At 57.5% G+C, this 57,394-nt stretch carries 52 protein-coding genes and 1 other RNA gene; 26 read left to right on the top strand and 27 right to left on the bottom strand.

Going from position 1 to position 57,394, the window contains the following annotated elements; translation table 11 throughout:
* Positions 1–6: 6 nt before the first annotated feature.
* The gene (locus H6G62_RS06580) at positions 7–870 is read right to left on the bottom strand and encodes a hypothetical protein (RefSeq protein WP_190493318.1); all 864 of its coding nucleotides are present in this window, start codon (positions 868–870) and stop codon (positions 7–9) included.
* A 271-nt stretch (positions 871–1,141) separates the two neighbouring features.
* Here H6G62_RS06580 and H6G62_RS06575 point away from each other — a divergent pair, with 271 nt between their 5' ends.
* The 4 genes from H6G62_RS06575 to H6G62_RS06560 all read left to right on the top strand — a co-directional run bounded on the left by H6G62_RS06575 (position 1,142) and on the right by H6G62_RS06560 (position 7,647).
* A complete protein-coding gene (locus tag H6G62_RS06575) occupies positions 1,142–2,908 on the top strand; it encodes a metallophosphoesterase (protein WP_347239300.1) in 1,767 nt (588 codons plus the stop codon).
* A gap of 169 nt (positions 2,909–3,077) precedes the next feature.
* Positions 3,078–4,595 (top strand): glucosylglycerol-phosphate synthase, encoded by a 1,518-nt coding sequence (ggpS, locus tag H6G62_RS06570; protein WP_190493316.1) that lies wholly within the window; start codon positions 3,078–3,080, stop codon positions 4,593–4,595.
* A 220-nt stretch (positions 4,596–4,815) separates the two neighbouring features.
* Positions 4,816–6,486, top strand: coding sequence for a glycerol-3-phosphate dehydrogenase/oxidase (locus tag H6G62_RS06565; RefSeq protein ID WP_190493315.1), 1,671 nt, complete (start codon positions 4,816–4,818; stop codon positions 6,484–6,486).
* 156 nt (positions 6,487–6,642) lie between these two features.
* Positions 6,643–7,647, top strand: a complete 1,005-nt coding sequence (locus H6G62_RS06560) for an NAD(P)H-dependent glycerol-3-phosphate dehydrogenase (protein WP_190493314.1) — start codon at positions 6,643–6,645, stop codon at positions 7,645–7,647.
* A 15-nt stretch (positions 7,648–7,662) separates the two neighbouring features.
* On the opposite strand, the gene H6G62_RS06555 is transcribed toward H6G62_RS06560, so the two are convergent.
* From H6G62_RS06555 to murC, 9 genes are all read right to left on the bottom strand, one after another.
* Positions 7,663–8,175 carry a hypothetical protein gene (locus tag H6G62_RS06555; RefSeq protein WP_190493313.1) on the bottom strand — a complete coding sequence of 171 codons (513 nt, stop codon included), beginning with the start codon at positions 8,173–8,175 and terminating at the stop codon, positions 7,663–7,665.
* A gap of 70 nt (positions 8,176–8,245) precedes the next feature.
* Complete coding sequence (locus H6G62_RS06550; protein WP_190493312.1) at positions 8,246–8,617, bottom strand: hypothetical protein; 372 nt, start codon at positions 8,615–8,617, stop codon at positions 8,246–8,248.
* 150 nt (positions 8,618–8,767) lie between these two features.
* Positions 8,768–8,864, bottom strand: an RNA gene (gene ffs / locus H6G62_RS06545) — signal recognition particle sRNA small type.
* A 29-nt stretch (positions 8,865–8,893) separates the two neighbouring features.
* Positions 8,894–10,819, bottom strand: a complete 1,926-nt coding sequence (mnmG, locus tag H6G62_RS06540) for a tRNA uridine-5-carboxymethylaminomethyl(34) synthesis enzyme MnmG (protein ID WP_190493311.1) — start codon at positions 10,817–10,819, stop codon at positions 8,894–8,896.
* 147 nt (positions 10,820–10,966) lie between these two features.
* Complete coding sequence (locus H6G62_RS06535) at positions 10,967–11,494, bottom strand: hypothetical protein (RefSeq protein WP_190493310.1); 528 nt, start codon at positions 11,492–11,494, stop codon at positions 10,967–10,969.
* 306 nt (positions 11,495–11,800) lie between these two features.
* Entirely contained in the window at positions 11,801–12,616 is an 816-nt protein-coding gene (locus H6G62_RS06530) for a YwqG family protein (RefSeq protein ID WP_190493309.1), read from the bottom strand.
* Positions 12,617–12,741: 125 nt separating this feature from the next.
* Complete coding sequence (menB, locus tag H6G62_RS06525; protein WP_190493337.1) at positions 12,742–13,575, bottom strand: 1,4-dihydroxy-2-naphthoyl-CoA synthase; 834 nt, start codon at positions 13,573–13,575, stop codon at positions 12,742–12,744.
* A gap of 91 nt (positions 13,576–13,666) precedes the next feature.
* Positions 13,667–14,632 (bottom strand): UDP-N-acetylmuramate dehydrogenase, encoded by a 966-nt coding sequence (gene murB, locus H6G62_RS06520; RefSeq protein ID WP_190493308.1) that lies wholly within the window; start codon positions 14,630–14,632, stop codon positions 13,667–13,669.
* Positions 14,633–14,699: 67 nt separating this feature from the next.
* Complete coding sequence (gene murC, locus H6G62_RS06515; protein ID WP_190493307.1) at positions 14,700–16,190, bottom strand: UDP-N-acetylmuramate--L-alanine ligase; 1,491 nt, start codon at positions 16,188–16,190, stop codon at positions 14,700–14,702.
* 645 nt (positions 16,191–16,835) lie between these two features.
* Here murC and H6G62_RS06510 point away from each other — a divergent pair.
* On the top strand, positions 16,836–17,849 hold the full coding sequence (locus H6G62_RS06510) for a type I glyceraldehyde-3-phosphate dehydrogenase (protein WP_190493306.1): 1,014 nt from the start codon (positions 16,836–16,838) through the stop codon (positions 17,847–17,849).
* 126 nt (positions 17,850–17,975) lie between these two features.
* Here the strand turns inward: H6G62_RS06510 and H6G62_RS28265 are convergent, their stop codons facing one another.
* Positions 17,976–18,110, bottom strand: a complete 135-nt coding sequence (locus H6G62_RS28265) for a hypothetical protein (protein WP_277883004.1) — start codon at positions 18,108–18,110, stop codon at positions 17,976–17,978.
* Positions 18,111–18,170: 60 nt separating this feature from the next.
* Here H6G62_RS28265 and H6G62_RS06505 point away from each other — a divergent pair, with 60 nt between their 5' ends.
* Positions 18,171–19,619: an amidohydrolase gene (locus tag H6G62_RS06505; RefSeq protein ID WP_190493305.1), complete on the top strand. Its 1,449-nt coding sequence runs from the start codon at positions 18,171–18,173 to the stop codon at positions 19,617–19,619.
* 21 nt (positions 19,620–19,640) lie between these two features.
* On the opposite strand, the gene H6G62_RS06500 is transcribed toward H6G62_RS06505, so the two are convergent.
* Both H6G62_RS06500 and H6G62_RS06495 read right to left on the bottom strand, forming a co-directional pair.
* Positions 19,641–21,839 (bottom strand): transglycosylase SLT domain-containing protein, encoded by a 2,199-nt coding sequence (locus H6G62_RS06500; RefSeq protein WP_190493304.1) that lies wholly within the window; start codon positions 21,837–21,839, stop codon positions 19,641–19,643.
* Between the two features lie 100 nt (positions 21,840–21,939).
* A complete protein-coding gene (locus H6G62_RS06495; protein ID WP_190493303.1) occupies positions 21,940–22,581 on the bottom strand; it encodes a MotA/TolQ/ExbB proton channel family protein in 642 nt (213 codons plus the stop codon).
* Between the two features lie 165 nt (positions 22,582–22,746).
* On the opposite strand from H6G62_RS06495, the gene H6G62_RS06490 reads away from it, so the two are divergent.
* The 6 genes from H6G62_RS06490 (at position 22,747) to H6G62_RS06465 (ending at position 28,199) form a co-directional block, all read left to right on the top strand.
* The gene (locus tag H6G62_RS06490) at positions 22,747–23,730 is read left to right on the top strand and encodes a glutathione S-transferase C-terminal domain-containing protein (RefSeq protein ID WP_190493302.1); all 984 of its coding nucleotides are present in this window, start codon (positions 22,747–22,749) and stop codon (positions 23,728–23,730) included.
* 142 nt (positions 23,731–23,872) lie between these two features.
* Entirely contained in the window at positions 23,873–24,592 is a 720-nt protein-coding gene (locus H6G62_RS06485; protein WP_190493301.1) for a phosphoribosyltransferase family protein, read from the top strand.
* A gap of 550 nt (positions 24,593–25,142) precedes the next feature.
* Complete coding sequence (locus tag H6G62_RS06480) at positions 25,143–25,424, top strand: monovalent cation/H(+) antiporter subunit G (protein ID WP_190493300.1); 282 nt, start codon at positions 25,143–25,145, stop codon at positions 25,422–25,424.
* On the top strand, positions 25,414–26,034 hold the full coding sequence (locus tag H6G62_RS06475) for a DUF4040 domain-containing protein (RefSeq protein ID WP_190493299.1): 621 nt from the start codon (positions 25,414–25,416) through the stop codon (positions 26,032–26,034). Before H6G62_RS06480 ends, H6G62_RS06475 begins: the two co-directional genes overlap by 11 nt.
* 13 nt (positions 26,035–26,047) lie before the next feature.
* On the top strand, positions 26,048–26,713 hold the full coding sequence (locus tag H6G62_RS06470) for a Na(+)/H(+) antiporter subunit B (protein WP_190493298.1): 666 nt from the start codon (positions 26,048–26,050) through the stop codon (positions 26,711–26,713).
* Between the two features lie 199 nt (positions 26,714–26,912).
* Positions 26,913–28,199 carry a SpoIID/LytB domain-containing protein gene (locus H6G62_RS06465; RefSeq protein ID WP_199324789.1) on the top strand — a complete coding sequence of 429 codons (1,287 nt, stop codon included), beginning with the start codon at positions 26,913–26,915 and terminating at the stop codon, positions 28,197–28,199.
* Between the two features lie 85 nt (positions 28,200–28,284).
* On the opposite strand, the gene H6G62_RS06460 is transcribed toward H6G62_RS06465, so the two are convergent.
* From H6G62_RS06460 to H6G62_RS28540, 4 genes are all read right to left on the bottom strand, one after another.
* Positions 28,285–28,716, bottom strand: coding sequence for a pentapeptide repeat-containing protein (locus tag H6G62_RS06460; protein WP_190493297.1), 432 nt, complete (start codon positions 28,714–28,716; stop codon positions 28,285–28,287).
* Between the two features lie 417 nt (positions 28,717–29,133).
* Complete coding sequence (locus tag H6G62_RS06455; RefSeq protein WP_190493296.1) at positions 29,134–29,469, bottom strand: hypothetical protein; 336 nt, start codon at positions 29,467–29,469, stop codon at positions 29,134–29,136.
* A 164-nt stretch (positions 29,470–29,633) separates the two neighbouring features.
* Positions 29,634–30,419, bottom strand: coding sequence for an RDD family protein (locus tag H6G62_RS06450; RefSeq protein ID WP_190493295.1), 786 nt, complete (start codon positions 30,417–30,419; stop codon positions 29,634–29,636).
* A gap of 15 nt (positions 30,420–30,434) precedes the next feature.
* Entirely contained in the window at positions 30,435–31,667 is a 1,233-nt protein-coding gene (locus tag H6G62_RS28540; protein WP_190493294.1) for a D-Ala-D-Ala carboxypeptidase family metallohydrolase, read from the bottom strand.
* Between the two features lie 322 nt (positions 31,668–31,989).
* On the opposite strand from H6G62_RS28540, the gene H6G62_RS06440 reads away from it, so the two are divergent.
* The gene (locus H6G62_RS06440) at positions 31,990–33,045 is read left to right on the top strand and encodes a Gfo/Idh/MocA family oxidoreductase (RefSeq protein ID WP_190493293.1); all 1,056 of its coding nucleotides are present in this window, start codon (positions 31,990–31,992) and stop codon (positions 33,043–33,045) included.
* Here H6G62_RS06440 and H6G62_RS06435 read toward each other — a convergent pair whose 3' ends face one another.
* The 5 genes from H6G62_RS06435 to H6G62_RS06415 form a co-directional block, all read right to left on the bottom strand.
* Positions 33,046–33,606 carry a plasmid pRiA4b ORF-3 family protein gene (locus H6G62_RS06435; RefSeq protein WP_190493292.1) on the bottom strand — a complete coding sequence of 187 codons (561 nt, stop codon included), beginning with the start codon at positions 33,604–33,606 and terminating at the stop codon, positions 33,046–33,048.
* Positions 33,607–33,616: 10 nt separating this feature from the next.
* Positions 33,617–34,669: a two-component regulator propeller domain-containing protein gene (locus tag H6G62_RS06430; RefSeq protein ID WP_347239299.1), complete on the bottom strand. Its 1,053-nt coding sequence runs from the start codon at positions 34,667–34,669 to the stop codon at positions 33,617–33,619.
* Positions 34,670–35,287: 618 nt separating this feature from the next.
* Complete coding sequence (locus H6G62_RS06425) at positions 35,288–35,890, bottom strand: Maf family protein (protein ID WP_190493334.1); 603 nt, start codon at positions 35,888–35,890, stop codon at positions 35,288–35,290.
* A gap of 468 nt (positions 35,891–36,358) precedes the next feature.
* Positions 36,359–36,901 carry a photosystem II reaction center PsbP gene (gene psbP / locus H6G62_RS06420; RefSeq protein WP_190493291.1) on the bottom strand — a complete coding sequence of 181 codons (543 nt, stop codon included), beginning with the start codon at positions 36,899–36,901 and terminating at the stop codon, positions 36,359–36,361.
* Between the two features lie 99 nt (positions 36,902–37,000).
* Positions 37,001–37,783, bottom strand: coding sequence for a class I SAM-dependent methyltransferase (locus H6G62_RS06415; RefSeq protein ID WP_190493290.1), 783 nt, complete (start codon positions 37,781–37,783; stop codon positions 37,001–37,003).
* 168 nt (positions 37,784–37,951) lie between these two features.
* On the opposite strand from H6G62_RS06415, the gene H6G62_RS06410 reads away from it, so the two are divergent.
* Positions 37,952–39,055, top strand: coding sequence for a FecR domain-containing protein (locus H6G62_RS06410; protein ID WP_190493289.1), 1,104 nt, complete (start codon positions 37,952–37,954; stop codon positions 39,053–39,055).
* A gap of 146 nt (positions 39,056–39,201) precedes the next feature.
* The gene (locus H6G62_RS06405) at positions 39,202–39,930 is read left to right on the top strand and encodes a response regulator transcription factor (protein ID WP_242051854.1); all 729 of its coding nucleotides are present in this window, start codon (positions 39,202–39,204) and stop codon (positions 39,928–39,930) included.
* Between the two features lie 107 nt (positions 39,931–40,037).
* Here H6G62_RS06405 and H6G62_RS06400 read toward each other — a convergent pair whose 3' ends face one another.
* Together H6G62_RS06400 and H6G62_RS06395 are read right to left on the bottom strand one after the other, a co-directional pair.
* Positions 40,038–41,567: a UDP-N-acetylmuramoyl-L-alanyl-D-glutamate--2,6-diaminopimelate ligase gene (locus H6G62_RS06400; protein WP_190493287.1), complete on the bottom strand. Its 1,530-nt coding sequence runs from the start codon at positions 41,565–41,567 to the stop codon at positions 40,038–40,040.
* A 31-nt stretch (positions 41,568–41,598) separates the two neighbouring features.
* The gene (locus H6G62_RS06395) at positions 41,599–41,883 is read right to left on the bottom strand and encodes a glutaredoxin family protein (protein WP_190493286.1); all 285 of its coding nucleotides are present in this window, start codon (positions 41,881–41,883) and stop codon (positions 41,599–41,601) included.
* A 544-nt stretch (positions 41,884–42,427) separates the two neighbouring features.
* Here H6G62_RS06395 and fba point away from each other — a divergent pair.
* The gene (fba, locus tag H6G62_RS06390) at positions 42,428–43,507 is read left to right on the top strand and encodes a class II fructose-bisphosphate aldolase (RefSeq protein ID WP_190493285.1); all 1,080 of its coding nucleotides are present in this window, start codon (positions 42,428–42,430) and stop codon (positions 43,505–43,507) included.
* A gap of 194 nt (positions 43,508–43,701) precedes the next feature.
* Here the strand turns inward: fba and H6G62_RS06385 are convergent, their stop codons facing one another.
* Positions 43,702–44,661: a GDP-mannose 4,6-dehydratase gene (locus H6G62_RS06385; RefSeq protein WP_199324788.1), complete on the bottom strand. Its 960-nt coding sequence runs from the start codon at positions 44,659–44,661 to the stop codon at positions 43,702–43,704.
* A gap of 279 nt (positions 44,662–44,940) precedes the next feature.
* Between H6G62_RS06385 and trmFO the strand changes: the two genes are divergently transcribed.
* From trmFO to H6G62_RS06370, 3 genes are all read left to right on the top strand, one after another.
* Positions 44,941–46,350: an FADH(2)-oxidizing methylenetetrahydrofolate--tRNA-(uracil(54)-C(5))-methyltransferase TrmFO gene (trmFO, locus tag H6G62_RS06380; protein WP_190493284.1), complete on the top strand. Its 1,410-nt coding sequence runs from the start codon at positions 44,941–44,943 to the stop codon at positions 46,348–46,350.
* On the top strand, positions 46,347–46,598 hold the full coding sequence (locus tag H6G62_RS06375) for a hypothetical protein (RefSeq protein ID WP_190493283.1): 252 nt from the start codon (positions 46,347–46,349) through the stop codon (positions 46,596–46,598). Before trmFO ends, H6G62_RS06375 begins: the two co-directional genes overlap by 4 nt.
* Before the next feature lie 135 nt (positions 46,599–46,733).
* Entirely contained in the window at positions 46,734–47,717 is a 984-nt protein-coding gene (locus tag H6G62_RS06370; RefSeq protein ID WP_190493282.1) for a DUF4349 domain-containing protein, read from the top strand.
* A 471-nt stretch (positions 47,718–48,188) separates the two neighbouring features.
* Here H6G62_RS06370 and dnaK read toward each other — a convergent pair whose 3' ends face one another.
* Positions 48,189–50,093, bottom strand: coding sequence for a molecular chaperone DnaK (dnaK, locus tag H6G62_RS06365; protein ID WP_190493281.1), 1,905 nt, complete (start codon positions 50,091–50,093; stop codon positions 48,189–48,191).
* A gap of 378 nt (positions 50,094–50,471) precedes the next feature.
* On the opposite strand from dnaK, the gene H6G62_RS06360 reads away from it, so the two are divergent.
* From H6G62_RS06360 to H6G62_RS06340, 5 genes are all read left to right on the top strand, one after another.
* The gene (locus H6G62_RS06360; RefSeq protein WP_190493280.1) at positions 50,472–51,053 is read left to right on the top strand and encodes a Uma2 family endonuclease; all 582 of its coding nucleotides are present in this window, start codon (positions 50,472–50,474) and stop codon (positions 51,051–51,053) included.
* Positions 51,054–51,166: 113 nt separating this feature from the next.
* Positions 51,167–52,744, top strand: a complete 1,578-nt coding sequence (locus H6G62_RS06355) for a protein kinase (RefSeq protein ID WP_190493279.1) — start codon at positions 51,167–51,169, stop codon at positions 52,742–52,744.
* A 140-nt stretch (positions 52,745–52,884) separates the two neighbouring features.
* Positions 52,885–53,148 (top strand): hypothetical protein, encoded by a 264-nt coding sequence (locus tag H6G62_RS06350; RefSeq protein WP_190493278.1) that lies wholly within the window; start codon positions 52,885–52,887, stop codon positions 53,146–53,148.
* Positions 53,129–53,542 carry a PIN domain-containing protein gene (locus H6G62_RS06345; RefSeq protein ID WP_199324787.1) on the top strand — a complete coding sequence of 138 codons (414 nt, stop codon included), beginning with the start codon at positions 53,129–53,131 and terminating at the stop codon, positions 53,540–53,542. The genes H6G62_RS06350 and H6G62_RS06345 overlap by 20 nt, the downstream gene beginning before the upstream one ends.
* A gap of 87 nt (positions 53,543–53,629) precedes the next feature.
* Positions 53,630–55,207: a serine/threonine-protein kinase gene (locus H6G62_RS06340; RefSeq protein WP_190493277.1), complete on the top strand. Its 1,578-nt coding sequence runs from the start codon at positions 53,630–53,632 to the stop codon at positions 55,205–55,207.
* Positions 55,208–55,421: 214 nt separating this feature from the next.
* On the opposite strand, the gene H6G62_RS28255 is transcribed toward H6G62_RS06340, so the two are convergent.
* On the bottom strand, positions 55,422–55,547 hold the full coding sequence (locus H6G62_RS28255) for a hypothetical protein (protein WP_277883003.1): 126 nt from the start codon (positions 55,545–55,547) through the stop codon (positions 55,422–55,424).
* A gap of 62 nt (positions 55,548–55,609) precedes the next feature.
* Between H6G62_RS28255 and H6G62_RS06335 the strand changes: the two genes are divergently transcribed.
* Positions 55,610–56,536, top strand: coding sequence for a DUF3782 domain-containing protein (locus tag H6G62_RS06335; protein ID WP_190493276.1), 927 nt, complete (start codon positions 55,610–55,612; stop codon positions 56,534–56,536).
* Positions 56,537–57,016: 480 nt separating this feature from the next.
* On the top strand, positions 57,017–57,259 hold the full coding sequence (locus H6G62_RS06330) for a hypothetical protein (RefSeq protein ID WP_190493275.1): 243 nt from the start codon (positions 57,017–57,019) through the stop codon (positions 57,257–57,259).
* Positions 57,260–57,394 lie beyond the last annotated feature (135 nt).

Genomic DNA, 57,394 nt, shown 5'->3' with positions numbered 1-57,394 from the left:
CCGTCCCTAAGGGGGTGGGCAGTTTGGCCCTTGGTATAGCACCTCCATCGGCAACCAGTAAACAGTGGGACTAGACTCATCAGGGTTGGCGGCTTCGCTAAAGTTTTGTTGGGCAGCGAGGGCGAGGGCGGCGGCATCCAAATCATCGTAGCCCGTAGTGGCGAGTAGGCGAGGGGCACGGGAGATCTGACCATCACTGCCCACAATGATCTCCAGACGGCCTGGGGCAGGCGGAATCGGCAGACAGACCGTTCCCTCATAGGGGACTTGTAGCCTAGGGAGTTCCTTGCGGGCGGGCAGGGGCGGGTCTGGATGAAACCCTTCCCAGTTTTGGGCAAGGTACCAGGTCAGAAAGTCGCGGGTATCGGTGACTAACTCGGCGGCTTTGTTGTTATGAACCAGGCCAGGGGGAGTTGGCTCTGGCTCTGAGGGGTCAGGATCTGGTTCTGATGGGTTGGGTTCCGAGGGATAGGGTTCTGCGGGTTCCGGCGCTTCTGAAGATGCGGGTTCTGATGGGTCGGGGGCTAACGCTCCTGACTGCAAGGGTTCGGTTTCAAAGGGTCGTGGATCGGTTAGCGTTGCCGACGGTTCTGAATCGGTAGCGGGCGATCTGGTGCGGGATTCATCAGTTGGCGCGGGTTTGGAGGGTGGGTCAGCAGCGGCAGGCTGGGGCAACCGCACCACATCAATGGTTGCAGTAGGGACTTCTGAACCTGGCGCGTCTAAAGCCAATTTTTCTGTAGTGGGTTCTTCGACCATGGGAATTTGCAGCACCGCCCAGTGCAACCCCAACGAAAAGGCCACACATAAACCGCTCCCCTGCAACCAGGGTGACCATCGCGGTGTTTTCTGTTGCTGGCGAAGTGCCATGGGGTCCACCTCAAGCGATGGAGCTTGAGCCAGTAAACCTCTCTACGCTGCCACACATTTTTGCCTTTGTTAGCCGCAAACAGACAATTTCTTAATTGTCGTAACTTACCATAGGGCTAAGTAAAAAGGCTTATACCAAGGATGGTCAGGGGTAATGCGCAAAGACGATCTGACACTGCTTGTATCGAGCGTTCTTTTGGTTTTAACCGCCGCATTGTTAATTATTTTCGAGCCCCGTGTGTCATTATCTCCGCAAGGGAGGCCGCCTGTTGTGTCTAGCCAACTCTTGACCGATCCGTTTTTGCAGTTTCCTACCGATAATTCGGTGCGGGTGGTTTGGTTTACCGAGTTCCCAGGCCACGAGCATACCGTTCGCTGGGGGCAACCGGGGCAAACGCCAGAAAATGCCACTGGGAATTTGCCCAACCAAGCCGTAGCGGTCACCACCCGCCTAAGCCGCACCCGCGAGGATGAAAAGTCTCACATTGATCACCCCGATTTTCAAGACTTAACGCTCTCGGTGCCTCGCCCCATTTGGCGGCACGAAGCCCTGGTGGGAAACCTTGCCCCTGGACAGCGATTCCCCTATAAAGTTGCCAGCCGGACTGACGATGGCACCCTGATCGAAAGCCGTATTTTCACCCTGGCACCTGCTCCCCAGCCCGGTCAGCCGATGAAGGTTCTGCTCACCTCCGATCATCAGAGTATGCCGATGACGGCAGCCAACCTACAGAAGGTGAAGGAAACCATCGGCCAGGTGGATGCTGTATTTGTGGCGGGGGATCTAGTCAATATTCCAGACCGAGCCTCGGAATGGTTTGACGATAGTCGGGGTTGCGCCTTCTTTTCCTGCCTCCAGGGTTTGGGAGACTTTGCCCTGGAGCGTAACGGCAGAACGGTACGGTACCAGGGAGGGGAACTAATTCAACATGCCCCCCTATTTCCCGCCTTGGGCAACCACGAAGTGATGGGACGCTTTTCCCAAACAGCACCGTTGAACGATCAGTTTAACGACCCCATCCCCAGGGCAGAAGCCATGAAAATGTACAATGCCCAAGCCGAGTTATTTAACCCCAGCGGCGATGATGCGATTCGTCGCCGCTGGGTGATCAACAACTCGTTTAACTCAGACACCTACGAGGAAATCTTTTCCCTGCCCCTGAGCCAGGTCCCCAACCCCAACCGTCCCGAAGAAACCTCTCGCTACTACGCCATTACCCTAGGGGATATTCGTCTAATATCCCTCTATGTCACCCAAATCTGGCGTAGTCCGGGGCTAGGCCCAGAGGTGCGGGGGCGTTTTCGAGAACGAGAAGCCGACCTGAACCTTCCCCAGAACTGGGGCTACGGGCAGCATATTTTTGAGCCCATCGAGCGGGGCAGCCTTCAGTACCAATGGCTGGAGCAAGAATTGGCCAGCGATGCCTTTCGCAACGCCAAGTACAAAGTAGTGATGCTGCACCATCCGCCCCACACCCTGGGGGACAACATTATGCCAGCGTTTACCAACCCCGTTGCCCAGTACGACCGTCGAGCAGACGGTAGCCTTAAAGCGGTGCGCTACGAATATCCTCTGGATGCCGACCACATTGCCCGCGACCTGGTGCCCCTACTAGAACAGGCCGGGGTAGACCTGGTCTTCTACGGTCACTCCCATGTGTGGAATCGTTTCCAGTCCTCCATCGGCACCCATTACCTTGAGACCTCTAATGTGGGCAACTCCTACGGTGCGTTCTGGAAAGAAGACGCTCGCCCCGTGCCCCCCGTCGAGGGCACGGACGAACTGGCAGGCTTTAACCCGGCCTACTATGTGGCCCAGGGAGATCCCAATGGCTTAGAGCCCATAACGCCGACCATTGCTCCCTTAATGGATGACAATGGGCAGCCCCTGCCCTATATCGCCAGTAACGACATTACCGCCTTCAGCATTTTGTTCACAGATACCGGAACCGTCAGCAGCTACTACTTCGATACCCGCCAACCCAACTCCACCGTCGTAAAATTTGATGAGTTCTCCCTAGAATTCGATGTGTATTGAGAGCGATGCGGCACGATTATCGTTGCCTGACCATGATCACTCCCAAACCATGGGTTATGTTTAGAGGGCGAATCCACGAATATCCCTCCCCTGACAGATGGCAAGCGCTGTCCCGTGGCCTAGGCTATTAACGGTACACGACAGCCTGTTCTACAGCGGAGTGAACATCATGAAATCCTCTTTAGTCATCCTTTATCACCGCGAACCCTACGATGAGGTGGTGGAGAATGGCAAGACCTACTACCGGGAAAAGAAAAGCCCCAATGGCATTGTGCCGACGCTAAAAAGTTTCTTTGCCAATGCCGACAGCAGTACTTGGGTCGCTTGGAAACAGGTAAAGCCAGGGCAAGAAGATAACTTTGAAGGCCGGGTGACGATGGAGGGCTGGAGTGATAATGCAGTTATCCGTCGAATTCCCCTCAATGCTGAACGGGTAAAGGATTTCTACTACATCACGGCCAAGGAATCGATCTGGCCCATTCTGCATTCCTTCCCCTCCCACTTCACCTACGAAAGTTCAGACTGGGAGAACTTTCAGCACATCAATAAACTCTTTGCTGAAGCGGCCTGTGAAGAAGCGGCTGATGATGCGTTGATTTGGATTCACGACTACAACCTGTGGCTAACGCCCTACTACATTCGGCAGAAAATGCCCCATGTCAAGATTGCCTTTTTCCACCACACGCCCTTTCCAGCGGCGGATGTGTTCAACATTTTGCACTGGCGCGAGGCGATTGTGGATAGCCTACTGTGCTGCGATCTTTGCGGTTTTCATATTCCCCGCTACGTGGAAAATTTTGTATCTGCCGCCCGCAGTTTGCGTGATGTAAAACTAGTGGAACGTAAGCCTGTTCCCGCAGCCTTTACCCCCTTTGGTACAGCCCTTGCCGAGCCAGATATGACGACTAAATTGGAGTACCAAGGTCGCACGGTTAATGTGGATGCTTTCCCAGTGGGCACGAATCCCGGCTACATCTACGACATGGTGAATAAGCCCTCGGTGAAGGAACGCATTGCCAAAATTCGTGCCGATATTGGCGATAACAAACTAATTGTTTCCGCTGGCCGAGTGGACTACGTGAAGGGTGCAAAGGAAATGCTGCTCTGCTACGAGCGTTTGCTAGAGCGTCGGCCCGAAATGCGTGGCAAAGTGAACCTGATTATGACCGCTGTGAAGGCCGCTGCCGGAATGCGGGTTTACAAAACCGCCCAGAGCGAAATTGAGCAACTGGTGGGGCAAATTAACGGCAAATATTCCACCCTTACTTGGAACCCCATTTCCCTCTTCACGGAGCCAATTCCCTTTGATGATTTGATGGCGCTATACAAGGCCGCTGACATTGCCTGGATTCCGCCCCTGCGCGATGGCCTCAACCTGGTGGCCAAGGAATACATCGCTGCCCACAATGGAGAAGACGGCGTTCTCGTACTGTCGGAATTCACGGGATCGGCGGTGGAACTACCCGAAGCCATCCTCACCAATCCCTATTCTGACAAGAATATGGACGACTGCATCGACCAAGCCCTGGCCATGTCCTCCGAAGAACAGCGCCGCCGAATGCAGAAACTCCATACCACCATCACCCGCTACGACGTACAGCAGTGGGCCAACCACATGTTCCGGGAAGCCAACGCCGTCGGCATTGCCGATGGCACAGAATCCGAGAAGGAACTGGCTCTGGCGTAATCGAGCATCATCGACCTCATCCAGCTTGAACCCTGGAGATGCCTACTCAAGGAGAAACCGCTCCGCGTCTACACCCTAAATGCCTTTCCCAATGGGAGAGGGACTTTGAAAGAGGCTGTTTCCGGCTCCCCTCTCCTCCCTGGGAGAGGGGCTGGGGGTGAGGGCTAGACTTAAGGCAACGACAGGTAATTTACCGCTAACAAAAGACCTTTAACCATCCATGCGAAACTTTCAGGCCATTGCCACCCAGCCCTACGATTTAATCATCATTGGCGGCGGCATTAATGGTGCGGCCACAGCACGGGATGCGGCCCTACGAGGGCTTAAAACACTACTCATTGAAAAGGGCGATTTTGCCGAGGGCACCACCAGTTGGTCTACCCGGTTAGTGCATGGCGGATTGCGTTATTTGGAATATTTTGAGTTTCATTTAGTGCGCGAATCCCTCCATGAACGGGAAGTGTTACTGCGAAATGCGCCCCATCTGGTCAAACCCGTGCAGATGACGATTCCCATCTATCGCAGCGGGTCGCGCCACTACCGGGTGATCCAAACCGGAATGGTGCTGTATGACGTACTGAGCTACGACAAATCCTTGCCCAACCACCGGATGCTGTCGCGCCAGAGCACCCGCCAGCTATTTCGGGCCATGGACAGCGACGACCTGGCTGGAGCCGCCCAATACTACGATGCCCAGGTGGAATACGCCGAGCGGCTATGTTGGGAAAATATTTTAGACGCCCAGCAGGCCGGAGCTACGGTGCTGAACTATGCCGAAGTCATCGATATTCAGGTGCAGGATCAGCGGATTGTGGGGCTGACGGTGCGGGATGTTCTGGGTCAGGAGGTGGCCCAGGTGCAAACCCACGCCAAAACCGTGGTGGTCAACACCTCCGGCCCCTGGGTGGATGCGGTCTGTGGTCTCAGCGAATCGCCCCTGAGCCAAGGGCGCAAAATTGGCGGCACCAAGGGCAGTCATATTATTGTGGATCGCTTCCCCGGTGCGCCGGATTCGGCCCTGTATGTGGAGGCGAAAACCGATGGGCGGCCCTTCTTCATCGTGCCCTGGCTGGGGCAAGTGTTGATCGGCACCACCGACGAACGCTACAACGGCCCCCTAGACCCGATCAAAGCCGATGACGCCGAGGTGGATTACCTGATTGCCGAAACCAACCGTGTCCTACCCGCCGCCCACCTCACCCGTGCAGACGTGCGCTTTACCTACTCCGGCATCCGTCCCCTACCCTACGCCGAGGGCAAAAAAGCAGGCAGCATCACCCGCGCCCACATTCTCCACGACCACAGTCGGGAGGGTGCCACTAACCTAATTTCCCTGATCGGTGGCAAACTCACCACCCATCGCCAGGTGGGGGAAGAATTTGTCGATGCCACCTTCCGCAAACGCGGCGAACCCGTGCCCCCCAGCCCCACCCACCGCCGCCCCCTACCCGGTGCCCTGCGCCTGGATGATCCCCAGGTGCTCCCCCTCACCGAGCGCTACCAAGATCGCATCGCGCCCCCCATCCTTAACCACCTACTCAGTATTTACGGTGCCCTAACCCCCCAAGTGCTGGCCCTGGTGGATGAATCTCCCGATCTCGCCCACCCTATCCACCCCGACTATCCCGACATCCAAGCCCAGATCGTCTTCGCCGTCCAGGCCGAAATGGCCCAGACCTTCGTGGATATCCTGCGCCGCCGCACCACCCTGTCCATGCACCACGACTACGGCTTTCCCGCCCTGCCCACCGTCGCCCAAGTCCTCCGCCACCACTGCGGTTGGGACGAGGAACGCTGTGACCGCAACATCCAGGCGTACCATCGGTTTATGGAAACCAACTGCATCCCCGACTATGCCCTAGGACAGGAGGCCGCGCTGCAAGAAGCCTAGAAGGTAAAAGGCAAAAGGCAGAAGGAAAAAGCAAAAGGCAAAATTTAGGTATAGGTTAAGCCATCCCAAAGTTTTCGTACGGACGCACCACAGGACGCCCTAGCATCAATCCCCAATCCCCAATTACCAATCCCCAATCCCCAATCCCCAATTACCATGACTGCCACCCTTCCCACCATCCAAACTACCAATGATATTTTCGAGTCCTATAAGCATCGCCAAATTGCGCTGACCATCCTCGGTAGTGGGGCTTGGGGCAGTGCCCTGGCCCACATTGCCAATAGCAACGATCACAAGGTCAGAATGTGGTCTCGGAGCGGCGACCTCTCCTTAAAAGAAGCCGTTGATGGGGCTGAAGTGATTATTTCTGCTATCTCTATGAAGGGTGTGCCGGATTTAGTTAGTCAACTCAAGGAACTCAATATTCCTGAAACTACCATTTTAGTGACGGCCACCAAGGGCTTAGATCCCGAAACTACCCTGACCCCTTCCCGCATTTTTCAAAACGCCTTTCCCAACCATGCGGTCGCCGTCCTATCTGGCCCCAACCTCTCCAAGGAAATTGAACAGGGCCTTCCCGCCGCCACGGTGATTGCCTGCGAAAACGAAACCGCCGCCGAGGCCGTACAGCACGTTTTTGCGTCGGAAAACTTCCGCACCTACCGCAGCACCGACCCCCTGGGGGCCGAACTGGGGGGCACCCTTAAAAACGTGATCGCCATTGCCGTCGGCGTCTGCGAAGGGCTAAACCTCGGCTCCAACGCCCGCTCGGCCCTGATTACCCGTGCCCTGCCGGAGGTGATGCGCGTTGGCACCCACCTGGGCGGACAACCCGAAACCTTTTTGGGCCTCTCTGGCCTGGGGGATATGCTCGCCACCTGCACCAGTCCCCTCAGCCGTAACTATCGCGTCGGCTATGGCCTCGCCCAGGGCAAATCCCTCGACCAAATTCTCGACGAACTGGGCAGCACTGCCGAAGGGGTGAATACGGCCAAAGTGTTGATGACCATCGCCCAGCGGGAACAGGTTTCGGCCCCCATTTCCCAGCAGGTCTATCGCTTACTGAAAGGCGACATTTCCGCCGAAGAAGCCGTCGCTGAACTGATGGAACGCAAACTGAAGGCCGAAGACTATCAACAAGTGCTTCAGCCCGACAAATAGACGACGATTAAAAAACTAATAAAACCCTTCCCAGTCGGGGCAATGGCGATCCTCATCGGGGCCAAAGGGATGCATGGCGCAGACGAGGGTATTGCCACCATGGGCTTGGCCGTAGAAATTGCGGCAACCCACACAGGCGGGATGATCCTGAAGCATCGGCTCCATCACGCTATTGATGGGGGCCGACACTCGATCCGGCCAGGGGTCTAGATCCAGCAGGCGGGCCACTATCGGCTCGATCAGGGTGTCCAGTTGTTCGGCCACCTCATCAACCTGATGGGTGATGGTAATTTCTAGGGGCTGGATCACCTGGTTGAGGTCGTCAATCAGGCGTTCAATTTCCGGCTCTAGGGCATCTTGCACCTGCTCAGCCCATTCATCCGCTGCCTGCACCAACGGATCTGAGGCTTGGGAAATTTGATAGGTCAAGTCCTCCAGCCAGTGCTCGGTGTCCTGGGAGAGCTGTTGGGCAAACTCCTGCACCGCATCGCTAAAGGCATTCAAAATTTGTTTAGACCAATCATCCATTCGTGCTGACTCGCTTGGGGTTATAAGTTGAACTATTGATGTTTAGGGGCCACGCACTCAGGGTACGTCCCTAAGGATTACTGGCTTTACGTTTGAGGGCATCTAGCTCTTGGCGTAGGGTCGCCACCTGTTGACGCAGCACCTCGGCGGGGTCTGCCGATGGGGCTGGGGGGCTAGGCTCATCGTCGAGGATTTCAATCCGGCGGGGTTCAGACGGCTTTTCGCCCTCAGGCATGACTTCCTGGGCACGGCTCACCATGTCGTTAACGAGACGCTGAGCTTCTTCGGCGGTCATTTCCCCACGGGCCACCAACTCATTCACCACCACCTGGGTCTGCTCTTGCAAATCCTTCAGGGTGTGACCTGCTTTCTCGCCCGCGTAGGAGGCTACCCCGACACCCAAGTAAAAGGCTTTTTTAACGACATCTCCAAAACCAGCCATGCTCTCCTCCCTTGCCGATTAACCGATGCGTACTGTTCCTAGCTTAGGAGGCCATCCGACAGAATGCCTAGGGGGGATATCAGAACCATCCGTGGCCAGAAACGGCGACAATCGGCGACGGCCCTACCCTGAAACATCCCTAAAAACGCAAAAGACCCGGAGTCCACGCCTATCACAAGCATCCCGTAATGCTGCTACCTTCCGGTCCTGACATGATTTGGGCGTTGCGACCGCATGGGTCCGAGTCATCTTCAGCATAGCACCTCTAGGCACGGTTTAGGAACCTGCCAAGGCCGGAGCATCAGCCCTGCGGCGAGCCTGAATTTCCAAATGCACCAGCAGGGCGTTCACGTCGGCAGGGTTCACCCCCCCAATGCGGGAGGCTTGGCCGATGGTGAGGGGTTTCACCTGGTTGAGCTTTTCACGGGCCTCTTTGGAGAGGGTATCGATGGCTAGGTAATCCAGGGTTTCGGGCAGTTTGCGGTTGGCGTTTTTGGCGATTTGGTCAATCTGGTTTTGCTGCCGCTGAATGTAGCCGGAGTATTTAATGTCGATTTCAGCCCCTTCCTTCTCCTCGCGGTTGAGGTCAGGATTGCCCAGGCCGTAGCGATCCAAATCCACATAATGGAAGCCCGGACGACGCAGCAGGTCGGCCAGGGTGATGGAACCTTTGATGCGCTGATCGGTGTCGGCGGCAATTTGCTGGCCAACGGGATCGTTTTCCTTGACGCGGGTGCTGTGCAGACGCTCTTTTTCGGCGGCGATGTGGTCGTACTTGCGGGTAAACAAGTTCCAGCGGCGGTCGTCGATCAGGCCGATTTCTCGACCTAGGGGAGTTAGCCGCTGATCGGCGTTATCCGAGCGCAGCAGTAGGCGATACTCCGACCGGGAGGTCAGCATTCGGTAGGGTTCCCGCAGATCCTTGGTACAGAGGTCGTCTAGCAGGGTGCCGATGTAGCTGCCTTCGCGGGGCAGAATCAGCAGGTCTTGGCCCTGCACCAGGCGGGCGGCGTTAACCCCGGCCACAAACCCCTGGGCGGCGGCTTCTTCGTATCCGGTGGTGCCGTTGATCTGTCCGGCGCAGAACAGCCCCTCCACCCGTTTGGTCATCATGGTGGGGTAGCACTGGGTGGCGGGCAGATAGTCGTACTCTACGGCGTAGGCGGGGCGCAGCATGGCACAGTGCTCCAAACCGGGCAGAGTACGCAGCATAGCCAGTTGCAGCTTTTCTGGCAGTCCGGTCGAAAATCCCTGAACGTAGATTTCGGGGATGTCGCGCCCTTCGGGTTCGAGGAAAATCTGGTGGCTTTCCTTGTCGGCAAAGCGAACGATTTTGTCCTCAATGCTGGGGCAATAGCGGGGGCCTTTAGAATCCACCCAGCCGCCGTAGATGGGCGACAGGTGAATGTTCTCTTGGATCAGGCGATGGGTTTCGGCGGTGGTGCGGGTGAGGTGGCAGGGCATTTGCTCGCGCTCGACCCACACCCCTGGGTCAAAGCTGAACCAGCGCACGTCCTCATCACCGGGTTGGGGTTCCAAAATGTCGAAGTTGATGGAACGACGGTCTACCCGTGCTGGGGTGCCCGTTTTTAGCCGTCCGGTTTCAAAGCCCAATTGATTCAGAGTGTCGGTCAGCCCTTCGGCGGCAAATTCTCCGGCCCGTCCAGCGGCCATGGATTTGTCGCCAATCCAAATCGTACCGCCCAGGAAAGTACCCGTGGTGAGAATTACTGCCCGACAGCCAAAGGTGACGCCAAAATAGGTCTGAATGCCGATTACTTCGTCGTTTGGCCCCAGCACCAAGTCCGTCACCATGCCCTCGCGGAGGGTCAGGTTTTCCTGGTTTTCCACGAGGGTCTTCATCACGGCGGCGTATTCGCGCTTGTCGGTCTGCGCCCGCAAGGCCCACACCGCAGGGCCACGGGAATTGTTCAGAATCCGCTTTTGCAGGTAGGTGCGGTCGGCCATTTTGCCAATTTCGCCCCCCAGGGCATCCACCTCATGGGTAAGCTGAGACTTGGCAGGGCCGCCCACCGCCGGATTGCAGGGCTGCCACGCAATTTTGTCCAAATTCAGGGTAATCATCAACGTGCGACAGCCCAGGCGCGCCGATGCTAAAGCCGCCTCACAGCCGGAATGCCCCGCACCGACCACAACAACATCGTATTCATCCAAAAACTCAGCGGTATCGGGGGCAATCATGGGCGTTGGGCAACAGGGCAGTCAATGAACAGAACGTTATATCAATTCTAGCGGTTCAGTTCTAGGGATTTTGGTTGAGTTTTTCGACTGGGTGATCATAGGCTGCTCCGGGTTTTACCCTGGTGTTTATCTAGACTTCCCCCTGGGCTATGACGAGGAGGATCGGCCAACGACCCAAGCGATCAGGCCATGGACTAGGGCAGGGCTAAGGCAACTGCCCACAAGGGCACCTAGGATAGCTGGGGTAGCACGATCACTGCTGGTAGGCAGCAACCACTGGGCAATGGTGCTGAAAACGATCACCACGATCAGCGGCAGTACGGCCCCCACTAGGCTGCTGCCCAGTAAACCAATCCCTTGCCAGAGCAAGAAATTGTGCTGGCTAGCTCCAAACCAATAGCCCCAGGCCACAGACCATACCCCAATCAAAAGACCAGAACCCACAAACAGAGGCACAAAAAATACTAAAAAGGCAATGCCACCGCCCTGGCTTTCAAAGGTTTCTGGGGCAAAGGTCTGGAGGATGAAGATACCTAAGCCCAACCCTAAAATCGTTGCCACCGCAACCGCCAGCACCATCCATCCCAGAAAAGCAAAGGATCCGCTTTTGGCCCAACTGACCACCCCCGCTGCCACAAAGTATAGAAGCACAAATCCTAGCAGCAGGTATTCCATCTGGATTATCTCCGGTGGCTACGTAGGGCTAGTTACCCAGGGCTATCGAAATCGCTAACCTAAAATTGACCCAGAACTAATCTTAATAGAAATACAAAAGCATGACGGCAGTAAGCACTACAGCAACCAGGGATATGGGTGGAAATCAACGTCAACGGCATTCGAGGCAATCATGGGCGTTTGTCGCAGGTCAATCGGTCGGTGTCGCGCTTCAAAACCCCAGATCGTTCCCCGTAAGGTCTGACAGAAAAGGGATCCCCTTTCTGCTTTCTACCTTCATGCTTTTGCATTGCTGTACTCCAGGTATCAAACGGCAATAACGTAGGAGCTGACCTGGCTAAAATCCGCCTGACTCAACTGTTCTGGATCGATAAAGAAATAGAAGTAGACCCCATCCGAATCGGGATGTGCCAACTCCAATAAAAGCTGACCTTCGGCCTCTTCTAGGGTTTCTGGCACGTAGGAATGGACTTCGGGATATCCCCCTAGTTTTCCACTATCCTTCAACGCCATGTACTCTTCTTGTTCATAGAACCATTCGTAGTAAAACCCATCCCATACTTCATCTTGCGGTTCATCAAGGGGATGAAATACTGGAAATACAGAGGATCGGTAGTCTAAGAAAACGTCCTGTTCGATGGAGAAGCTAAGGCGATAAACGGAGGTATACCATTCGTTATGGCTGCGATCATGCTCCAAAAAACTGAAATCTGTGTTTAGGTCATCAACATCACGAGAAAATTCTGAGAAATAACGGATGTAGTGTTGGGTCGTTCCCCATTCACCCATGGGAACCACGTAGCCAGTATAAACTTGCAGGATTCCCTGCCTTGGAAAATTGAATCCCTCAAGCGCTGGCACATCGGCGCAGTTAATTTGCCCCAGAAACATCAAGTATCGATCCGCGTCTTCATCCTTTGGATAGTCCATTCCCTTGGGCAGATAGGGATACCCCCCAACCTTGCTATCCCAAGGGTCTATTAAATCTGGATCTGCGGCATTATCTAGGCGTCCCACCTCCTCACACTTGAGAGAAATATAGGACAGAAGATTCTGTTCTAGGAAGGGTTTGACGGCGGCAAATTCCTCAGGGATTTTGGCGATCAATGTCGGATCAATCATCGTTTTTCTGGGCTAGGGTTGGCGTCTGTTTGCTGGGGCTAAAGTCAATCCAGTCGGCTCAATCCGGGGCACCTCGGCGGTGGGCAGGTTCATCTGCCCCAGTTCTTTTATTATGCCAATTATCGCTAGGGCAACCAGGGGTATTGGCGGAAATCGGGGGGGCGTTTGTCTAAAAAGGCTTGTTTGCCTTCGGCCCCTTCTTCGGTCATGTAGTAGAGCAGGGTGGCGTTTCCAGCGAGTTCCTGGAGACCCGCCTGTCCGTCGCAGTCGGCATTAAAGGCGGCTTTGAGGCAGCGAATGGCCAGGGGGCTTTTTTGCAGAATTTCCTGAGCCCACTGAATACCCTCAGCCTCCAGATGTTCCACAGGCACTACGCCGTTGACCAGGCCCATATCCAGGGCTTCCTGGGCACTGTATTGGCGACAGAGGTACCAAATTTCCCGCGCCTTTTTTTGCCCCACCAACCGCGCCAGGTAGCTGGCCCCAAAACCCCCGTCAAAACTGCCGACCTTTGGCCCCGTTTGGCCAAAAATGGCGTTGTCTGCGGCAATGGTGAGATCGCACACCACATGGAGCACGTGGCCCCCGCCGATGGCATAGCCCGCCACCAGGGCAATCACCACCTTGGGCATAGATCGAATCAGCCGCTGCAAATCCAGCACGTTCAGTCGGGGGATGCCGTCCTCATCCACATAGCCGCCTTGGCCACGCACGCTTTGGTCACCGCCGGAGCAAAAGGCGTACTTGCCGTCGGTGTGGGGGCCAGTCCCGGTGAGTAGCACCACCCCAATGCGGCTGTCCTCCCGCGCATTGGCAAAGGCGTCGTAGAGTTCCGAGACGGTTTTAGGCCGAAAGGCGTTGCGCTTGTGGGGCCGATTGATGGTGATTTTGGCGATGCCGTCGGCCTTTTCGTAAAGGATGTCTTCGTAGGGTTTTACCGAGTGCCATTCAACCTGCATGGGGCGCTGATCCAGAAGTTTGTCCAAAGATGCCAATACTTCAGCCTCTCACACCCTTGCCCCCTTGGACGAGGAAATTCGGTGGAACGGGCTAACAGGTAGTGTCAGAAATCGCTGTTTCCGCTGCTTCCCCAGGAATGGGGCCAAGGTCGGGGAATTCGCCGATGCACTTCACTTCGGGGTGTAGCCATACTTCCCAGCGGTCATAGACCCGTTCCTGGACGTGGCGAATCAGCCGATAGACATCCTCCGCCCTCGCCCCGCCTAGGTTGAGGATGAAGTTGGCGTGGAGGTCGGCGACCTGGGCCTTGCCGATGCAGTGCCCCTTCAGTCCGGTTTGCTCAATCAATCCGCCAGCGGTGCGGGGTAGGGGGTTGCGAAAGACGCTGCCGCAGTTGGGCCAGTCATAGGGCTGGGTCGAGCGTCGTCGATTGAGGCCGCTGAGGGTATCCGCTGTCACCACCGCCGGATCGTGCCCCGGTTCGAGCTGAAAGGTGGCCTCCAGCACCACCCTTCTCGCCCCCTGCAACACCGAAGTACGGTAGGCAAAGGCCAAGTCCTGGGGAAAAACCTCGATGATCCCTCGCTCTGGATCAAGTACCGTAGCAGACACGAGGGAATCCGCCGTACAACCCCCGTGGGCTCCAGCGTTCATCACCACCGCGCCGCCCACGGTGCCCGGAATGCCCACCGCCCATTCCAGCCCACGCCAGCCCCGCTTTGCGGCCTTCCAGGCTAAGGTCGGCAGCGGTTCCCCCGCCGCTACGGTGATTCGGCCTTGGGCATCGTCAAAATAGGTGCTGCGCCAACGACGGGTGCAGACCACTAGCCCCGGTAGTCCCTGATCGCTGATGAGTAGGTTAGACCCGGCACCTAGCACCGTGATCGGCAAACCCAGATGGGTGGCCCATCCCAAGAGAGCCTCAAAATCCTGGCGTTGACGCGGCAGAGCTAGCCACTCTGCCGATCCTCCCACTCGAAAGGTATTCAGCTTTTGCAGCGATACCTGGGGAGCCAAGTTGGCCAAGAAGGGAACGCTATCGATGGTCATGGTCATGGGTCTCACCTAAACCAGCCCTAGCCCTAGAGATCTTCGGGCGGTTCATCTCCCATCCTTCCATGTCCTAACAGGCTTCCTGGAGCGAGGGGGCTTCCGCCTCGGCATAGTGGGCCATCACCTGGGGAATAATTTGGTTCAGATTACCGGCCCCCATAAACAATACCAGGTCGCCCGGTCGTAGGCTGCTGGTTAGTACGGCTTCAATGTCGTCCAACGTGTGACCGTAGCAAACGCCACCGTGGTTACGGGCCACGGCGTCAGCCACCTGCTTGCCAGAAATGCCGTAGGTATTGGCTTCTCCAGCGCTGTAGATATCGGCCATGACCACTTGGTCGGCATCGGCAAAGGCATCGGCAAAGTCGGTCAGCAGGGAGGCGGTGCGGCTAAAGCGATGGGGCTGAAACACCGCCACCACCCGCCGTTCTTCAGCGGTACGGGATCCATGGGACAGTCGAGACACCTTGGGGGTTTGGCCAATGCTCAGACGAGCCGCTGCTAAAGTAGCCCGAATTTCGCTGGGGTGATGGGCATAGTCGTCTACGAACTGAATGCCGCCGTAGCTACCCCGGTGCTCGAACCGCCGCCGCGCCCCGCAGAACTGGCTGAGGCTATCGGCAATATCCTGAAAGGCAATACCGAGGTATCGGCCCACTGCCACCGCCGCTAGGGCATTGCTAAGGTTGTGCTCGCCCAGTAGCCGCAGGTGAAGCTGCCCCAGTGCCACGCCCCGTTCCCAGATGGTGGCGCTGGTGCCGCTGGGGGTGAACTGAATTTCGGTGGCTACGTAGGTTGCTCCTGTGGAGGCATCTAGACTGTAGGTGAGGGTGGGTTGCAGGCTAGACCGCACCACCGCACAGTCGATACAAGCAACCAACACCTCGCACTGGCGCTGGAATTGCTGGAAAATATTAATCACATCCTGGAGGTCGCTGTAGTGATCGGTGTGATCCAGTTCGATGTTGGTGACCACCCCAATCGCCGCCGAGAGCTTGGCCAGGGTGCCGTCGGATTCATCGGCCTCAGCGACGAGGTATTCGCTCTGGCCCAAGCGGGCATTGCCACCCCAGTTAGACACCTCTCCGCCGACCACAATGGTCGGGTCTAGTCCCGCCTGGAGCAGCATTTGGCTAATCATACTGCTAGTGGTGGTTTTGCCGTGGGTGCCCGCTACCGCCACACTGCGGTGGTCGTTGATTAGCGCCGCCAGCACATCCGACCGATGAAAAATCGGGCAACCCAAGGCGAGGGCAGCCCGATATTCTGGGTTGTGATTGTTAATGGCGGTGGAACAAATTACCTGGGGAACAACGTCTTGGGAACCGGGGTGTGAGGTCGCGAGGGCGTCGCTGAAGTACTGTAGATTGGCCGATTCCTGCTGCCAAAAAATATGGGCTCCGGCCTCTTGCAGGCGGCGGGTAATGTGGCTGAGCCGCAGATCAGACCCCGATACCGGAATCCCGCGCTTCGTTAGAATGTAGGCTAGGGCAGACATGCCAATCCCGCCAATCCCAATAAAATGGAACGGCCTGCCGTTGAAATCTACAGAATTTGGCATCTTTCACTCCTTCACAACACCACACCGCACCACGTATCCGGCGTCATCATAGCAAGATTTGCTAAGTTGGCCTAAAAGACTGGGGTGGGGATTCCTTAAAATTAGCGACGATTGTACCGCAGGCCACCCAAAAGCTTCGTCCGATAGTTCATCTCTTTAAGGGCGACGATGCAACGGTTTGATACAACCCCGATCCGTAAAAACCAGATAATTGCGTCGCTAACCCCTGGGGTTCCGTCGCCGGGGTGCCTCCTGGAGGAAAATTGACCCTAGGTCGGAATAGTCATTTTGTCCATAGAAATCCTCTATCAACCATCGTCATCAGTAGCAGAAATCCTTATCATCGGCGGTGCCAGGGGGGTAGCGCATCGTCCCCACCCTGGTGGTGAACGTGGAACCTGTTCATCTGCCCCATCGCCCTATCCCATCGCCAAAGCTAAATCGATGGCGTGCGGATCTGCATCCATGGGCGGTGGTCATCGCCGTTTTTCAGGCCAAGCACCGCTCAGCATCTATAGAGAATCGATTTAGCTCCATGGGCCGACTCTGTATGGCGACTCTGTATAAAGTGGATCATCCTTTGCGATATTATGGTTTCGTCTAAGAATAGATACTTAGTCTGAGTACAACAGAGGGTTAAACGCAGTGATTAGAGTAGCCATTAACGGGTTTGGCCGCATTGGGCGGAACTTTTTGCGGTGTTGGTTAACGCGGGAAAACAGTGGCCTTGAGATCGTCGCTATCAACGACACTTCGGATCCAAAAACCAACTCCCACCTGTTGAAGTACGACTCGATGCTGGGTCGTCTCGACGCTGACATTCAGGCCGGGGAAGATACCCTAATCGTCAACGGCAAAACCATCAAGTGCTACTCGGATCGTAACCCCAACAACCTGCCTTGGGCCGCTTGGGACATTGACCTGGTGATCGAATCCACCGGGGTGTTCGTCAGCGAAGAGGGTGCCTCTCGCCATATCGAAGCTGGGGCCAAAAAAGTGTTGATCACGGCTCCCGGCAAAGGCGGCGGCATCGGTACCTACGTCATGGGCGTGAACCACCAAGACTATAGCCACGATGGCTACAACGTGGTCAGCAACGCAAGCTGTACCACCAACTGCTTGGCCCCTGTGGTGAAGGTGCTGCACGAAAGCTTTGGTATCATCAAAGGCACCATGACCACCACCCACAGCTACACGGGTGACCAACGGCTGCTGGATGCCAGCCACCGCGACCTGCGCCGTGCCCGTGCCGCTGCGTTGAACATTGTGCCCACCACCACCGGAGCCGCCAAGGCCGTGGCCCTGGTGATCCCCGAAATGGCGGGCAAGCTGAACGGCATCGCCCTGCGGGTGCCCACCCCCAACGTGTCCGTGGTTGACCTGGTGGTGCAGGTGGAGAAGCCCGCCATTGCCGAGCAGGTGAACCAAGTGCTGAAGGAAGCCGCCGAAGGTCCCATGAAGGGCATCCTGGCCTACAGCGATCTGCCCCTGGTTTCCATCGACTACCGTAAGACCGATGAGTCCTCCATTGTCGATTCCAGCCTCACCATGGTGATGGGTGGCGACATGGTGAAGGTCGTGGCTTGGTACGACAACGAGTGGGGCTACAGCCAGCGCGTGGTTGACCTGGCGGAACTGATGGCGACCAAGTGGCAGTAGGCCAGTTGGGCCTAGATATTGGGCCTAGGCGAGGACATCCAAAGCCTAACCGAACCAATGGTAGGGGCGAGGTTTCCTCGCCCAGGCCACACTAGGGGTAAGCCAGCCGGATTAAAGATTCGATGGTCATTCCTCGACTATCCCACCATCGTGAACCGTGGGTCGGAGTCCTTGCACTTCGGCCCACATTTTTTTGGGTACCGATTTGGGGGTACCGAGAATCGGGCGCAGAGGCGGTGGCGGTCGTGTGGCGGTAGTCATCGTCACCGGATGTCCTTGAGGGATGCGCTACGGTGTTAGCCATCCGTGACACTCCGACCCATGCAAACGCTGATCCAATCAGTCCTCACCCTACGCCGTGATGCTTCAGAACGGGACGCCCTAGCCGATACCTTAGAAGCCGATACCTTAGAAACGGTGGATGTGCTGCTGGCAGGCACCCAGATTCAGGCGGTGGCTTCGGCAGGCACCCTGCTCAGGGCGGCGAATCAGCGGGTGATTGACGGGCGGGATAAGCTCCTACTAGCGGGGTTCGTCAACGGTCACACCCATTCTTCCCAGGTGTGGCAGCGAGGGCTGATTCCCCAGTTACCCCTGGAATTGTGGCTGGCCAATGTGTTTGAGTCCACCCCTCGCCAACTCGATCAGATCTACTGGGGGGCGGTGAGTACGGCGGTGGATACCCTACTCTCTGGCGGCACCTGTGTGATGGATCACGCCTACGTCATCCCCGGGCAGGAGATGGAAACGGTGGCAGCTTTGGTGCGCGGCTATCGAGCGGTGGGACTGCGGGCGGTGGTGGCCCCGTTGATCATGGATTTGCCCTTTGCCTCTGGATTTCCTAAGGGTTGTCTGCTGCCCCAGTCCGCCTCGCCCCGGTCGGCCTCGGAACTGCTGGCGCTGATGGAGGCGATGGTGGCGGAGTTCCACGACCCTGACCACGGCATCTACATCGGTGCGGGGCCAACGGGGTTTCATCGCTGCTCGGATGATTTGCTGGCAGGCTGTGCCGACCTTAGCCAGCGCTACGGCCTCTGTTATCACACCCATCTGCTAGAAACCCGCGCCCAGCATCGGCTGGCCCAGGAGCGCTACGGCATCAGCGCTGTGCAGCATTTGGCGAATTTGGGTTGCCTTGGCCCCCGCACCTCCCTGGCCCACGGGGTTTGGATTGATGAGGCCGACATTGACCGCATGGCCAAGGCTGGGGCCACCCTGGTGCATAACCCAGTCAGCAATTTGCGATTGGGCAGTGGCCTTGCGCCCATCTTGAAATGTGTTCAGCGGGGGCTGAATGTGGCCTTTGGCTGCGATGGATCCGCCAGCAATGATGCCCAAAACCTACTGGAGGTGATTAAGCTGGGCACGATTCTCCACACCGTCACCGAAGCGGACTATGACCACTGGCTGACCCCAGCCCAAACCCTACGGATGGCCACGGTGGGTGGCGCAAGGGGGGTAAACCTAGGCCATTGCACGGGCCGCATTGCCCCCGGATTTGACGCCGATGTCATCCTCTATAACCTCAACCATCCTTCGCTGCTGCCTAGCACCAACCCCCTACAACTACTGGTGCTTGGACGGCCCACGGAGGTGGTGGAATCTGCCTGGGTGCGAGGGCGGCAGATCGTTGACCAAGGGCGTCTGCTAACGGTGGATGTGACGGCCCTGCACCATGCCCTGCTCCAACCGTCTTCCCCGCCCCAAAGAGCCCAAACCCAGCACCATCCGGTTGAACCCCACTACCGCAATGTGATGCTGAATCGTTGAGGATAGGAGGTCGATTTGGGGCTACTGATGGCGCTGCTGCACCTGTTCTACCTGGGCGGCAATGGTGGGATCGTAGAGCCGCAGGTAGTTCCAGTAGTTGCCAAAGACCGATTGAATGTAGCCCCTGGTTTCCGGGAAGGGGATTTTGTCGGCAAAGTCGTCAGCGTCGCGGTAGCCCCCTCGGCTAATCCAGTTAGCGACGTTGCCGGGGCCTGCGTTGTAGCTGGCGATGGCAAACATCGAGTGGTTGTCGTACTCGCCGTGGGTGTAGTCCAAATACCAGGTACCCAGTTTGATGTTGTCGTGGGGGTCGGTAATGGTGTAGTCCGTGATACTGGGTTCGCGTTCTTTGATCCATGCTGCCGTATCGGGCATCACCTGCATCAGCCCAGTGGCCCCAGCGACGGAACGAATTTTGGGCATAAAGCGAGACTCTTGGCGAATCAACGCCAGCACCAACAGCGGGTTGAGTTGGCGTTGGGCTGACCAGGATTGGATCAGGTCAGCGTAGGGGAAAGGATAGACCCCGTGCCAATAGTCGGGCTTTTGCTTGAGGGCTTGGTAGGCTTCGATTTCCTCCGGTTCATCCACCAGAGACAGGCTCGACACCTGGAAAATGCCGTCGATGTAGTCGCCCTGGGTTTGGCGCATCAGGCCATCCACAAACCGCTCCGGTACCGATGGGTCTTGGCGGTTGACGTATTCCGTTTGCCAGCGCTCCCAGGCGGCTTGGTCTTGGCCCAGCAGGTAGAGTTCGGTGAGGGTGTCTGACCCGGCGGGTAGGGGGTTGCGGCGGGTGAGGGGCGCAATGGCGGGTACTTTGTCGCGCACGGTTTGAAAATCGCCCACATCCCAGCCCAGATACACCGCAGAACGCCACGCAAAGTAGGATTCGGGATGAACGGCGATCACCTGTTCCCAGAGGGTTTGGGCCACGTCGTTTTGGCCCTGCTGGCTAGCCCACTTTCCGGCCCAAAAGCCCGCCTCGGCGGAATCGTCGGCATCGGGGCTGTGCTTCAGGGCATCGCGGCCCCAGCTTACGGCCATGGCCAGATCCCCTTGCTGGGCGGCGTTGCGGGCGTTGTCTAGGCGAGTTTCGGCGGCGGCTTCGCTAGAACTGTAGTCCTTGAGGATGGCCTCGCGGGTGGCCTGGGCCGATGCGGCACTGTTGAGCTTATCCAAAATTTCCGCCCGTTTCAGCATGGCCTCAGCGGCCCGGTCGGGGAAGCGGGCAATCACCTGATCCAACACCCCCAGGGCTTGCTCGTCCGGCAGACTGAGGGTCAGGCGCATCAGGCCCGTAGCAGTTTCCGGCGCATCGGGGAACTGTTGATCGAGTTGGTTGTAGAGGGTGATGGCGCGATCCTTCTGGTTGCCAATCTGCAAGCCCCTAGCCGCTCGGTAGAGGTTGCGAGGGGAAGGGGTGGCACGGGCATAGGCAGGGCCAGCCTCGGCGTAGACATCCCGCCGCCAGAGGCCAAAGCCCACGGTTTGCCAGTCTTCGGGCTGAAGCTGGTCGGCAAACTGATTTTTCAGCCGCAGCAGCACATCTCCCACGCTGGGGTGGTGCAGCCCCGCCCGTGCGATGGTCAGCAACAGGGGCAGCGCATCGGCCCGATTCGGATCCTCCGTTAGCCGTTGGTGGGCTACCTCCACGGATTTGGGATGGTCGGGGAAGCGCTGGAGCAATTCATCCCACCGAGCCGGATCCTGTTGTCCCAATTCAAACAGCACCGTGGTGATGGCGGGGTCATCGGCATAGTCCGTCAGCAGGCGATCCTGGGTGGCTTGGGCGGCTTCGGCTTGGCCAGCGGCGCGTTGGGCCTGGGCCTGGGCCAGCAAAATGTAGGGGGCCATTTCGGGATAGGCCACCTCCAGCCCCTCTAACAATGGAAGAGCGCTACCGCCTCGATCCGCCGCAATTAAATCCAGCGCCAGCAAATACCTAGCCCGATGTTGGCTGATGGAATCGCGCCCCTGGGCATATTGGGCCAAGGCCTCCGCCCGTTGTTCCGCTGATTGCAGGGCCAGATCCAGCACCGGATCGTCTTGACGGCTGCGTTCTCCCTGGCCGCCTAGGGGGGCCTCTGCCGCTGCGTTTTCACCCCCCGGAGCCGTGAGATCGGTATTGTTCACAAAGGCCGCCACCATCCCAACGGACAGGGCGCTGAGGCCAGCTAGGGCCAGCAAAGGCAAACGCTGCTTGATCTGGTGAAGCATGGGGGCTAGGAAATTCCGTCTATGGGGCGCTAGAAGGCTATGGGTTGTTGTAGCAGAAAATCTAGGTTTCGGGTGCCTGGGGTGGCCGCTTTTCAAAGTTCTACCGATATCGTTCCGATTCCCGGTTGAGGGTTTGGCGATAGTAGCGGCGCTGCAAAATTTCTAACTTACCCCCGGTTTCCTGAATTAAGGCTCGCTGTCGTCGATACAGCCCCTGAAACAGATTGGCAAAGAGGAGGGCAACCATGGCCACGACAATCCCCACCGCCGTCGAGGTTAAGGCTTCACCAACCCCCAGGGTGACTCCGGCCTCGTTACCCCCTTCTCCCATCCGCAGGGAGGACAGGGCTTCCATCAGCCCTAGCACGGTGCCCAATAGCCCCAACAGGGGCGCAATACCCACCACCGTTTCAAACCAGGTCTGAAACCGCTTCAATTGGGGGATTTCCGCCTGGGCGGCACTGTCTAGGGCTAGGGAAAATTCCTCGGGTGTAGCGTCCTCCAGGCTGAGGGCGGCTAGAAAAATACGGGCCATGGGGCTATGGGGGCGCTGTTTGAGTAGGGCCACTGCCCGCTGGGGATGGTCGGCATAGGCTCCGAGCACCGCCGTCAGCCAAGCCCGTTGCTGCCGATGCAGTTGCCACCAAAACTGGGCTCGTTCCACCACCAAGGCCAGGGTCAGCCCCGAAAACAAGAGCAGTGGCACCATAACGATGCCCCCCGCCGCCACAAGATTTGCCATGCCTGCTGTGAAGAATGACTGTTGTCCATCATACTGTTGTCCATCCTTGAGATCCCTATCGCGGTTCTCTGATGGATCGCCTGTCCTGTGGATCGCCTATTCCCCTGGTAAATCATCCAGGTTGGGCGCTACTGTAGAGGCCGATGGCGACATAGGTGCTTTTATATGGCTAAGCAGACAGCGTTACCTCCTGGTCTGCTGATTCGCACGGGCAAATGGGTGTGGACGACCCTCTGGCAGCGGATGATGGCCCAGATGGCCCCCAGCACCGAGGGTGGCGACTATCAGCGGCCCCCCAGCCAGTGTCGGGGTTGGATTGAACCCCAGGGTGCCCATCCTCCGGATCCCCAGCGCTATGGGCTCATCGTGGGGATGGGCTGTCCGTGGGCACACCGGACGTTAATCACCCGTGCCCTGAAGGGGTTAGAGAATGCTGTGGCGGTGGTGGTGGTCGAACCCTCCCCCAACGAGGGCTGCTGGGTATTTCCGACGCCATTTCAGAACTGCCGCACCCTGCCCGAACTCTACCGACAGGCGGGCATTGCCGGACGGGCCACGGTTCCGGTGCTGTGGGACTTCCAGACGGCCACCATCGTCAACAACGACAGCGCCGACATCATCCAAGTCCTCAACCAATCCCTCAACGAGTTTGCCGATTATCCCGACCGCGATCTCTACCCCGACCCCTGCAAAGCTGAAATCGACGCCTGGAACGAACGCATCTATGCCAGCGTGAATAACGGCGTTTATCGCTGCGGCTTTGCCCAAACCCAAGCCGCCTACGACCGTGTCTGCGGAGACCTGTTCGATACCCTCGACGCCATTGAAGCCACCCTGGCCCACCAGGCCTACCTCTGTGGCGATGCCCTCACCCTGGCCGATGTGCGTCTGTTTCCGACCCTGTTTCGTTTTGATGCGGTGTATTACAGCCTGTTCAAGTGCAATCGTCGCCGCATCCAAGACTATCCGGCCCTGTGCCGCTACGTCCAAACCCTCTACCATCAGCCCGGAGTAGCGGCCACCTGTGACCTCACTGCCGTCAAGCGCGACTACTACGGCAACCTGTTCCCCCTCAATCCGGGCGGTATTATTCCCGCTGGCCCCGATTTACCCTACCTGTCTGAGATCGATCCCACCGAATATGCATAGATTTACGCTCACGGGCTAAACCACTCGCCGCCACAATGGAACAGGTGGGGCAGCGACGTTCGAGGGACGTTCTAGAGGTGATCGAATGCCATCTAGCAGGATGCTCCAGTAGGTTCAGATCAGCGAATTCAGGAGCATCGACATGGGTGTAGGCATCGGATCAACTCAAGGTTGGCAGCAGGGAGCACAGGCTTTTTTGGGGCTATTTCTCAGCCGTTCCTGTCCCCTCTGTGAGCGGACGACTTCACAAGTCATCTGTCCAACCTGTGAACGGCAGGTGCGCCAAAGCCAGTTGGCCGATCCCCTCGATACCAGCCACCCCGGCCTTCCAGTACTGAGTTGGGGCCGCTACGAAGATACCCTCCGTCAGGTGATTCGCCAGTTTAAATACAGTGGCCAACCCGAACTTGCCAACTGGCTAGGGTTAGAAATGGGGCAAACTTGGCGGCAACATCAGCGCAGCAAGGGGGCCAAGGCTCCTCGGCCAGCGGTGTTGGTGCCCATTCCCCTCCATGCCAGCAAGCTAAAACAACGGGGGTTTAACCAAGCGGAACGGTTGGCCCAGGGCATGAGCCGTGTGGTACAGGTTCCCGTGGTGGGGGAGGGGTTGGTGAGGGCGCAAGCCACCCAAGCCCAACACAGCCTCAGCCGGGAGGAACGGCAGGCTAACCTAGCTCAAGCCTTCCAGGTCAATCCCCACCACCTCCCGGTGCTCCGTCAAAAAACCGTCTGGCTGGTAGACGATATTTTCACTACCGGAGCCACGGCCCACACCGCCGCCACCGTCCTCCGCCAAAGCGGCATCTCCGTAGCAGGCATCTGCACCGTCGCCCGCAGCATGGCACCCCGCCCCGTCCACTAGTGATTCCCTTGGGGCACACGCCCTCGCTTCCATCACCGTTTGAATGGGGTTGGGTTCCTGATGAATTGGATGAATTTATCGCCCAAAAATCTAGCGAATCATCTGGTCAAAGACTGGTTGCGGGAAGGTTTTCCTTCAAAACAAAGGTTGTTTCAGTCTTCAGAACTAGATCCAGAACTTTCCAGAACTTTCATGTATTGGCGAATGCACGGCCATGACCGACTATAAGGTCATCCTGTAGACTCGCGTGTGCTCCAAAGCCAAGACCGGGTAGGGCCTCAGGACATTGTGGGGGTTCGCTCCTCCTCAGTGATAGCGCCTAACCCGGCTTTTTATTCTTGCTCTCCCGCGTTCCATCCATTTTTAGAACCTAGGGCGGTCAGTCTTGGGTCTTCCAGCCACAGCCACCAGGGCTTTCGCCCCCCACCTCACAGCGAAAGTCGGCTAAATCAGACGAAAGGCCGCTGACAATAGTGCGGCAGGGGGGTTCCCCAATCGCCAGAAGATAGAGTAAACTACATCTAAAGTAATAAACCCATAGATTTTAGTTGTGGTTGATCTGTTGAGCTATGGCTGCATCACCCTGGGGGTGGTGTTTTGGTTTTGGGGCACCTGGCCACTGCTGGGGCCGAGATCAGTGCTATTCAAGCTGCACGGGCTTTCGGTGGCCGATACCCTAGGATCCATGGCGATTGTGGTAGGGCTGCTGCTAAAAATTCCCGGTGAATGGCCCCTGCTGGTGTTGGGGCTGATTACCCTGGCCCTGTGGAACACCGTGCTGGGCTACGTGTTGGCCTATTGCGCCACCCCGGAGGACAGCCATGACCGATAGCTACGTCTTCGCCATCGTGGCGCTGCTTCCCTTGGCATCCCTGATGCTGATGATTCAGACCAGCCCCTACCAAGCCCTGGTGATTCGGGGTATTTTGGGGGCCGTCGCCGCCCTAGTCTATGCCGTATTGGGCGGGGCAGATGTGGCCCTTACTGAGGCGCTGGTGGGTACCATGCTGGCGATTACCCTCTATGCGGTGGCGGTGCGATCCTCTCTGGTGTTGCGCCTGGGCCTGCTGGAGAACGACCTAGCGATTAAAGAGGATCCCCTTCGCCAGTTGCTCACCCCCCTGCGAACGGTGCTGCGAATCCATCACCTGCGTTTGGAACTGGTGCCCTATCCCGATCCGGAAAGCCTCGCTCAGGCGCTCGATGACAAGGCTATCCATGGTCTCTACCAACCGCCTACCGAAGTCGCTCATCGACCGAGGGATCTCGCCGTTGACGATGTCGCCCTCCCCATTCCCACCCTCGCGCTGCGTGTACCCCGGATCTACGACATCCTCACCGCTGAGCTACCGGATCACCTAGCTAAGATTCAATCGTTGCCCCAGGGGCAGGTCACGCAACCTGTTTCCCTAGCACCCTCCCTACCGGAAACGTTGCACTGACCTGGAGATGGCCATGAAGTGGATTTATTTAGTGGCGGGTGTACTACTGTTTATCAAAATTCTGGTGCTGCCCGATGCTACGGTGGTGTCTCCCCAGGCCAACCTTGTGGCCACGGTGGTGGCCGAGAGTGGCGTTCCCAACGCGGTGTCGGGCATTATCTTTCGCAACCGCCTCTACGACACCATTTTTGAGGTGGTCGTGTTCACCATTGCCATCATGGGGGCCAAATATCTCCTAGCGGACGAAGTGCCCAATGCCCCCTTCTACCGCTTCACCGATGAGCCTTCTATCGTGCTGGCTCGCCTGGGGGCTACCATTGCCGCCCTGGTCAGCATCGAACTGGCCATTCGAGGGCACCTCAGCCCAGGGGGGGGCTTTGCGGCGGGGGTCGCGGGGGGGACGGCCATTGGCCTGATTGCCATCACCGCCCCTTCCTCGGAGTGGATGCAGGCCATCTACGAACGTTGGCGCTGTGCCGCCTGGGAAAAGGTTTCGGTGTTGATTTTCGTCCTACTCGCCGTTGTCACCCTCGTGGGGTTTGAACTGCCCCAGGGCGAAGTCGGCACCCTCATCAGCGGCGGGATCATTCCCCTGCTGAATATCCTGGTGGCCCTTAAGGTGGCCCTCGGATCCTGGGCGGCTATTCTCCTGTTCATTCGCTACCGGGGTCTGTTGTAGGGCCGTTGTGGTGAAGCGTCCCCATGATGAGGCATCCCCATGATGAAGCGTCTCAGGGAAGCGGTCGTTTTGGGAGGTTTGCGGTTAAATAGTAGGGGACTCTATATCGGCATTTGTATCGATATATCTCGTTTGTTGTCGCAGACCGTCTGCCCAGACTGCATCTCTCAGGCATTTTCTCAGACTTTAGGACGTGAGCATGAAGCGTTTTTGGATGACTTGGCCTCCCCAGGCCCGCCAGCAACCCCTTCGGCGACCTTCCCTAAGGCCCGTGCGGCTCAGACGCCTGAAGTCGATTCGCCTAACCGCCCTCTATCCCGAAACCGGGCGACAGGCCAAAACCACCCAGCGAGTTCAGGTGGCTGGGGGAATGGCCTTGGCTGGGCTTCTTCTAACCCAAGTCCCCCTTGCCCCCACCTCCCTCTGGCGGGCTCCGACCGAGACCGTCATGATCCAGTCGTCCCTGTGGGAGTCTACGGGGCTGGTGCGGCAGTCGGTGGTGGATCTCTACCGGGCGCGGCGTCTGTTCATGCAATCGACGACGCCAGCCACCCCGCCGAGTCAGGATTCTTCAGCGACCGGGACATCGGCGTCTACCGCCTCCGGTGCAACCGCTCCAGCCACCCCCAACACCGCTCCCTCCACCAGTGCATCACCAAGGACAACCGCTCCGACGACCTCCATATCCTCCCGCACCGTACCCCAGCCCCCAGCCCCCCCTAGCCCTGCGGTGAATGTGGCCTTTGATCCGGCCAAAACCATCGATACCAACCTGGAAATGCGGGTGGCGGTGGCCAGGGGCGTCAGTTCCCTCACCGTGGCGACCTCCACAGACGGCTATTTGATGGATCTCAACGGTCAAGGGTTTTGCAACCTACCCGCCCAAAAAAGCGTGGTGTTGCGGCCCCAGGGCAGTGGTCTCGGTTATAGCGGCTGTCAACTCACCAACACCGTTTGGCTAGAACCCGGTGAGGGTGGCTATGTCTACGTGGGGGACAAGTGGTTTAAGGGCCGAGTGCTGCTGATGGGCAGTGGCTCCACCCTCACCGCCGTCAATTTTGTGCTGATGCACGACTATCTGAGTAGCGTGGTGGGCAGCGAAATGTACGTCAACTGGCCCCTGGAAGCCCTCAAGGCCCAGGCTGTCGCCGCCCGATCCTATGCTTTGGTGCACCACGTTCGCCACGCCAACCGTCCCTACGATTTGGACAACACCCAGCGCTATCAGGCTTACCTAGGCATCGCCAAGGAAACCAGCACCACCCAGGCCGCTGTAGCCGCGACTTCCGGCGAGTTCATCAGCCACGATGGCGGCATTGTAGAATCCCTCTATGCCGCCTCCGACGCCATTGTGCAATCCGCCCACGGGGGCCGAGGCATGAGCCAAACCGGAGCCATGGAACTGGCACGACAGGGCTATGGTTATACCGAAATCCTGGGCAACTATTACCCCAACACTGGCCTTTCCCGGCTCGTGGTTCAGTAGGGAGGGCTAATTAGCCCCAAAAGTCTCCGCTGCCCTCACCCCCAGCCCCTCGGAGCCGACTCAGCCCAGTACCCCATGGGAGGCGCTAGTCGCCGCCGATGCTGATCGGGGTGCCGACGATTTCGGTGCCCGTCAGATTGGCATCCACCCAGGAGGAACCCGCCACCTCGGCAAAGTAGATTTGGGCTTCGGTGAGGTTGGCCCCATCCAAAACGGCATTGTCGAGGATGGCGTTGGTCAAAAAGGCTTGGCTGAGGTTCGCCCCCTCTAGGTTGGCCCCAGAGAGATCCGCCCCTTCTAGGTTGGCCTCCGTCAGGTTGGCCCCGGAGAGATCCGCCCCGGAGAGATCCGCCCCAATCAGGTGGGCCTGGGTGAGATCGGATCCAGACAAGTCGCAGCCCGCACAAAGATTGGTGGTGAGGAGTTGCTGCACCTGGGCAGGGTTTTCAGCCTGGGTGGGTAGGGTAAGGATCAAGGGCAGAGCCAGAGCTGTGCCGAGGGCAATGGCGAGTTTCATGGCATTCCTCCAGGGTGGGTGCAGCGCCTCCTGGACAGGACATTGAGCTCTAGCGAACAGGGCTCTTGGGGCGATAACGATCTTGGCTGGGCCTGTAGGGAGGCAGGGCAGTCCCTTCGGATCAAACGCGGCGCGGATGACATCATCGGATCACACCGAACCATCGCACCGGAAGGGCTGCTATCTGAAGCGCTATACCTTGATCCTTGCATATTGCCGCCACAACTGCTAGGGAAAAGCACCGCACTGTAACGAAACGACAACAAGCCTGTCTAGTCAGTCGCTTTGGCCTAGGGACGGTTTCGGCTGGCCTTGCGGCAAAGGCGCAATTCTACTCCTAAAAATAACCCCCCAGAGCCTAACGCCCCTGGGGAGATTGTGGTTTAGCCCTAGGTCAACCCTGGGCCATTTGCCAATTTAGCTGTTGGGCTGGGTGGTGACGGCGGTGGCTCCATGCACACCCTGGGCAACCTGCTTGGCCTGTGCCAGAACGCCTTCGGCATCGGGGTTGTACTTGAGAACCACGGTGGAACCCGTTTGGGCTACCCACAGGCCAACGCTGTCGGAAATGTTGGCATCATCGAGGGCTTTGGCCACCCGCTTAGCCAGACCGCTCTCGTCAAACTGGCCATCCAGGCCCACCTTTTCGGGGGGGATGCCAGCACTAGAGGCGGCAGCAGCTACGTTAACGGGGCCAGCCGCAGCGGCTTTTTCTTCTTCTTTTTTGCCGAAAAGCTTACCTAAAAGACCCATGATTGTCTCCTTTTGGGGCGAATTGAATGAAAGGGGGCTGATTCACATCAACTTCCGGCTTAACTTAGCCCTAGCAAGGCCGATAGTCAAGACCGCTTGATACATTACCCACGAAAAATAGGAAACCTACCCATCCCCCATCCCCCATCTCCCATCCTCAATCTTTACTCCCGACTTCCCTGCTGATAGGCCCAATACAGGGCTTCGAGAAAGGTGTCGGTGGTCATTTCTGTGGGTAAACAGTCGAGGCGAAGCTGATCTCGGTAGCGGCGGGCCAGTTGGTCGCTCACCTGGGTTTTGGCCTTGGGGCTGAGGTGGGCGCGTCGTTGCAGAAAATCGCGAATCGTGGCGAGGTCGTCGGGGCTAAGGTGGGCCATGTCGATCAGGGCGAGGAGATCCTGGCCGATGGCCTGGGATCGTTCTGGGATGGTGATTTGGCCGGGGCTGTTGGGGTCTACCTGGACGACCAGGGTGCCCGCCAGCCAGTCTCCCAGCCGTTTTTCCTGGGCCGTGAGCATGATGCAGAAAAAACCGACAAAGAGGATGTCATCCACTGGGCGCAGCAGGGATCGCAGGGTGGCTTGGGTGATGCGTTCGGGCTGGCCATCGTCGCGGATAACGCGGATTTTGGTGTAGCGCTTGCCGGGGCTTTGGCCAAACCACAGGGTTTCAAACAGCACAAAGTAGCCAATATACAGGGCAAACAGCAGTATCAGAAAAATCGCGGTGATCCAAAGTTGGAGGGTTTCGGTGGCGATGGACAGCACGGCGTCTAGGGCGAGAAGCTGCACCAACACCACGCTGTAAATGAGCGATAGGACAAAGAGCCCAGTCCCCAAACAGAGATAATCCACCACCAGGGCCACGGCCCGACTGCCAATGCCCGCCAGCACAAACTCAAGTTCAATGCTTTCGGGGGTGCGAATGGTCACGGTTTTAAACAGACCCATGGATACCGTTTCCCCCTAGAATCCGTAGGCCCAGCGGGCGCGATAGCCTCGGCTGTCTAGATGGGTGAAGCTGGTGGCACTGGCCAAGCCACCCCGGTTGCCCCACCAGCTATCCAGCCGCTTATAGACATCATGGGGATGGAGACCAGAGACATTGAAATCTACGGCATCGCCCTGGAGATGGCGGGATCGGCTGGCCCCGCCCACGGCGGCATTGATGGCCCTGGGCCGATACCAGGAGTTGATGGTGATGGGGCGATCCCCGTAGATTTGGCGGATTTCCTCTAGGGCTTGGGCCATGCGCACGATGCCGTAGACCACCTGGGGATTTTCTGGGATGCGGGTGCCATTGTGGGTGGCCTCGCCCCAGGTGAAATTCCCAGGGCCACCGCTGGGGGTTTTCCAGAGGATGGGATGGTTGGTGTAGTAGATGGCGCTAAAGCCCGGAAACCGCATCGCCTTGCCGGGATCTTTGGGGGTGGCGACTTGCTTGACCGGGCTTTGATCCTGGGGGCGGTTATTGGGTTCGTTGCCGTGGATTTCCACATCGGGCACGTAGGCATACCAAGTATTGCGTCGCTGATCGCCTAAGCCTGTCCCCTCCAGGGCCATTTTGAGGTGGTTGCGTTCCACACTGCCGTAGGAATTCAGCCAAAAAACCGACCCCTTTTTCACGAAAATCTTATCCTCAGCCCCCAGTTCCGCTGAGATCTGGGGTTGATGTTTGAACAACGTATCGCTAATCACACGCAGTTCTTGGCGAGTGCCGGAAATTTTTACATCGGGCTGATAGACGTGCCACGTATTGCGATTTTCTGGCCCCAGATTGGCCCCCGCCAGGGTGATTTTGAAATGGTTCCCGGCGGCGGGTAAATAGCTGAGTAAATCGTACTGGGTGCCCGTTTTTACAAATACCTTTTGGGCATCGCTCAACTGGCTGGAGAGGGTTGGGGATTGCTTAAAGAGGGTGTCGCTCACCACCGTAAGCTGCACCGATGTGGGCACCTCCACATGGGGTTCATACACCAACCAACTTAGGGTGCCCTGGTTATCTAGGGTGGGGGCCGTCAACACCACCTGCCAATGGTCGCCCAAGTCTACGTAGTATTGAATATCTAGGGTTTGCCCCTCCGGCACCAGCACCTTTTCCGCCTCTGGCAGTTGATCCGCCGAGGCAAGGCGCTTTTTAAAGTAGGTCTCTTGCTTCGTTCTGAGATACATGGCGTGGCCCTGCGGATCGGTTGACACAATGCGGTCGGATATGTCCAAATTTTAGGCAGAATTTAGGAATTAGCACGGTTTTCCCTGGGCTAGTGGGGGAGCCTAGTCACGAAATTTAATATAGCCGTTCGCCATGGGGGAATGCCCATTTTGGCCCGGTTGATCGCCCTCACCCCCAGCCCCTCTCCCAGGGGGGAGAGGGGGGCAGGAAGCCCTTTCAAAGTCCCTCTCCCAATGTGGGAGGGGGATTTAGGGTGTAGCTTGCTTCCCGTAGGGTGGGCTGGATCGCGGAAAAAGAGCATGTTTGTGATCTACTGAGACTAGCGTATCGGATTCAGCGGGTATCACGATGTTGAATGGGGCAGCCACTGGAGTAAGGATCAAGCTGGCCATGGTGGGACTGGGGCGCTGGGGGGTGCATCTGCTCCGCAACTTTTTGGCCCTGCCTGAGGCCGAGGTGGTAGCGGTAGTCGAGGCCAATGCCGACCGCCTGAGCCAGCTTCAGAGCCAGTTTAGGCTACCCGATGGGGGACAATGGTATTCCCAATGGCAAACCGCCTTTGCCCTAGAAGGATTGGACGCCGTGGTGATTGCCACCCCAGCCAGCACCCACTACGACCTGATCCACGCCGCCCTAAATCGGGGACTGCATGTGCTGAGCGAAAAGCCTTTGACCCTAGCATCGGCCACCTGCGAGGCGCTGTGTCGTTTGGCCGCTGCCCAGCAGCGGCAGTTGGTCGTGGATCACACCTACCTCTTTCATCCAGCGGTGCAGCGGGGGCAAGACCTCTGCCAGCAGGGGATTTTGGGCGATTTACGCTATGCCTACGCCGCCCGCACCAACCTCGGCCCCGTGCGCCCCGATGCCGATGCCCTGTGGGATTTGGCGATTCACGACCTGGCCATCCTCAATCACTGGATCGGGCAAGAACCGATTCGAGTCAACGCCTGGGGATCGATCTGGCTTCAGCCCCGGCCTCAGGCTCAGTTTCCCCATGGCCTGCGGGATGTGGGCTGGGTGCGGGTCACCTACCCCGGTGGTGTGGAGGCTACGGTACAGGCCAGTTGGCTCAACCCTGACAAACAGCGACGGTTGGGCCTCGTGGGCACCCAGGGCACCCTCGTCTTCGATGAAATGCAGACGGCCCACCCCCTCACCCTCTACCCCGGCCATCTGGAACCCCAGGGCACCGCCTTTGTGCCTGTGGTGGCCCCCGCCGAAACCGTGGACTATGCCGCCGCCGAACCCCTAGCCCAAGTTTGCCGCCACTTTCTATCCTGTGTGCGCCAGCAGCAGCCTTCCCCCCTCTCCTCTGGAGGGATGGCCACCCGCCTCGTGCAGGTGATGGAGGCCATTACCCAATCCGCCGAACAGGCTACGGACATTACCCTGCCCTGGGCTTAGCTAGCCTGCTTCCCCAAGGCCGAGGACGAATTGTAGGCGCTGGTTGGCGGCCTCTAGGTCAAACTTTTCGGGGTCGAAGTCGTAGCCTGTTTGTTCCCAGAGTTCGGCATAATCGGGGTCTTCGGGGTCATTGAGGCGGTCGAGCAGGTCTTCGTAGCCCCAGACGCCCGCGCAAAATTCGGGGGGGCAATGGCGTTCTCCGGCTAGGCAAATCGGCAGAGAGTCGCTGGTCTGGGCGAGTTCCACGGCTTCTAGGGCCACTCGATGCAGCCAGCCGAGGGCGGGGGCATAGGTGTAGCGCAGGCTGTCTCCTGGGTGGCGCAGCACGGAGGATAGGCGTGTGGAGGGGTTAGCCTCGGTGACAGATCGACCACCGGAGGCGTTGGGGAGGTGAAGGTGAGCCTCGGCTTGGCCCGACCAGCCCATCACGGCGGCCAGAATGGTAGGCAGATCGGCTAGGGGGGTATCGGCCCACACCCGCAGGCTACGCCAGATGGGTGGGTCGCTATCTAGGATATCAATCCGAAGCCGATAGCAGAGGGGAGGGGTTTCTGAATCCATGGACATGAATTTAACGCTGGGCCTCTAGGACTTGGGGACTGACCAACCCCCGGTGGGGGTGACCTTGCCCCGTGAGTTGGCTTACCCAGCCTAACCCCTCACTGGTGCCGACCCAAACCTTATTGCCCACGCCCGGTGCCACGGAGAGAATTTGGCTAGAGGGCAAGAGCGGTACTCGGCCCAGCAGTTCGCCGCTGTCGGCCCGGATTTGAAACAGCCCATCCGTGGTGCCGACCCAAAGGTTGCGGTTTTGGTCAAAGCCAAGGGTCTGAACATTCCGGTTGCGCAAAGCGGCCACGGAACGCACCAGTTCCGACCGCACCGGATCGACCACAAACAGCCCCGCTGGCGTACCCACCCAGAGGTTGCCCCTTGGCCCCAGGGCAAGGGCTTGCACTGCTCCCCCCGGCAAATTGCCCACCCGCCCCATGGGAAAAGCGCTGGCGGTATTGATCTGCACGAGGCCATCCAGGGTGCCCACCCAGAGGTGATTGTTGCCGTCTAAGCTGAGGGCATTGGCGCTGACCCCCTCCAAGTCTTGCAGGGTGGTCATCAATAGGCCACGATCCGGGCTAATCATCGCCAGCCCTCGGTCGGTGCCTGCCCACAAAAAGCCCCGATGATCAATCAGCACAGACAGCACCCGGTTGGAGGGCAGCGTGAAGTTTTGGGCAGTAATCTCGTTGGTGCGTGGATCGACCCGTACCAGCCCGGTAAAGGTGCCCGCCCAGATACGTCCGGCCCGATCCTGGGTTAGCGCCTCCAGGGTGCGACCGGGAATTGCCACCCGCCGCTCGATGTTGCCCGTTTCGGGATGAATGCGGATTAGCCCATTCCAAGCTCCCACCCACAGGCTACCCATGAAATCGGGCTGAAGGGCGGGCACTCGGTAGGGGCTGGGGGCGGACTGGGCCAAGAGTTCGGGGCTGGGGAATGCCGATCCAGGCGTCTGAACGTCCACCCGTGCCACGGCAGGCCAAGTGGCGGCCCCCATGTCCGCTGGCAACGGGGCGACCTCAGTGGGGCGACCTAGCAACGACGACAGCAGCAATAGACTTAACACGGCAGTTTCCTCCCCAGGCTGGCTAGGGTTAACGCACCGGGGAATGATAGCTATCCCCCCAGCCCCGCCGTCAACCCCTCTGAAGGTCAAAGTATACCTAGGTTTTCCCTGGGCAGTGCAGATTTTCGGTAGAGGTTCACTGCCGCCCACACCCTGGCCCCTCGGTGGGCTTCTCGGTGGGCTTCTCGGTGGGCTTGGCCTCGCCCTAGATTTTGCCTATGACTAACCTGAGTTTGGGATAGGCCAAAGACTGCAATCTCTAGAAGACTGTTTCTGGCTTGGGCTGTAGCCCTTACCCTAAATCCCTCTTCCTGTGGGCTACTAAGTACACACAAGTCATCGATGCTGACCTTGCCAGGGATTGATCCCCCCTAGATCCCCTTTTCAAGGGGGGAACCGGAGTCAAAGTCCCCCTTTTCAAGGGGGATTTAGGGGAATCTCCCAGCCTTTGACCAGGGGCAACGAGATCTATGTATGTAGTAGCCCAGGAAGGAGGGGGGATCTAGCGCATATCAAAGTCCTTCTCCCGATGGGAAAAGGCTTTAGGGTGAGGACTAAAACGTGAAGTTGAAGTGGGTTTCTCAAGATAGCGCTTAGCCTATCCTGCATTGAGGTTAGCTACCAAAAGTCTGAGACTTGATAGCCTAGCTCGGCCAGCATGGTACGCAACAGGGGCAAACTGAGGCCGATGACGTTGCTGTGGCAGCCCTCTAGTTTTTCGATAAATAGGCCACCCTTGCCGTCGATGGCGAAGGCTCCGGCACAGGCCAGGGGTTCGCCGGAGTTCACATAGGCGGTGATGGTGTCGTCGTCGATGTCGGCAAAGTAGACGCGGGTCACGGCGGCACGGGCGAGGCAAAGGCCGCTGGGGGAAATCAATACGTGGCCTGTGTAGAGGTCGCCCACTTGGCCACGCATAGCTTGCCAGCGGGCGATGGCGTCTTCTTTGCTGTCGGGTTTGCCGTAGATTTGGCCGTTGAACGCCAGCACCGAATCGCAGCCCATCACCATGGCATGGGCGAACTGGGGGGCCACGGTTTTGGCCTTGTGCTGGGCCAGGGTAACCACATGGCGGGGCGGATCGGGTTCGTCGATTTGGGATTCGTCAAAGTTGCTGGGGCAGACGAAGGGATGAATCCCCGCCCCCACTAGCAATAAACGGCGGGCCTTGGAGGCAGAGGCCAGGACAAATTGAGGTCTGGAGGAAGGTGCAAAGGACATGGGGCCAAAGGACACACGAATCAGCAGGGAATCTATAGCTATCGCCAACTTTGTCAGGACAAGGACAGTGGGTTCGTCCTGAGCTTGTCGAAGGGCATAGTTTTAGGCTGGGTCTGGGTGATGGGCTTTCTCCGCCGGAGAGGCTACGCCAACGACAGGCTCAGCCCGAACGGGTCTCAATCAAAAGGGCTACAGCTATAAATTGAACACCCCTTGATCCGCAGGCTACTGCTTATCCATCAGGCTCTATCTTGCCTTGTGCCTGGAGTTGGCTCCCCTCCGCCCCCCTCATAGAGAGTGGGGAACTGGATTCAAAGTCCCCCTTTCCAAGGGATAATTTAGGGGAATCTCCTAGGCGATTATGGTACGGATCGGAAATGTGTACTAGCAGTAGATCCAAGGATAGGGGGTAAAGGCGAGGGCCGTCCTAGGGCCAGGATGCCCTCAGCATTAGGCAGGGGAGGCAGGCTAGGAGACCTTGAAGGAGGCCACGGACTGCTTTAGGGTGTCCTTCATTTTGTCCCAGCGGTCTTCGTTGGTGGAGGCGTTGAAGGTGTAGAGCTTGCCCCGGCGCACAATGGCACTGGCCAGGTTGTGGCGGGTTCCGGCGGGCAGATCAGCCACGTATTCCAGGATGTAGTAGGTTTTGTTGTCGGGGGTGTCGATGCGCTGGGCACTCACCAGTTCCACATCGCTGCCATTCTCGGAGATGGCGTTGAAACTCTTGGACAACTTGTAGCCGACATCGGTGGGAGTGCCCAGATCCTCCAGTTTTTTGTCGTCGGGCACGTCGCTAATCACCACACTAACGTTTTCGGTTTCGTGGATGATGTCGTGGAAAACCACATCGGCGGCACCGGGTACGATCACTTCAACCCAGCCCGTGGGATACATGAAGTCGTAGCCGTCGTAGGGATCGGAGTAGCTGAGGAGGCCACCGCCACCGCCCACACAGCTTTGCAGGGCAACGGCAAACACAAGGAGGAACAGGGTGGCCAAACGCTTGAGCATGGGTTGAAATCCTTCGGTCATCGTCGCTTTTATTGTCGCATTGAACGTTGTTTCTAGCTTCCCTTGTCTGTCTGACAGAGCGGTTGAGGGCGATGGAGGTTAACTGTTTTCAGCAGGCTTTTCAAAAAATAAAAGGTGCTGTTGGGGCAAAGCATCGTCGGTTTTCAGCCAGCGTAAGCCCACGGTGGCCATCTCGCGTTTGACCTGGGCCTCGCTCATTTTGTGGAGGCGCTTAATCATCACTAGGGGGTTTTCCGCCCGATATTCCGCCAGCACCACCCGCCCACCGGGTTTGAGGGCTGTCACAATGCCCGTCATCATTTCGCGGGGGTAGGCAAATTCGTGGTAGGCATCTACCATCAGGGCCAAATCTAGGGTGTTGGGGGGCAGGTTGGGGCTATCTTCTTGGCCTAGGACAGGCTCCACGTTGGTGATTCGCATGGCGGCTAGCTTTTCGCGCAGCAGGGCCAGCATTTCCGGTTGTACATCCACCGCCAACACCCGCCCCTGGGGCACCCGCGCCGCTAACCGAGTCGCGAAGTAGCCTGACCCAGCGCCAATATCCGCCACGATGTCTGTAGGCTGCAACTCCAGACGATCCACCGCCAGCTGGGGTCGTTCCTGCAACAGGCGGCTAGGCCGATCTAACCAGGCCGCGCCCTCATGGCCCATGGTTTTGGCAATTTCTCGACCCAGGTATACCCGACCAATGCCGTCTTGGCTGGGCGTGACGGATTGATAGTCGGCACTGGCGGCTAGGGGCACCGTTCCGCAGGCGGTGATCCAGCCACAGACTAGAATCACCCCGAACCATGTCCTCAGTCGATTGGCGCGATTCATCCAGGGGTTCATCCCCGTCTGGAACCCAGGTTGCGTTGCCATGGCCCTACGTAATTGCCGTCACCATAAATCCTATCCTGGATTATTCAGAAGCCGCGAGAACAAAGCTAGGGGATGACCGTAGCCCCACGGATAAAGATTTGTCCCTCTGCCCGGAACTTAGCGGGGGCTTGATGGATCAGTAGGTATAGCCTGAAACCATGAAGACCTATGCTGTTTTCCCATCGTCATTGGGCTGGCTCTCGGCCAGCCACTACGCCATCGTCCCATCCTCGGCGCACGGCTTCGCTACGTTTCATCGCCGTAGTAGGTTGCGCCCTGCTCGGCAATGGTGCGATGGCCCTACCTCGCCCCTCAGCGGCTTGGGGGCAAACGGTGGCCTCCGCTACCGTCACCGAGGTTCTAGATAGCGATCAGGTTTTTATCCAAAATCGACAGGCCGCCGTAAATAGTGTGGCCCAACGTCAGCAGCGGGTGCGCACCCAATCGGCCCGTACATCGTTGCGGTTTAATAACGGGGCAGTGGCTCGCTTAGCTCATAACTCTAGCCTGATGGTGGGCCAATGTGCCCAACTCAGCCGAGGAACATTGCTGGTCAATGGATCTCTCAACGGTTGCTCCACGACCACGATGGCAGGAGTGCGGGGCACCCTGTACACCCTAGAGGTCACGGAAGAGGGTGAAACCACCGTTAAGGTTTTTGAAGGAGAAGTCTTGGTGGGCCAGCGTTCAACGGATCTCGCCCCTGATGAAGGGTTGATCCCCGAGGAGGATGTTGATACTGAAGAGGCCTCTGGTGCTAATGAGGATTCTGATGCCGATGGAAACGAGGGAGATGAAGACGGGCTGAAGCAAGTCTTCGATCAGGCTGATTCAGCCACACCTACCGAGGATCCCCAGAACCCTGGCCACAACGACAGTGCCCCTCAGCCTCAGCCTCAGATCGATCTGAGCGCTCCTAGTGGGGATGACGGCAAGGTTGAACCTGCCGAAACGGTGGACTTTAACCCAGATACCGTGCTGGTCATTCGCGAAGGGCAGCAGGTAATGATTAACGCCGAGAGTGATCTAGCGGTGATTAGCCGTCTCACCGTTGACGACTTTATCAATTTAGTGGAAGGGCCGTTAGTTCAAGGCTTTAGCGATCTGCCAGGCATCAGTGACCTCCAGCGCGTCTTTCATCGGCTATACCCCAGGGTTCCATCCCTACCCCCGATTCTGTCGGTACCGTCCCTCATTATTCCTCAGCCGCCGACCAATCCGCCGACCTCACCCACCTATCCACCTATCTCCCCTGGCCCCTTATTCCCCTAACCCCTGCTTAACATTGACTCAGAAAAACGCCATATTTACGCAACCTTAATCTATTCTCGGTATGGCCTTAAGCTCTAACCGTCATGATTAGAGACCATTGTGGTTTGGCTGGCGGACAAGGGGATGGGGCCGTGTTGAAAAATGCCTTGGGTTCATCCCATCATGCCCAGGAGCCTGAGCGAATTCTGGTCATTGATGACGAAGATTTAATCCGCGAGACTGTTGCCATGGCCCTCACCGATGAGGGCTATCAGGTCGTCATGGTGGAATCGGGGCAGCAGGCTGTGGAATTGATGTTTCCGCCCTCTAGCCAAAACGCCCTGCGGGTCGATCTCGCCATTGTGGATCTCATGCTACCGGGCGTAAACGGACTGGATCTCTGTCGCATGATGCGGCATCATCGCCTGGAGATCCCGATTTTGATTCTCAGTGCCCGAGGATCGGAGCTTGACCGCGTGGTGGGGCTAGAGGTGGGGGCCGACGATTATCTGCCCAAACCCTTTGGCATGAGGGAATTGATTGCCCGCTGTCGAGCCTTGCTGCGCCGCTATCAGTGGAGCCCCCCAACGGTAGGTAACTCCGTCCTAGCCTGCAAAGACATCGTCCTTTACCAGGAAGAACTGCGGGTGGTCGTGGCGGGACAGGAGGTGGCCCTCTCGCCCAAGGAATTTCGGCTTTTGGAGCTGTTTATGCGTGCCCCCAACCGGGTCTGGTCGCGGGAAGATCTCATCCAAGCGGTGTGGGGTGACGACTTTATGGGGGATCGCAAAACCGTCGATGTCCATATCCGCTGGCTGCGGGAGAAAATCGAACCCGACCCCAGCCATCCCCAATACATCATCACGCTACGCGGCTTTGGCTATCGGTTCGGCTAGGCTCAGCAGATGCCCCCATGCTCTCTACCGACATGCGCTAAAGAGCATAGGATTGCGGGGTACAGGCCGTCGTAGGTCTCCTCGTCTGAGACTTTTGGGGGAAGGCCTCAGGCTTTTGGGGAAACCAAATTCACCGGATACTTCTCGGCCAAAAACAGGCGGGCCTGTTCGCGGTCATCGAAGTGGATTTTTTCGGTGCCGAGGATTTGGTAATCTTCGTGACCTTTGCCAGCAATGAGAATCCCATCTCCCGGCTGAGCCATCTGAATCGCCATTTGAATGGCCTGGGCGCGATCACCAATCACTGAGTCTGGCCCCAGTTCTGCCGGGATGCCCGCTACCACATCCTGCAAGATTTGTTCTGGGTCTTCGGTGCGGGGATTATCCGAGGTGACCACCACCACATCGGCCAAGTCGTAGGCAATCCGGCCCATTTGGGGGCGTTTGGTGCGATCCCGATCTCCGCCACAACCAAAGACGCAGATCAACCGACCAGGCACAAAGGGCCGCGCCGCCAGCAGAGAGTTTTTCAAACTGTCCGGCGTGTGGGCATAGTCCACAATCACGCTAATGGCTTGGTCAGGGGTAACTTTCACCTGCTCCATCCGCCCCGGTACGCCGCCAAAGTTGGGCAACACCGCCGCAATGGTTTCTAGGTCAACGCCCAAATGCATCGCCGCCCCCACCGAAGCCAGCAGGTTTTCCAAATTAAACTGCCCCACCAAGGGCGAACTAAAGGGCACCGTTCCCGCCGGAGTTTTCAGTGTCCCCGTTACCCCATTGGCCTGATAGGTGAGGTCGCCTGTATACAGGTCAGCATCGGGATTTTGGGTGCTGTACGTCCACACTCGGTCGGGGGAAAGTTGGGCCACCAGACGTTCCCCATAGGGCGTATCGGCATTCACAATCGCCCGCCCAGTTAGATAGTTTTCGCTGAACAGCAGCGCCTTGGCGTTGAAATAGTCCTCCATATCCCGGTGATAGTCCAGGTGGTCTTGGGTGAGGTTAGTGAACACCGCCACCTCGAAGGGGCAACCCCACACCCGCTTTTGGGCGAGGGCATGGGAACTGACTTCTAGCACCGCATAGCGACAGCCCGCCTCCCGCGCCGCCGCCAAATCCGCCTGAAGCTCCACCGCAAAGGGGGTGGTATACAGGGCCGTTTGTTGATGACCGGGCCAGCGGCTATAGAGCGTCCCTAGCAGTGCCGTGGGCTGTTCCGCCGCCTTTAGCAAATGCTCGATTAAGTGGGTTGTCGTCGTTTTGCCGTTGGTACCCGTTACCCCCACCAAGCCCATTGTCTGGGCGGGTTGGCCGTAGAATGCCCCTGCCACCGCCGCACAGGCCAGGGCCATATCGGTCATCGGCACCACACAGGCGTTCCCCTCAGCGGGCCGATTTTGCAAGGCTGATTCTGAAACCAACGCAGCCACCGCTCCAGCCTCTAGGGCGCTGGGCCAAAACTCGCCGCCATCCACCCGCGTCCCCGGCATCCCGATGAACACCTCCCCCGGCTGGCAGGCGTGGGAATTGGTAGACAGTCCCTTCACCTCGCCATCCCCCTGATCGGCGGATAGCTCAAACCCCGGTGCGATCAATCCTGCGGGCAAGGTTTCAAGCAGTTGGCGCAAATCCATGTCAGCAATCCCTCACATCACGGAAGTTGACCTATTCTGCCCTATCTTGGCCCAAATAATTCTGTATCAATTGCTCCACCCTGGCCTGGGGTGCCCTGGGCGATAGTCGTGGCAGGGGAATTTCGGTCACCTCAGATCCGTTCTCCTGCACCTGGCACAGCACCGGAATTTCGTACTGGTAGCGCTGAAACCAGTCCTCGCGCTGGGTAATGTCCCGCACCTCTAACTCAAAATTGAGGTGATTCGCCGCCACCAGCTTTTCCTCCAAGCCCTCACACAGATGGCATCCCGGCTTGCTATACAGCACAAATTTCATCACTATCCCTCACACTGACCACACCTGACTACACCGTAGGGTGGCCTCGCCCATCATGACCTCCCCCCACGAAGGGCGTGAAAACCACGCCCCTACAACGGTATCGCGCTCTGCCGCCTCAGGCTTAATCGAGATCTATAACATGATCCTGATCTATAGCTTTGACTCAATCACCTCAATGGAGGGCCATTTAACTTGTCCACTGTAATCCTCTATGATGGAAACGAGATGTAGCCTTCTTACCTAAGCAAGGTGATTAACGCTCTTAAGCTTAGTTTTAGACTGTTCAAAACATTTCGTAATACCTCGTCGATCTATCCTAAGATTGACAAAGTAATGAGTAAGGCTACCTACTCAAGGCAATTCCAGCTAAAGCGCCCCTGAGGCCGTTGGCTCTGGCTACTCAGCTTGGTCTACCTCCTCAAGGTTGGACGCCCCACTGGCGGGAATGCGCCCAAGCCCCTGAAACGATTGGCCGAATCGGAGGGTTGCTGAATCGACTGGATCGATGGCCTAACGGCGAGAACACACTAGGAGGATTTTTATGGCTCTTGTCTCACTGCGGCTACTGCTGGATCACGCTGCCGAAAACGGCTACGGGATTCCGGCGTACAACGTCAACAACCTGGAACAAATTCTGGCCATCATGAAGGCCGCTGAGGAAACCGACAGCCCTGTGATTCTACAGGCTTCTCGCGGTGCCCGTTCCTACGCTGGCGAAAACTTTCTGCGTCACCTAGTGATCGCAGCGGTGGAAACCTACCCCCACATTCCCGTGGTGATGCACCAAGACCACGGCAACTCCCCCGCCACCTGCTACTCCGCCCTGCGCAATGGCTTCACCAGCGTCATGATGGACGGCTCCCTGGAAGCCGACGCCAAGACCCCCGCTAGCTTCGAGTACAACGTCGCCGTCACCAGCGAAGTGGTGAAAGTGGCTCACTCCATCGGCTGTAGCGTGGAAGGTGAACTGGGTTGTCTGGGTTCTCTGGAAACGGGCCAAGGCGAAGCCGAAGACGGCCACGGCTTTGAGGGTACCCTCAGCAAAGACCAACTGCTGACCGACCCCGATGAAGCGGTTCAATTCGTGGAAGCCACCCAGGTTGATGCTCTGGCCGTTGCCATCGGCACCAGCCACGGCGCGTACAAGTTCACCCGCAAGCCCACCGGGGAAATCCTGGCCATCAGCCGCATCGAAGAAATTCACCGCCGCCTGCCCAACACCCACCTAGTGATGCACGGCTCTTCCTCCGTGCCCCAAAAGTGGCTGGATATGATCAACGAGTACGGTGGTCAAATTCCCGAAACCTACGGCGTGCCCCTGGAAGAAATCCAAAAGGGCATCAAGAGCGGTGTGCGTAAGGTGAACATCGATACCGACAACCGTCTGGCCATCACCGCCGCTATCCGTGAAGCCGCCGCTAAGGATCCCTCCAACTTCGATCCTCGCCACTTCATGAAGCCCTCGATCAAGTACATGACCGAGGTTTGCGCCGAGCGTTACCAAGCCTTTGGCACCGCCGGAAACGCCAGCAAGATCAAGCAACAGCCCATCGAAGTTTACGCCGCTAAGTACGCGAAGGGCGAACTCGATGCCAAAACTGCTCAAACCGCTGCGGTTTAGGGGATAACCCATCGTCTCTGGCTAACCCCTGGGGTTAGACCCAACATCTGGAACGGTCTCTTTCTCGATAACCCCGAAGGGTGAGTCAAGACATCAAAACCAAAGGTCAGAGAGTGCCTTGCATTCTCTGACCTTTTTAGTGCCCATAGCGAAGTTGACGAGTCGTGGAGCCTGGGACATCGGAGAAATAGCTTCTATTGTTTTAATGCCTTGAGGTCGTGGTCCACCATAGACTCGACCAGCCGCTGAAAGGAATATTCGGGTTGCCACTGTAAGCCAGCCTGGATCTTATCGATGGCCCCCACCAACTGAACGGGTTCATCCGGGCGATAGAAGGCGGGATCCACCGTGACATAGCGTTGGTAATCTAGGCCAAGGTAGCGAAAGGCGCAGTCCACCAAGTCACGCACCGAATGGGTTTCTCCACTGGCGATAATGTAGTCATCGGGTTGCTCTTGCTGGAGCATCAGCCACATTGCTTTTACCACATCTTGCGCATGGCACCAATCCCGACGGGCATCGAGGTTCCCTAGGCGCAGTTCGTCGGCTAGCCCTAGTTTAATTTGTACTGCCCCACGGGTAATTTTACGAAATACAAACTCTGCCCCCCGTCGAGGCGACTCGTGGGTATAGGTGATGCCACAGCAGGCATACAAATCGTACTTTTCTCGATAATTAACGGTCATCCAGTGGGCATAGGCCTTGGCGACACCATAGGGATTACGAGGGCGAAAAGCCGTTTTTTCCGTTTGGGGCGACTCATCCGGCTGGCCAAACACCTCACTACTGGAGGCCTGATAAAAACGTGTATCGGGCTTACATCGACGAATCGCCTCCAGCAGGCGAGATACCCCCAAGGCCGTATACTCAGCGGTTAGAGAGGGCTGAGTCCAAGACAAGGGCACATAGCTTTGGGACGCGAGGTTATAAATTTCATCGGGCTGCGTCTGATCGATGGCATCAATTAAAGAAAACTGATCCAGTAGATCACCGGAAATAACCTCAATTCGCTCTGAAAAATGGTTAATGCGCTCAAAACTACTGGAGCTAGAACGTCGCACCATGCCATAGACCTGATACCCTTGGGCCAGCAAAAACTCCGCCAAGTAGGATCCGTCTTGTCCTGTTAGTCCTGTGATTAGTGCTTTCTTCATGATGATCGCTAGGGGAAAAGTCACTCAGCCCATGTGGTTAAGTTGGCTGACCTACTCCAATTCCCTTGAAGGATCCAAGATGTACTTCTTGCTCAGGGGCTCAACCTCAGTGACCATATCTGACCTGGCCAGAGAGAACGCATCAAAGGCTATCAAAGGTCGTTGATCACTACCATAGTGCGACTTATTCTGCACTGAGAGGCAACGCTTCGTCAACGGAAGTCGCTATGCTAGAAAGACTGATTTTTGAACTGAGTGGCGGCGGAACTCTGAACTTCCATGGCAATTGAACCGATTCATGTGATTGGCGGCGGCCTTGCGGGCACCGAAGCCACCTGGCAAATTGCCCAGGCGGGGGTGCCCGTGGTGCTCCACGAAATGCGGCCCCAGCGCACCTCTCCGGCCCACCACAGCGAGGAGGTGGCGGAACTGGTGTGTAGCAATTCCTTTGGGGCCCAGGCCACGGATCGGGCATCGGGGTTGCTCCATGAGGAACTGCGGCGACTGGGGTCGGTGATTATTGCCAAGGCGGACGAGCATCAGGTACCCGCCGGAGGGGCTCTGGCGGTGGATCGGGGCCACTTTAGCCACGACCTCACCACCACCCTGGAACGCCATCCGCTGATTGAACTGCGGCGGGAGGAGGTACACCAGATTCCGACCGAGGGCATTACGGTGCTGACCACTGGCCCCCTCACCACGGAAGCCCTAGCCGCCGACTTGCAGCGGTTCACCGGACAGGATTATATGAGCTTCTTCGATGCCGCCAGCCCGATTGTGGTGGGCGACAGCATCAATCAGGACGTGGCCTTCATGGCTTCCCGCTACGACCGGGGCGAGGCCGCCTACCTCAACTGCCCCATGAACCGGGAGCAGTACCTCCACTTTTGGACGGAACTCTGCAAGGCAGAACAGGCGGAACTGAAGGACTTTGAGCGCGAAACCGCCAAGTTCTTTGAAGCCTGTCTGCCCATCGAAGAAATGGCCCGCCGAGGGGAAGACACCATGCGCTACGGCCCCCTCAAACCCGTGGGACTATTTGATGCGCGACTGGGGGATTTCAAAGATCCCTATAACAAGGACAAAAAGCCCTATGCCGTGGTGCAACTGCGCCAGGAGGATCGTCAGGGCCAGCTTTGGAATATGGTGGGCTTTCAGACCAACCTGCGCTGGGGCGAACAGGCACGGGTGTTCCGGCTAATTCCAGGCTTGGAAAATGCCGAATTTGTCCGCATGGGGGTGATGCACCGCAATACGTTTATCAACTCCCCGGAACTGCTGCACCGCACCCTTCAGTTCAAAACCCGGCCCACCCTGTTGGCGGCGGGGCAACTGGTGGGCACCGAGGGCTATACCGCCGCCACGGCGGGGGGCTGGCTGGCGGGCACCAATGCGGCCCGGTTGGCGTTGGGGTTGGAACCCCTGGAACTGCCCGTCACCACCATGATGGGAGCCCTGCTCGACTTCATTAGCACGGCGGAACCCAAGCACTTCCAGCCCATGCCGCCCAACTTTGGCATTTTGCCCGCCCTGCCCAGCAAAATTCGCAATAAGCGCGAACGCTACGGCCAGTATCGTGATCGGGGGTTAGCCGACCTAGATACTTGGGCCACCCAGCACCGGATACGCCCTTCCTTCTTTTCCCTCCACACACCAGAAATCAACATACCTCTGCTCAGGTACAGGTGAATACCTCAAAACTGCCCATGACCCGATCACGGGCGTGGGTGGTGTCTCTGTTTGATCGCGATTTGATCGCGATGGCATACCGGGCTACGGTACAGTGGATCGCTCAACACGACGTCCAGGCCGCAATGGATGGGGCGGTCGCCATTGCTGGAGTACAAGCCTGGAGTGATCGCAAACGCCAGATCTTTAAGCCTCAGCATCTAAAGGCCGCTTGGGATCGGCTCCAGAGTCAGGGCTGGTTAGCCTAGTTGTTGCGCTTGCGGCGCTATCCGATGTTTGCCCGCTATCTGCCATGGAATCCCCCTCCGTTGCACATTGTGTAACCAGCGCCCCAGGGCCGGAGGGATTGGCCATAGTAGAGGTATCGCATTGGGAGATGGGCTATGGTCAACGGGATAGGACGGAGTGGCTTTGGCAATCTGCGACCCTTGGCGCTGACGTTAGGCCTCGCCGGAATGGTGCTGATGGGTGGCTGTGCGGGGGCTTCGGTGATGGAAGCCATGGGCGAGGGCAGCAAGGCCGATGGGGCGGGATCGGTGGCACTGGAATCTGCTCCCCAACGAGGCATGACGGCACCATCGGCGGAGGCGATGGACACGCAGAGGATGGCCGAGGCTCCCCCGGTGCCGGGAGCGGAGGTGGGCCAAGCCACGCCCCAACTGGTGAAGCGGGCCACCCTAGTACTCACCCTGACGGATATTGACGGAGCCATGGCCCAGGTGCAGACGGTGGTGCGTCAGGCCCAGGGAGATCTGCTGCAACTGGAGGATTCTCGCCGCCCCGAAGGCACCGCCCACCAGGTGTATATGACTCTGCGAGTGCCCCAGGCCAAGCTTGATCCCACCCTAGCGGCTTTGCGAGAGTTGGGCACGGTGCAGTCCCAGTCCCTCAGCGCCGAGGATGTGTCGTCGCAGTTGGTGGATTTAGAGGCCCGGATTAAGAACCTGCGCCAGTCCGAAACTGCCCTGCAAAGCATCATGGAGCGATCCGGAGAAATTTCCCACGTCCTAGAGGTAGCGAGGGAATTGGGCACCGTCCGCGACTCCATCGAACGGCTGAGCGCCCAGCAGCAAACCCTTCAGCGCCAGGTAGCCTATTCCACCATCGACCTCACCCTACAAAGCCCGATCACGGCGGTGCCCCCCCTGCGTCCCGTCTCGGAAACCCTAGGCAACACTTGGCAATCGGCCACCCAATCCGTGCAAGCCTTCACCGTGGGCGGACTGAAAATTGGCCTGTGGTTCCTGGCCTATAGCCCCTACTGGGTGGTCTTGGCCGCGTTGATCTACGGCGGCTATCGGTTGCGGCATCACCGTTTGCCCTCCGGCCCGGTTGAAGGGGAGCAGCCCTCCCAGGCAGACTCCTGAGGAATGATCTCCAATAGCGAGACTGGAGCCTCAAAATCCGGAAGATATACCCCCGAAATGACCAGGGTGGTCATGCGGGCCACCCATGAGAGTGGGTGAGGGCTTTAACCTCGGCTTGCCTGAACAGGAGCATAGGGCAGCGGGCCTCCAGGACATCCTCCAGATCGCTGGGGGCGTCAAAGCAGCGGTTCACCAACGGCATCGGCAAGTCGCCAGAGGCATTCAGCGGGTTGTAATTTGGGAGAGTAGGTAATTTGGGAGAGTAGGGCGGTAATACCAAATTTGAATTGGAAAACCCCGATTCCTAGCCCAGCAAACCGTAGAGGCGATGTCTCCTCGCCCGCTGATACCGGGGGCAAACCATCCAGAGTTGGCATCACACTAAAAAAAAGCGGATGGACGTATCCACCCGCTTCCTTGCTAGCCGGAGCAAGCCCTAGGGCTCAGATCTAGATTCGGTATCCTCTGACGTTATTTGCCTTCGGGTTCCGAGAACTCGGCGTCAATCACGTCATCGTCGCCGCTGGAGCTACCGTCCGAGGCTCCGGCATCCGCCGCCCCCGGTGCATCGCCCCCGGCCTGCTGGTACAGGCTGGTGCTGATGCCGTAGAGGGTTTGCTGGAGTTGTTCGGTGAGGGTTTTGATGGTGTCGAAGTTCTCCGCCGCAATGGCGTCCTTCAGTTCCTTGATTTCCCCTTCGGCTTTGGCCTTGTCGGCGGCGGGCACCTTGTCGCCCATGTCGGTCAGTTGCTTTTCGGCCTGGTAGGCGAGGGAGTCGGCCTGGTTCTTCAGGTCGATGCGCTCGCGACGCTCCTTGTCGGCGGCGGCGTTGGCTTCGGCGTCTTTGACCATTTTCTCCACATCTTTCTCATCCAGGGTGGAGGCACCGGAAATGGTGATGGTCTGCTCTTTGCCCGTCCCCTTGTCCTTGGCGGTGACGTTCAGGATGCCGTTGGCGTCGATGTCGAAGATCACTTCGATTTGGGGCACGCCACGGGGAGCCGGGGGAATGCCGGAGAGCTGGAAGGTTCCCAGGCTCTTGTTGTCGGCGGCCATTTCCCGCTCGCCCTGGAGGACTTTGATTTCCACGTTGGTTTGGCCATCCTGGGCGGTGGAGAACACCTCGGACTTTTTGGTGGGGATGGTGGTGTTGCGCTGGATTAGCTTGGTCATGACGCCGCCCAGGGTTTCCACACCCAGGGACAGGGGAGTCACGTCCAGCAGCAGGATGTCCTTCACTTCCCCAGCCAGCACACCGCCTTGGATTGCGGCCCCCACGGCCACCACCTCATCGGGGTTCACGGTTTCGTTGGGTTCCTTATCCAGAGTGCGCTTCACCACCTCTTTAACGGCGGGAATCCGGGTGGAACCACCCACCAGCACCACTTCGTTGATGTCGCTCTTGCCCAGCTTGGCATCCTTCAGGGCTTGCTCCACGGGAATGCGGCAGCGATCGATCAGGTCGGCGCAGAGTTCTTCAAACTTGGCGCGGGTGAGGGTCATTTCCAGGTGCTTGGGGCCGTCCTGGGTGGCGGTAATGAAGGGCAGATTGATTTCCGCCTGGGTAACGCTGGACAGCTCGATTTTGGCCTTCTCAGCGGCTTCGGTAAGGCGTTGCAGGGCTTGCTTGTCTTTCCGCAGGTCGATGCCTTCCATTTTTTGGAATTCGCCCGCCAGGAAGTCTACGATCTTCTTGTCGAAGTCGTCGCCGCCCAGGTGGGTGTCGCCGCTGGTGGCCAGCACCTCAAACACGCCATCGCCCACTTCCAGGATGGACACGTCGAAGGTACCGCCGCCGAGGTCAAACACCAGGATGGTTTCGTTGCTCTTGCGGTCGAGGCCGTAGGCCAGGGCGGCGGCGGTAGGCTCGTTGATGATCCGCAGCACTTCGAGTCCGGCAATTTTCCCGGCGTCTTTCGTGGCTTGGCGCTGGGAGTCGTTGAAGTAGGCGGGTACGGTGATCACCGCCTGGGTCACTTTTTCGCCGAGGTACTTGCTGGCGTCGTCGGCCAGTTTCCGCAGTACCTGGGCAGAAATTTCTTCGGGGGCAAACTGCTGACCCGCCTGGGGACAGTCAATTTTGACGTTGTTGCCCACGTTCAATACTTTGTAGGCCACTTCGGTGGATTCGGTACCCACTTCGTCGTAGCGGCGACCGATGAACCGCTTCACCGAATAAAAGGTGTTTTCGGGGTTCATTACCGCCTGACGCTTGGCGATTTGGCCCACCAGGCGATCCCCATTTTTGGCATAGGCCACCACCGAGGGCGTGGTACGGAACCCTTCGGCGTTAGCGATTACGGTGGGTTTCCCCCCCTCCATCACGGCAACCACCGAGTTGGTGGTACCCAAGTCAATTCCTACAACTTTTCCCATAGTTTTTTTGCTCCGGCTTAAGAACTATATCTATAGTGCGTGGTTCCTCCATTTCTCTAAAGGGGAGGATACCGAACCACCCAAGGCGGGCTTTGCGCTGGAGTCGGGTAGTTCAGACTAACGAGGTAATCTCAATAGATCGCAAATGCTTCTCTCGGCCATGGCTTTGCCCTCACCCCAAACCCCTCTCCCAAGCCTGGGAGAGGGGCTTTGAACCTTCCTGCTCCCCTTCTTCCCAATGTTGGGAGAAGGGGCTGGGGGATGAGGGCTGGCAGGGGCTTTGCGATCTACTGTTTTTTATGCATTAAAGTACATATGAATTATATTGTGAATATTTTAGGATGAATCTAGGCCGCTGTCCCTTCTCGCCGTGCCGCCATGACTAGCACCCTATCGTCCAAAACCCTGCTCACCTTCGAGGACTACCTCGCCTATGACGATGGCACCGATACCCGCTACGAACTGGTGGATGGAGAGATTGTAGCCATGCCCCCAGAATCTCCAGAAAACCTCAAGTTGGCCCGGTTTTTGATGGTGCAGTTCCTCCAATATCTGCCCCTAGATCGCGTTGCCTACAACACCGAAGTAGAGGTAATGGGACGCCGCGCCCGCTGCCGGATTCCTGACCTGCTGGTGCATTCGGAAGAGTCCCTCTTGGCGATTCAGGATCAGCCCCGCGCCACCCTTACCCGCGATATGCCGCCCCCGGCCCTAGTGGTAGAAGTGGTTAGCCCTGGGGAAGCCAACCGCAGCCGAGACTATCGCCACAAGCGCACCGAGTACGCCGCCCGTGGCATTGCCGAATATTGGATCGTAGACCCCGAAACCTGCCAGGTGACGATTTGCGAGTGGGTAGATGGCCAGTACGAAGACACCGTATTTCAGGGCGATGAGGCGCTTCAATCTACGGTGGTGCCCCAAATTGCTCTGACGGTGGATCAACTCTTCGCAGATTCGTGAGCGGTGACCTGAGTCGAAACCTCATAAAAGTCCTCTGTAGGGTCGAACCTAGGACATCTCTGCGGTGGAACGGAAGGCCCAGGTAAAATAGGGGCAACGCTAGAGCCCATGCCATGAAGCGCATTAGAAGCTACCAGTTGTTGAATCCCCTGGGGCCGCAGGGAAAGTATTGTAAAACCTCCCTGGCTCGCAATTATGACCTTCCCAGTGCGCCCTATTGCGTGGTGAAGCAACTCCACCAGCCACCGTTCCCGAAAATACAGGAACTCTTTGCGCGGGAAGCGAAGGTGCTGGATCGGCTGGGCCAACATTCCCACATTCCACGACTGATCGCCTCCTTTTCCGAAGTGGATTCTGAGGGGGACTACTTCTATCTGGTGCAGGAGTACATTGAAGGGCAAGACTTGAGCGGCGAAATTAGCCCCGGCCAAACCCTGCGCGATTCCCAAGTGCGGGATCTGTTGCGCCAGGTGCTCACTATCCTGAGCTTTGTCCACGACCACAAGGTAATTCACCGCGACATCAGCCCTAAGAACCTGATCCACTGCACCGAAAACCGGGAAATTTACCTGATTGACTTTGGCTCGGTGAAGGAGCTTAGCAACAGTACCCGTACCCGCTTTGGACAAATTCGTACCCCCACCTTGGTGGGAACGCCGGGGTATATGGCCCCAGAGCAGCAGCGGGGAAAACCTTGTTTCGCCAGCGATTTGTATAGCCTGGGCATGGTAGCGGTGGCGGCGCTCACCGGAGTTGCACCCCACACCTTGCCCACCAACCCCAAAACAGGCAACCTGATCTGGCAAGATCGCCTCACCCGTCGTCCCGACGATCCGGCGTTGATTCAGTTTATTGATCGGCTGGTGGCCCACCATGCCGCGAACCGCCCCACCTCGGCGGCGATGGCCCTAGCCGAATTTGAGCAAGCCCTCGGCTCAGGCCGTAACGCCACCTTGGCTCGGCCCGTGGATGTCGCTATCCCCAACGATTCTGCGCCCACAGGTGTTGTCAATGCCCGTCCATCCGATGATTGGGCACCCACGGATGTTGTCGCCCCCCGCAACCCCAACCGCGTCACCACCGTTGTGCAAGAGGTTCTACCCTGGGACAGCATCTTCAAATACAGCATTCGAGGATCTGCCGTGTTGATTGCCCTGGCAACGGTTTGGGGCCTGGGCGGCATGGCAAAAACGCGGCTGGACTGGTGGTGGTATGCCCGTCAGCAACCCCCAGATCTGCAAACCCGCTACCTAGAGGCCGATGAACGTGACCTAACCTGTTTGTTCGATTGGGATAACTGCCAGGTGCGCCTCCACACCCAAGCCTTTCAGCCCTACTGGGAGATGACCACCGCCGCCCAAGCCGAGGGCATCTCTTTCTGGTGCGAGTCGGGGTTTCAGTCTATCGAGCAACAGCAGCGCAAGGGTGATCAAGGGTCTGAGGTGGCCCTGGTTCGTGCCCTGAATGCATCGGACTACCACACTGGGTTTGCCGTTGTCCTCAGCCTGCAAGCCCCAGAAGATCGCCGCCCCACCTCCCGCCGCGAGTTTGAGCGATCCCCTGTCTTTCGCTGGCTGCAAGACAATGCTGCCGACTACGGCTTTGCCCTCTCCTACCCCAAGGGCCACCCCAACTACGAACCCTGGCGCTGGCGCTACATCGGCCCCGGCTCGGTCTTCAACAGCCCGTAGGGTGCCATTCGCGAACCATCCTTGGCCAAGAGAAGATACCCCTGGGGTCGCAATGCACCGCTTTCCTCGCAGAAAGCCCAGTACGTTACCCTGGAAGCAGCGCCATCTCAGGTTTACCAACACCATCGAGGTACGTCCCTATGCAAGCCATCGAGTTTGAAACGACCCTTCACAACGGCATCGTTACCCTGCCGCCAGAACAGGCCACCCAGTGGGAAGGCCAAGCCGTTCGGGTGATTGTTCTGAATCCTGCCGATGCGACCCTGCCAGCGTCCATCAGTCCACCCCCAACCTCTCTGCTCAGCCAGCTTCGGCAAATTAAAATCTCGGCCCCACCCGATTTCTCGGAAAATGTGGACGCTTACCTAGTGGACACTGACCTGAATGGCGAACACGATGCCTGATGCGCTGTTTGTCGATACGGGCTACGTGATTGCCCTCATCAACCAAAACGATCAACATCATCAGCAAGCGCTGCACCTGGCCGAACGCTACGATGGTTATCCCCTCGTCACCACCGATGCGATTTTGCTGGAAATTGGGAATGCTCTATCGCGCCTTGCCCGCAGCGAAGCGGCCACCATCATTCGCTATTTTCAAACGGCCTCAGAGGTCACGCTCGTGCCGCTAACGCCCGACCTGCTGGCAGCAGCCCTAGCCCTCTATGCCCAGCACCAAGACAAAACCTGGGGTTTGGTCGATTGCGTTTCCTTTGTCGTAATGCGAAACCACCATCTGTCTACGGTGCTTGGCTTTGATCGTCACTTCGTGCAAGCCGGGTTTACCCTCGCCTCATAACCTCGTTCCGCCCACGCTCTATGATTTTCCTTGGCGGGATGGGTAAGCTAAGGAGGAGTATCCGCGAACGCTTTCCCCAGTACAGCCATGAGCCAAATCATCGACGGGCGCTACGAAGTTATCCAAGCCCTAAGCGAAGGTGCGTTTGGCATAACCTATTTGGCCAAAGATTTGCGCCGCCCTGGGCAACCCCGCTGTGTGGTGAAGCAACTGAATCTCGAACGAGAGTTTACAGATGATGAGTTGCAGGCCACGCTTAGCTTTTTTGACCAAGAGGCGGAAATCCTGGAACGTCTAGGTAGCCATGACCAAATTCCACTGTTGTTGGCGCATCTGGAAGAAGACGGTAATTTTTACATCGTGCAGGATTTTCTGGAAGGGCGTACCCTCCGAGACGAACTGCGTGACGTGAAGCGTCTGCCCGAAACAGAGGTGATCACCCTACTGCGCCAAGGGCTAACGGTACTCAGCTATGTGCATCAGCAAGGGGTCATCCATCGCGACATCAAGCCCGAAAACCTAATCCGCCGCCGGGATGGGGTAATGTGCCTGATTGACTTTGGCATTGTGAAAGAATTTTCCGCTCAATACCTTAGTCGCATGGCCCCTACCACTGACATTGCGGGTACTCAGGGATATGCTCCTGATGAACAATTTCGCCGAGGCAAACCATGCCCTGCCAGCGATGTCTATGCACTGGGCATGGTGGCCATAGAAGCCCTGACCGGGAAATTTCCGACCGAATTGGATACCGACCCTGCCACCGCAGAACTGGTTTGGCAAACGGGCCTGCAAATTAACCCTGCCCTAGCCAAGGTGCTAACCAAAATGGTGCGCCACCACCACAGCCGCCGCTATGTCGATGGGAAACAGGCACTGCAAGCCTTAGAAAAAACTCTTACTAAAGGCGTGCCAACGGTTGTAGTTAGCCCTAAATCACCAAAAGTCAATGAGGATGAGCTCAGATCAGACAGGGGGATTGACTACACTCGTCTACGCAAACTACTCAAAGCTCAAAAGTGGCGCAAAGCTGATAGAGAAACCTATGAGGTGATGATCCGTGCCGTAGGCAAAAATTCTGGCGATTGGTTCACCATGGATGAATTATGGAATTTTCCCGGCACGGACTTACACACGATTGATAGGCTGTGGATGAAATATAGTCAGGGCAAGTTTGGCTTTAGTGTGCAGAAGCACATCTTGATAGAATGTGGAGCCAATCCGGATTCCTGGAGTTTAGATAAAGGGGTTTGGGAAGAGTTTAAGAACCGCATTGGCTGGGATCGTGATTCCAATTGGCAGAGTTATTATGCTCGTAACTTCAATTTGTCCCCATCTCCTTATGGAAGATTTCCCTTACAGTGGGCAGTAGCCGGGTGGGGAGGACTCAAAACGAGTCAATTTTGGTTTTATTGCCAGGACATACTGTTTGAAAAATCTGTTTGGGTAATAGTAATTGGTGCACCACTCGCAGTAAGTGTAGTAAGCTATTTTACTGACCCCGAAGTGAATCCGATCTGGTTCGCCTTGGGCCTGTTCACTATGATTGTATCTTTAATAGGCCCTCCATTAGTTATAGGCGGTTATTACCTTGTTAGAGGATTTGAATATATGTGGGCAGTACATCAGGGTGTAATGGGACTTCTCTACCACAAAGACTTGTAAACTGTAGCAGATAAGCGCTTCAGCCCGATCCAAAAGAATGATTACCGACCCCCTCTGCACGGAAAACTAGGTGTTTCGGAGATCGCTTACCTGGCACCAAGGGTCATGTCGTATTGGCCTCAAATCGGGCACTTACCACATCAACATTCGTAGGGTGCATAATGCCAAGGCGAGGTTACGCCAACGCTCAGCCATGCACCCCTAAATCCACGCTTTACCCCGCCCGAAACCGATCCATCAACCACCGCATCATCGTTCCGTCATCCTCCGTTTGGGAGCGGTTTAGGGCTTCCTCCACCACCGCCATTTCCAGACTGGGCAACACCTCCGACACCGCCATTTCTCCACTGCCCCAGACCCGTCACGACTGCTAGGATAGGAGTACATCGTAGGATCCCAGGCATGGAGCAATCCGAAGTCATCGCCCTCATCCAGCAAGAACTTCCCCGGCTCATGGCCCAAGAGCCCCAGGTGAGGGAGTTTATTCTGCAAACCGTCTCCGACTTTTACATGGGGCGGCGAGAGGCCGACAACAAATTTGACCGCATCCTAGCCGAACTACAGCGGGATCGAGAGGAGCAAGCCCGCAAGTGGGACGAACAAAATCGCAAGTGGGATGAACAAGACCGCAGGTGGAACGAGCAAGCCAGCCAGTGGGCCGAACAAAACCGCAGGTGGGCCGAACAAAGCCGCAAGTGGGACGAGCAAGACCGCAGGTGGGATGAGCAAGCCAGCCAGTGGGCCGAACAAAACCGCAGGTGGGCCGAACAAAGCCGCAAGTGGGCCGAGCAAGACCGCAGGTGGGATGAGCAAGCCAGCCAGTGGGCCGAACAAAACCGCAGGTGGGACGAGCAAAACCGTAAGTGGGACGAGCAAAACCGTAAGTGGGACGAGCAACTCGCAGAAATCCGTCGCCTAGATAAACGATACGACAGCACTATCGGAGCCTTGGGGGCTCGGTGGGGGCTCTCGGCTGAGGCGAGTTTCCGTGGTGCGCTGGCGGGCATTTTAACCGAATCCTTTGCGGTGGAGGTGCTGAACCTCACCCTTTACGACCCAGAGGGCGAGGTGTTTGGCCGTCCAGATCAGGTGGAGATTGCCCTGATTATCAAAAACGGCCTGACGATTGCCTGCGAAATCAAGTCCTCCATTGATAAAGCCGGGATGTACAGCTTTGGTCGCAAGGTAGACTTCTACGAAAGGCATGAACAACGGCCCATCAGCCGCAAAATTGTGGTTTCGCCGATGGTGGATAGCCGCGCCTTGCCCGTAGCCCAAGCGCTGGGCATCGAAATCTATAGCTATGCGGATGCGGTCGAAGGACTTTAGGACAGCCGTTCATCGGTTTAGAGTCGTGAAGCCGCTACCCATGGCAATGGCGTGACAACTTTTCGACTGGGTCAATTCAATTGGGCCAATGAATTGGGCAACGTCAAGCTCTAGGGTTTCTACATCGCCTGTCGGAAGTTGGCCAATCGCTGAAAACTACCGGGGCCACATTCTTTTTCAAACGCCTGCACAATCCAGTCCTGGCATTTGCCGAGGCGTTTGGCGCTGTTTTGCAGGTATTCCCAAGCTTTCAGGCTGGATTGACGCTGCGATAGTCTAAACCCTGGACGGCTGGGGTGAACGGCTGCGCTGGTGGCCTTGTCCGGTGCAGGTAACGGTTTATGACGGAGTTGTAACGGAGCATCCTGTTTTGCAAATAAACCTACCCATCTGGGCAGGCACCCAAAAACCTGGGCATCCTGAAAATAATTGGGCTATCCCTAGTACCCTGCCGCTGGGGGTGGCCCAAGGTTGCTACCGTTGAGAGCCGTTGCCCATGCCATGCCCCGCCGCCCATCCCAGCCCCGCAAGCTGCCCGAAAGCTATAGCCACCCAGAGGCCAACAGCCCCCTCCGCCCGGATGTGGGCACCCAAGGGCAATTTCCCAAGGCGAAGCGCAAGCCGCCCCAAACCTACCGCTACGATTCTTCTCTATCGCCTGCGCTAGATTGGGACGACAACCCCGCCCGCAACCAGGCCGAGGCGTTGATTGCATTCATTTAGCAACGTTGATAGGTTAAGAGTAGTCAGTTAAGCTGTTAGTCATCTAAACTGCGTATAATACATTAAAATTCTGGAATAAGCCATGGGAGTCAGAAACTATCTAACGTCAGAGGAAAAGCAAGAGCTTCAGAAGCA

The organism is Phormidium sp. FACHB-1136, assembly GCF_014697375.1.
GTDB lineage: Bacteria > Cyanobacteriota > Cyanobacteriia > Phormidesmidales > Phormidesmidaceae > Nodosilinea.
The sequence above is the reverse complement of the archived record's forward strand: the minus strand, read 5'-3'. Positions and strand labels throughout refer to the sequence as shown.

Bases quoted from the DNA above. Each gene is read 5' to 3' on its own strand.
- H6G62_RS06580 (WP_190493318.1), bottom strand. From the start codon at position 870: ATGGCACTTCGCCAGCAACAGAAAACACCGCGATGGTCACCCTGGTTG.
- ggpS (WP_190493316.1), top strand. From the start codon at position 3,078: ATGAAATCCTCTTTAGTCATCCTTTATCACCGCGAACCCTACGATGAG.
- H6G62_RS06565 (WP_190493315.1), top strand. From the start codon at position 4,816: ATGCGAAACTTTCAGGCCATTGCCACCCAGCCCTACGATTTAATCATC.
- H6G62_RS06560 (WP_190493314.1), top strand. From the start codon at position 6,643: ATGACTGCCACCCTTCCCACCATCCAAACTACCAATGATATTTTCGAG.
- H6G62_RS06555 (WP_190493313.1), bottom strand. From the start codon at position 8,175: ATGGATGATTGGTCTAAACAAATTTTGAATGCCTTTAGCGATGCGGTG.
- H6G62_RS06550 (WP_190493312.1), bottom strand. From the start codon at position 8,617: ATGGCTGGTTTTGGAGATGTCGTTAAAAAAGCCTTTTACTTGGGTGTC.
- mnmG (WP_190493311.1), bottom strand. From the start codon at position 10,819: ATGATTGCCCCCGATACCGCTGAGTTTTTGGATGAATACGATGTTGTT.
- H6G62_RS06535 (WP_190493310.1), bottom strand. From the start codon at position 11,494: ATGGAATACCTGCTGCTAGGATTTGTGCTTCTATACTTTGTGGCAGCG.
- H6G62_RS06530 (WP_190493309.1), bottom strand. From the start codon at position 12,616: ATGATTGATCCGACATTGATCGCCAAAATCCCTGAGGAATTTGCCGCC.
- menB (WP_190493337.1), bottom strand. From the start codon at position 13,575: ATGCAGGTTGAATGGCACTCGGTAAAACCCTACGAAGACATCCTTTAC.
- murB (WP_190493308.1), bottom strand. From the start codon at position 14,632: ATGACCATGACCATCGATAGCGTTCCCTTCTTGGCCAACTTGGCTCCC.
- murC (WP_190493307.1), bottom strand. From the start codon at position 16,190: ATGCCAAATTCTGTAGATTTCAACGGCAGGCCGTTCCATTTTATTGGG.
- H6G62_RS28265 (WP_277883004.1), bottom strand. From the start codon at position 18,110: ATGACTACCGCCACACGACCGCCACCGCCTCTGCGCCCGATTCTCGGT.
- H6G62_RS06505 (WP_190493305.1), top strand. From the start codon at position 18,171: ATGCAAACGCTGATCCAATCAGTCCTCACCCTACGCCGTGATGCTTCA.
- H6G62_RS06500 (WP_190493304.1), bottom strand. From the start codon at position 21,839: ATGCTTCACCAGATCAAGCAGCGTTTGCCTTTGCTGGCCCTAGCTGGC.
- H6G62_RS06495 (WP_190493303.1), bottom strand. From the start codon at position 22,581: ATGGCAAATCTTGTGGCGGCGGGGGGCATCGTTATGGTGCCACTGCTC.
- H6G62_RS06490 (WP_190493302.1), top strand. From the start codon at position 22,747: ATGGCTAAGCAGACAGCGTTACCTCCTGGTCTGCTGATTCGCACGGGC.
- H6G62_RS06485 (WP_190493301.1), top strand. From the start codon at position 23,873: ATGGGTGTAGGCATCGGATCAACTCAAGGTTGGCAGCAGGGAGCACAG.
- H6G62_RS06475 (WP_190493299.1), top strand. From the start codon at position 25,414: ATGACCGATAGCTACGTCTTCGCCATCGTGGCGCTGCTTCCCTTGGCA.
- H6G62_RS06470 (WP_190493298.1), top strand. From the start codon at position 26,048: ATGAAGTGGATTTATTTAGTGGCGGGTGTACTACTGTTTATCAAAATT.
- H6G62_RS06465 (WP_199324789.1), top strand. From the start codon at position 26,913: ATGAAGCGTTTTTGGATGACTTGGCCTCCCCAGGCCCGCCAGCAACCC.
- H6G62_RS06460 (WP_190493297.1), bottom strand. From the start codon at position 28,716: ATGAAACTCGCCATTGCCCTCGGCACAGCTCTGGCTCTGCCCTTGATC.
- H6G62_RS06455 (WP_190493296.1), bottom strand. From the start codon at position 29,469: ATGGGTCTTTTAGGTAAGCTTTTCGGCAAAAAAGAAGAAGAAAAAGCC.
- H6G62_RS06450 (WP_190493295.1), bottom strand. From the start codon at position 30,419: ATGGGTCTGTTTAAAACCGTGACCATTCGCACCCCCGAAAGCATTGAA.
- H6G62_RS06440 (WP_190493293.1), top strand. From the start codon at position 31,990: ATGTTGAATGGGGCAGCCACTGGAGTAAGGATCAAGCTGGCCATGGTG.
- H6G62_RS06435 (WP_190493292.1), bottom strand. From the start codon at position 33,606: ATGGATTCAGAAACCCCTCCCCTCTGCTATCGGCTTCGGATTGATATC.
- H6G62_RS06425 (WP_190493334.1), bottom strand. From the start codon at position 35,890: ATGTCCTTTGCACCTTCCTCCAGACCTCAATTTGTCCTGGCCTCTGCC.
- psbP (WP_190493291.1), bottom strand. From the start codon at position 36,901: ATGCTCAAGCGTTTGGCCACCCTGTTCCTCCTTGTGTTTGCCGTTGCC.
- H6G62_RS06415 (WP_190493290.1), bottom strand. From the start codon at position 37,783: ATGGCAACGCAACCTGGGTTCCAGACGGGGATGAACCCCTGGATGAAT.
- H6G62_RS06410 (WP_190493289.1), top strand. From the start codon at position 37,952: ATGCTGTTTTCCCATCGTCATTGGGCTGGCTCTCGGCCAGCCACTACG.
- H6G62_RS06400 (WP_190493287.1), bottom strand. From the start codon at position 41,567: ATGGATTTGCGCCAACTGCTTGAAACCTTGCCCGCAGGATTGATCGCA.
- H6G62_RS06395 (WP_190493286.1), bottom strand. From the start codon at position 41,883: ATGAAATTTGTGCTGTATAGCAAGCCGGGATGCCATCTGTGTGAGGGC.
- fba (WP_190493285.1), top strand. From the start codon at position 42,428: ATGGCTCTTGTCTCACTGCGGCTACTGCTGGATCACGCTGCCGAAAAC.
- H6G62_RS06385 (WP_199324788.1), bottom strand. From the start codon at position 44,661: ATGAAGAAAGCACTAATCACAGGACTAACAGGACAAGACGGATCCTAC.
- trmFO (WP_190493284.1), top strand. From the start codon at position 44,941: ATGGCAATTGAACCGATTCATGTGATTGGCGGCGGCCTTGCGGGCACC.
- H6G62_RS06370 (WP_190493282.1), top strand. From the start codon at position 46,734: ATGGTCAACGGGATAGGACGGAGTGGCTTTGGCAATCTGCGACCCTTG.
- dnaK (WP_190493281.1), bottom strand. From the start codon at position 50,093: ATGGGAAAAGTTGTAGGAATTGACTTGGGTACCACCAACTCGGTGGTT.
- H6G62_RS06360 (WP_190493280.1), top strand. From the start codon at position 50,472: ATGACTAGCACCCTATCGTCCAAAACCCTGCTCACCTTCGAGGACTAC.
- H6G62_RS06355 (WP_190493279.1), top strand. From the start codon at position 51,167: ATGAAGCGCATTAGAAGCTACCAGTTGTTGAATCCCCTGGGGCCGCAG.
- H6G62_RS06350 (WP_190493278.1), top strand. From the start codon at position 52,885: ATGCAAGCCATCGAGTTTGAAACGACCCTTCACAACGGCATCGTTACC.
- H6G62_RS06345 (WP_199324787.1), top strand. From the start codon at position 53,129: ATGGCGAACACGATGCCTGATGCGCTGTTTGTCGATACGGGCTACGTG.
- H6G62_RS06340 (WP_190493277.1), top strand. From the start codon at position 53,630: ATGAGCCAAATCATCGACGGGCGCTACGAAGTTATCCAAGCCCTAAGC.
- H6G62_RS28255 (WP_277883003.1), bottom strand. From the start codon at position 55,547: ATGGCGGTGTCGGAGGTGTTGCCCAGTCTGGAAATGGCGGTGGTGGAG.
- H6G62_RS06335 (WP_190493276.1), top strand. From the start codon at position 55,610: ATGGAGCAATCCGAAGTCATCGCCCTCATCCAGCAAGAACTTCCCCGG.